The following is a 54618-nucleotide window of genomic DNA, read 5'->3' on the forward strand; positions in this document are numbered from 1 at the left end:
TGAGCGGCATTGGGGGGCGGGAATGACCGTTGGCAGCGGTTACGCGGACACCTTCGGACCACAGGTGCCGCGCACCGGCGACGAGGGCCAGACGGCGACCTTCGCGCTGGCCTCCGCGGCCTACCGGGACAGCCCGATGGACGACATCAAGAAAGCGGACAACGACTGGCACCAGTCGGCCGTCAAGGCGGGCCGCAAATGGGCCGCGATCTTCCGGCCCAATCTCGGCGAGGCGTTCTCGCGCGCGGTCGTCGACCGCATGCTCGGCAGCGGCCGCAACCCGCTGATCCAGTCCTTCGGCACCGAGCCCCAGGTGGTCGTCGAGCACTGCCTGGCCGCCAACCGCATCCGCCGCGAGCGCGACAACCGCCTCACCGCGATCAGCGTCGTGTGCGGACTCCTCTTCCTGCCCGGCTTCCTGATGTGGCTGCTGGTGTTCCAGTTGCGCGCCACCGTCGACAAGCGCGACGACAAGCGGGCCTCCGCGCTCGCCACCGCCCTGCTCGTCGGCGTCGGCGTCGTCGCCGTGATCGCCCTGCTCCGGCTGCCCTTCGACGGCTTCTGGGGCTGGTACGCGCGCGCGGCCGTGATCATGCCGGTGCTCGGCTGGTTCTTCGCCCGCCGGATCTGCGAGTCCACCGCGCGCGACCTGCGCGGGCGCTGGGACAGTCTGCTGTCCGGCAGCAGCGTGGGCGCCAAGGTCCCCGAGGCCGTACCCAGCAGCCCGCGCGAGACGGCCGCCGAACAACTGCGCCAGTCCCTGGCCCGGCTCAGCGCCGAGCAGCAGTCCAACTCCGTCTTCTACGCCGGACCCAAGGGCGTCCTCGGCATGGGCACCCGATGGGGCGCCTGGCAGCTCGCCGAGGAACTGGTCCCCGCCGACGCCGACCGCGAGATCCACCCGTTCCGCAGCTGGGACGTCGTCCGCTCCATCCACGACCAGCTGCGCATGCTGGAACGCGGCCCGCTGAACACCGGCGGCTTCCCCGCCCCCTCCATACGCCACTGGATCGTCAGCCCCGTCGGCGAGAACGCCAAGGCCGTCTCCCGGCCCGACGGCACCGACGTGGAGGCCTACCAGGTCAAGCCGCACGCGATACAGGACATCTGCAACAAGCAGCAGTTCGGCGCGGGCGACCGCCACTACCTCGGCGTCCAGTGGACCCTGTGGGACGGCCAGCTGGTCATCACCATGCTGATCACCGTCACCGTGCTGCACGCGACGCTGCGCATCGAGGTCACCGGCCACGCCCTGGGCCCGGTGAACCCCCTGTTCACCGCCAAGCCGGAGGCCCCCACCAAGCAGGTCACCAAGTCCTTCAAGCCCTGGGAGAGCCGCACGGTCAACCTGCCGCTCGTCACCACGAACGAGGTCGTACGCCTCGCCGTCCGCGCCCCGCTGACCTGGTACCCGCCGCTGCTGAACTGGCTCGGCGGCTCGATCGGCCTCCCCGAGCCCTTCGGCCTGCGGCACGCCTGGGCCGACCAGCCCTGGCGGCACCGCTTCATGGCCGACGACGCGCTGCGCGCGGCCACGCCCGTGCTGCGCGTGGTGCACTCGGCGGCCATCAAGGTCCTCGCGGAGAACGGCGTGGACACCGAGAAGTTCGGCTCGCGCTCGTCGTTCCTCAGCACCGCCGTCCAGGACGCCTCACCGCGCAAGGCCGACCTCTACGACGCGTGAGGGGCCCCTCCGAAGAGGAGCCCCCACGTCATCCCGGCCCGCCGATCAGGCGGGCCAGGCGTCCGCCAGCATCTTGCGGGTGTCCGCCAGCAGCTGTGGCAGCACCTTGGTGTGACCGACGACGGGCATGAAATTGGTGTCACCGCCCCAGCGCGGAACGATGTGCTGGTGCAGATGCGCGGCGATGCCGGCGCCCGCCACCGTCCCCTGGTTCATGCCGATGTTGAAGCCGTGCGCACCCGAGGCCACCCGCAGGGCCACCATCGCCTGCTTGGTCAGCGCGGCGAGCTCCTCGGTCTCCGCGTCGGTGAGATCGGTGTAGTCGGCGACGTGCCGGTAGGGCACCGTCATCAGATGACCGCCGTTGTACGGGTACAGGTTCAGCACCGCGTACACGTGCTCACCCCGCTTGACGATCAGCCCGTCCTCGTCCGACTTGGCCGGGATCGAGCAGAAGGGACAGCCGTCGTCGGCCCCGGGGCCGGTCGGCTTGTTCTCACCCTGGATGTAGGCCATCCGATGGGGCGTCCACAGGCGCTGGAAGGCATCCTGGGTCCCCACTCCGATCTGCTGTTCCGGCTCACTCGTCATGCCATGCAGCATATGGCTTCGCCCGTTCGGGGCGTGTCGCCGGGGCGACGTCGGGGCTTCCACCGGCCAAGCTTGGCCGGTGGACGACGACAGCCCCTACGCCCGCTGGGAGCAGCGCACCGAGATCCCGCTGTTCCTGGCCTCGCTGCTCTTCCTGGCCGCCTATGCCGCGCGCGTTCTCGCGGTGAGCATGCCGTCCTTCTGGAAGGACGTGTGCGGGTACACGATGCTCGCGCTCTGGATGATTTTCGCCCTGGACTACGTGATTCACTGGCGCCTCAGCGGGCAGCGCTTCCCCCGCTTCGTCAGGACGCACTTCCTGCACACTGTCGTGGTCCTCCTGCCGCTGCTGAGACCGCTGCGGATCGTTCCGCTCTACGACGTCATCCAGCGTCGGCAGGGGGAGCCCCGGCTCTCCCTGCACGCGCGCGTGATCGCCTACGCCAGTCTGTCGACGCTGCTCCTCGGCTTCGCCGGTGCCCTAGCCGTCTTCCAGCAGGAACGCGGCGCCCCCGGAGCGACCATGAAGTCGTTCGGGGACGCCGTGTGGTGGGCCGCCGAGACGCTCAGCACGGTCGGCTACGGCGACATCACGCCGGTGACCACGGGTGGCCGGGTGATCGCGACGGGGATGATGGCGGGCGGCCTGGCCCTGCTCGGCGCGGTGACGGGATCGTTCTCGTCGTGGCTTCTGCAGATCTTCTCCCGCGAGAGCGACAAGAGGCCCCCGGGGTCAACCCCGGGGGCCTGAACCCCGCGTGTGGGGGAGCACTCTCGCCGACCCCAAGACGACGAGGGGTACGGCGGAACACCCCCGCGTCTGCGGGGAAGGGATCACACCTGAACGCGACGCTCCACGACATCGACGAGCTTCGCCAGCGCCTCGTCACGCGGGATGCCGTTCTCCTGCGAACCGTCGCGGTAGCGGAACGACACCGTGCCCGCGTTCATGTCCTCGTCACCGACGATGATCATGAACGGCGTCTTCTGCTTCTGGGCGTTCCTGATCTTCTTCTGCATGCGGTCCGAGGACGAGTCCACCTCGACCCGCAGCCCCTTCTTCTTCGCCTCGGCGGCGAACTTCTCCAGGTACTCCACGTGCGCGTCGCCGATCGGGATGCCGACCGCCTGCACCGGCGCGAGCCACGCCGGGAAGGCGCCCGCGTAGTGCTCCAGGAGCACCGCGAAGAACCGCTCGATGGAGCCGAACAGCGCTCGGTGGATCATGACCGGACGCTGCTTGGTGCCGTCGGCGGAGGTGTACTCCAGGTCGAACCGCTCGGGCAGGTTGAAGTCGAGCTGGATCGTCGACATCTGCCAGGTGCGGCCGATCGCGTCCTTGGCCTGGACGGAGATCTTCGGTCCGTAGAAGGCGGCGCCGCCCGGGTCGGGGACCAGGGGCAGCCCCTGCTTCTCGGCGACCTCGCGCAGGGTCTCGGTCGCCTCGGTCCACGCCTCGTCCGAGCCGACGAACTTCGTCTCGTCCTTGGTGGACAGCTCCAGGTAGAAGTCGGTCAGACCGTAGTCCCGCAGCAGGCCGAGCACGAAGGTGAGCGTCTTGTCGAGCTCCTCAGACATCTGCTCACGGGTGCAGTAGATGTGCGCGTCGTCCTGTGTGAAGCCGCGCGCGCGGGTCAGGCCGTGCACGACGCCCGACTTCTCGTACCGGTACACGGTGCCGAACTCGAACAGGCGCAGCGGCAGTTCACGGTACGAACGCCCGCGCGCGTCGAAGATCAGGTTGTGCATCGGGCAGTTCATGGGCTTGAGGTAGTAGTCCACGCCCTCGTCGAGCTGCATGGGCGGGTACATGCCCTCGGCGTACCAGTCGAGGTGCCCGGACGTCTCGAAGAGCTTCCCCTTCGTCGCGTGCGGGGTGTAGACGAACTCGTAGCCTTCCTCTTCGTGCCTCGCCCGCGAGTAGTCCTCCATGACCCGGCGGACGATGCCGCCCTTGGGGTGGAAGACGGCGAGGCCGGAGCCGATCTGCTCCGGGATGGAGAACAGGTCGAGCTCGTTGCCCAGCCTGCGGTGGTCGCGCTTCTCGGCCTCGGCGAGGAAGTCGAGGTACGCCTTCAGCTCGTCCTTGGAGGGCCACGCGGTCCCGTAGATGCGCTGGAGCATCGGATTGCGCTCGCTGCCGCGCCAGTAGGCGGCCGCGTTGCGCATCAGCTTGAACGCCGGGATGAGGCGGGTCGAGGGCAGGTGGGGACCGCGGCAGAGGTCTCGCCAGCACAGCTCGCCGGTCTTGGCGTCCAGGTTGTCGTAGATCGTCAGCTCGCCGGCGCCGACCTCGACGTCCGCGCCGTCGTCGCTGGAGGCGGAGCCCTTGAGACCGATCAGCTCCAGCTTGTAGGGCTCGTCCGCCAGTTCCTCGCGGGCGGCGTCGTCGGTGACGACACGGCGGGCGAACTTCTGCCCGCGCTTCTGGATCTCCTGCATCTTCTTCTCGATGGCCTTGAGATCCTCGGGCGTGAATGGCTTCTCGACGTCGAAGTCGTAGTAGAAGCCGTCCTTGACGGGCGGGCCGATGCCCAGCTTGGCCTCGGGGAAGAGCTCCTGCACGGCCTGGGCCATCACATGCGCGGTGGAGTGGCGCAGGATGCCCAGGCCGTCCTCGGAGGTGATCTCGACGCCCTCGACGGTCTCGCCGTCGAGCAGCACGTAGGTGAGGTCCTTCAGCTCGCCGCCCACCCGCGCGGCGATGATCGAGCGCTCGCCGGCGAAGAGGTCGGCCGCCGTAGTGCCCGTCGTCACCGTGCGCTCTTCCCGCTCGGAATCGCGTTGGATGATCACACGGACGTCTGACACCGGTCTCTCCTGACTGAAGGGGGGCGCGGCGCCATACCGGAGCGCACGCGTTGACTCTGGATCGTACCGACCCGGCACCCCTAACCGCGAAATCAATCTCCTCCGCAGGCCTCCTCGAAGAAGGCCGTGATCTCCGCGGTCTCCTGGAGCGACTTCATCAGCCGGTCCCGCTCCCCCTCGTCGACCTGCACGGGCTGGACGTCCGAGGCGCCCGTGAGCCGCCGGAAGCCGCCCCGGCTCTCCAGGCGGCCCCGCACCCGCACGGGCAGTCCGACGAGGTGGGCCTGGCCGGCGATGCGGTAGTCCTCCTCGTCGAGGACGATCCGCACATGCGGGATCTCGGCGCCCGCGAGGACGCGCAGCCGGACACTGCCCTCGCCGCGCGGCCCTGACCTGCGCATGCGCACGACCGCGCCGGTGAGGCGTACGGGCACGGAGGGTTCGCCGCGCAGATAGCGGGCGCCCGCCTCGCGCAGCACGGGCAGGTCGCCGGGCGAGAACTCCACGGGCTCGGCGCCGCAGCCGTCGGGCACCCCGGCGGCGGGCGCCCACTCGACGGCGATGCGGGCGCCCTCGCTGCCGCGGACCAGGTTGATCAGCGCCTCGGTGAGCTCGCGGCTCACGCCCGCCTCGATCGCGCCGTCGAAGGCGTCCATGCCGCCGGTGGCGCGCTGGTAGTCGATGGCCTCGCGAGCGGCGTACAGCGCCTGGTGCAGACGTACGGCGAGGGGGCGGCCGCCGGTGACGGGCACGAAGGCGGTCAGGCTCTCGCCGCTCCCGGCCGGTCCGACGAGGACGGTCTCCAGCAGCGCGGCGGCGGGCCGCCGGTGCCGGGCCCCGTGGTACCCGGCGCGGGCCCGGGTGGCGAGGGCCCCGGCGAGCAGCGTCTGGCGGGCGGCGGCGCGCAGTTGTTCCTCGACGGTCCAGGAGGCGGCTCCGGCGGGCCCGGCGGGGATGTCGCGCGACCAGCGGATCTCGTCGCTGGGCATGCTGAGGCCGACGAGGACCTCGCGGGCCGAGGGCGTGGCGCTGCGGGCGAGGGCGACGAGGGCCTCGCCGAGCAGGTCGTCGCTGTCGGGGAAGGCACGGCTCTCGGGCACGAGCAGGCTGGTGCCCGCGCCGGCCGGTCCGGGCGGGGTCCAGCGGCCGTAGCGGCCGGGGGCGCCGCCGCGCCGCTGCCAGCCGTGCCGGTGCAGCAGGGCGCCGAGTACGGCCGGGTCGACGTCGGCGGGCTCGGGGGGACGGTTCCAGGGTGTGTCCTCCGGGTGGGGGCGCACCGGCCTCAGGGGCTCCTCGTAGGGGCGGTGGGTCATGGTCTGCCTCCCGTCCCGACCCGCGTCATGATCTCGCACAGGGCCCGGTCGTCGAAGATCCGTGCGGTCGGGACGCGCACGGTGGTGCGGTGCCGGCCGGTGACGGCGTGGCCGGCGAGGTTGACCCAGTAGCAGCAGTGCCGCAGGTCGAGGCGGTCGTGGCCGGCGCGCAGCCAGTCGTCCTGGGACCGGGGCACGAGCATCACGACGAGGATCTTGTGCACGGAGACCGGGGTGCGGGCGAGCTTCCTGAGGTGCTCGTTGTCGAGGGTGAAGGAGAAGGAGCGGCCGGGCGGGTGGGGTGCGGTCTGGTAGGTCGCCTTGAGCTGGACCTTGATGGTGACCTCGTCGTCGACCGTGTGGCCGGGAGCGCTGTGGCTGACGTGCCAGTCGATGCCGTTGTCCGGGAAGGGCTGGGACAGCGAGCAGCCGGCCGCCGCCGCGACGGCGTGCAGATATCCCACCTGCAGTGTCTCCATGCAGGCGGTGGTGGCGAGCGTGCCGCGATGGGGGCCCGTGCGCTCGGGCAGCAGCCCGCCCCGCTCGGGCTGCGCTATCGCCATGTCCAACAGCCTTCCAGGCTAGTGATTTCCCCGTACCGGGTCGCTGAACTGCAAAGACCCGTACTCCTGTTGTCTCCTTCCGGCGTAGTGCGCAAACAGCCCGGGTATCACCAAACGGGCAGAAGACGGTACGTCATCTGCCATGGATGAGCGAGGAGTTGTGGGCGATGAAGACCTGGTACGAGGGGCCGCTGGCGGCATTCGACACGGAGACTACGGGTGTGGACGTCGAGACCGACCGGATCGTGTCGGCCGCCCTCGTCGTCCAGGACGCGCCGGGCACCCGGCCGCGGGTGAGCCGCTGGCTGGTGAATCCGGGTGTGCCGGTGCCGGAGGCGGCGACGGCCGTGCACGGACTGACGGAGGATCACCTGGTGCGCAACGGCCGCTGGCCCGCGCCGGTGATGCACGAGATAGCCACCGCACTGCACGAACAGGCGGCGGTGGGCCGCCCGCTGGTGGTGATGAACGCGCCGTTCGACCTGACCATGCTGGACCGTGAGCTGCGTCGGCACCGCGCGTCGTCGCTGGGCCGCTGGTTCGAGTCGGCGCCGCTGCTGGTGCTGGACCCGAGGGTGCTGGACAAGCACCTGGACCGCTATCGCAAGGGCCGGCGCACGCTGACCGACCTGTGCGCGCACTACGAGGTGGCGCTGGACGACGCGCACGACGCGGCCGCGGACGCGCTGGCCGCGCTGGAGGTCGTACGGGCGGTGGGGCGCCGGTTCGCGGCGCGGCTGGAGCGTCTGTCCCCCGCCGAACTGCACACGCTCCAGGCGGTGTGGCACGCGGCACAGGCCCGTGGGCTCCAGGCGTGGTTCGCGCGCAGCGGCAGCGAGGAGGAGGTGGATCCGGCGTGGCCGCTGCGTCCGCAGCTGCCCGCGGCCGCCTGAGGTGCCGGTGCACGCGAAAGGCCGGTCCGCGACGGCGAACCGGCCTTCTCCCGGTGGGCGATACTGGGTTCGAACCAGTGACCTCTTCGGTGTGAACGAAGCGCTCTCCCACTGAGCTAATCGCCCGGGAACGCAGTGAACAATACAGGTTCTCGCGCGTCTGCTTCAAACCGCTTCGAGATGGGCCCGCAGTCCGCGCCGGCCGGAGCGCATCATCAGGGCGTGGTTGGCGCGGAAGAAGGGCCGTCCCGGCACGGCGAGTCTGCGCAGCAGCGGCTTGGTGACCTCGACCTCCTGGTCGTAGCGGGCGAGGGTGCCGGTGCCGCGGGCGCTGATCGTCCAGCGTGCCCAGCCCTCCAGGTCGCCGGTCATGGCGATCTCCAGCAGTCCGGCGGCCGGGTCGCGGCGCACCTCGCGCGCGGTGAAGGTCAGGTCGTAGGGCAGCAGGGAGCGGGCCCGGATCACTCCGGTGGTGTCGTCGACGCGTTCGACCGCGCGGACCTGGGGCCACCAGCGGGGATAGTCCTCGGCGCGTTCCAGCGCCGCGTAGACGGCGGCCGGGGGCGCGGGCAGGGACCACAGACTCAGGAAGCGGTACCGGTTCCAGTCCATGGGAGCAGTCTGCCCGGTGACGCGGCCGGTTCTGAGTACGTTCTCTGAGTACGCGTGCTCATGCCGTACGCGGTGACGCCGACCACACTGCGTGGTATGACGCACCTTCCGCCGCCGTCCGAGGAGTTGCGGCTCCTGGACGCCGAGCTGTTCCGGCTGGACGCCCGCCGCTCCCAGTTGCTGGCCCGCCGCGCCTGGCTGGTCTCCCAGCTGACGCCCGTACGCCCGCTGCCCGGCGTCGCGCCGCCGCGCCCGGAGACCTCCGGGCCGGGGGTGCAGAACGTGCTGCTGGTGCTGGGCGGTGTGCTGCTGACCATCGCGGCGACCGCGTTCACGGTGGTGAGCTGGGGGCACCTCGGGATCGGCGGCCGCGCTCTGGTGCTGGGCGTGCTGACCGCGACCGCGCTCGCGGCGCCGCTGCCGCTGCTGCGGCGCGCCCTGGGCGCGACGGCGGAGTCGGTGGCGGGGCTGGGTCTGGCGCTGACCGTGCTGGACGCGTACGCGCTGCACCGCGTGGCGCTCGCGGACACCGACGGCACCGGTTACGCGGCGCTCGCCTCGGCGGTCCTGGCGGTGGTGTGGGCGGGGTACGGCCTCGCGGTCGCCCGCCGCTCCGGCCCGGCGCTGCGGCTGCCGGTCCCGGCCGCGCTGGCGGTGGCCCAACTCCCGCTGCTGCTGGGCGCGGTGGCGATGGACGCGGGTCCGTACGGCATCACGACGGCCCTGTTGGTGACGGCGGCCTGCGACACGCTCCTGGCGCTGCGCCCGGAGGCGGGGACGGTGCGCGGGGTGGCGACGGTGGGCGCGTTCGGCATGGGTGCCTGGGGCACCGCGGGGGCCGGCTGGCTGTCGCTGACGGCGTCCGGCCCTGGTGCCGCCGCGCGCGCGTCGGCGCTTCTCCTGCTGGCCGCGGTGATCGCGCTGGGCGCGGCCTGGCGGGCCCCGCAGCGGGCCGTGGCCCTGGGTACTGCCGTGACGGCGGGCCTGCTGGTGGTGGCCGCGCTGGGCGGTGCGCCGCGTGCGGCGCTGCCGGGCCTGTGGACGGTGCCGGTCCATCTCGCCCTGGGCGTCGCCCTGTTGGCTGTCGTACGGGCTTCCCGCGCGCCGCAGCCGGTGCGCGACGGCGCGCTCTGGGCGTCGGGGTCCGTACAGGCACTGGCGCTGGTGTGGGCGCTGCCCGCCGTGGCGGTGGCCGCGCTGGGTCCGGCGGCCTGGGTGACACGCGTGTGGTCCGGGGTGCCCGGGGACGCGCGCGCGGCGGTGGCGGCCACGCTGCCGTGGCCTGCGAACGCTGCCCTGGTGCCGGTGGTGCTGGGCTCGGTCGCCGGGGTGCTCGCCCTGGCCGTCAGGTCGGCCGTGTGGCGGCCGCGGGCGCTCGACGCGGCCCTGGGCCTGGCCTGGGCGGGGGCGCTGGTGCTGCCCGCGACGCTGGCGACGCCGTATGTCGCGGGCCTGGTCCTGCTCGGGCTGCTCACGGCCGGTCTGTTCCTCCTGCGCCGCCCGGTGCCGACCGTGCTGGCCCTGATCACCTCGGTGGACCTGGCGCTGCTGTCCCTGGCCTCCGAGGCTGCGACGCTGACGGTGCTGGCCCTGCTGACCGCGGGGTGCGCGGTACTGGCCGGGCGGCTGCTGCCCGCGGTGGCGGCGACGGTGTACGCGACCGCGCTGGCCTGCGCGGCGGGCGCCTCGCTGGGCTGGGCGCCTGAGCACACGGCGCTGCTGGTGCTGGCCGTGCCGGCGGCGGCCGCCCTGTACGCGCCGCGCGCCGAGGGCCCGACCCGCGTGGCGGTGGAGGTGACCGGCGCGGTGTCCGGCCTGGTGGCCGTCGGCCTGGCGCTGACCGACCCGTCGATGCTGGCGCTGGTGCTGGCCCTGTGCGGGGTGATCGCCGCGGGCACGGCCGTACGTCCGGAGCGGCGCGAGGTGGGCTACGCGGCCATGGCCCTGTTCGTGCTGGCCTCCTGGGTGCGGCTGGCGGCCTGGGAGGTGACCGACCCGGAGGCGTACACACTGCCGGTGACGATCCCCGCCCTGCTGGTCGGCCATCTGCGCCGGCGCCGGGATCCGCGGGCCTCATCCTGGACGGCGTACGGTCCGGGCCTGGCCGCCACCATGCTGCCGAGCCTGCTGGCGGCCTGGGCCGACCCGCACTGGCAGCGTCCGCTGCTGCTGGGCCTGGGCGCCCTGGCCGTGACCCTGCTGGGCGGCGGCCACAACCTCCAGGCCCCCCTGCTCCTCGGCGGCTCGGTACTCGCCCTGGACGCCCTGCACGAACTGGCCCCCTATCTCGTCCAGCTCGCCGACACCCTCCCCCGCTGGGCCCCACCCGCCCTGGCCGGCCTCCTCCTCCTCGCCCTGGGCGCGACATACGAGCAGCGCCTGCGAAACGTACGACACCTGCGCCAAAGGCTCCAGGGCATGCACTGACACCCCCGCAAAGGGGCACGAAGAACCGCGCGACCAGCCCCCAAAGGGGCGCGGAGAACCGCGCGACCGCCACGGACGAGCCTCAAGGGCGCGGGGAACTGCGCGACCAGCCACGGACGAGCCGCACCTCACAGACACCCCACAGCCCACCGTCCTCCCAGCGTGATGTTCGAGAACCTGCGCAGCGGTCCGGCGCCGTCCATCTCGGCGACCGCGTAGAGCTCCCGCGGCACCTGCTTGCGACCGGCCAGGAAGATGACCATCGGGGCGCCGAACTGCCAGACGGTCAGCGCGACCAGGCAGTACAGGACCCAGTCGGGGTTGCCGACCCAACCGCCGACCTGCACGCCGAAGCCGAGTCCCTCCTCCGTGAAGAAGGCCTTGCCGTTCTGGCGGAGGCAGAGGTCGTACAGCTACATGATCGCGTGGTAGGCACGCTGTCGCCGGACACGCCGGTCCTGTCGTGAATGGTCTTCAAGCCTTGAAGTACTCGTCCCAGGTCCAGCCCGACTCCGGTGCCACGCGCGCCTTCTGACAGACCCTCTTGTCGATCACCGGCGCCATGGTGTTGGAGCCGACCGGAATGCCGGGCTGCTTTCCGTCTACCTCGCCGACGGAGGTGACGGCGGCCCGGAAGTCGTCAAGGCGGAGATTGCCCGCGTCTATCTGCGACTTGAGGTCGAGAAGGATGCCTCGCTTGTCGCACTTCCGAAGAAATCCGACGGCGTTCTGGAAAACGTCCGGGGGATTTCCACCGGCGGCCCGGGTCTGGAACTTCTCCGAGTAAGAGAGGTAGTCCTGGAAGTCCGTCTTCACCTTGATCTTCGGATACTTCTTCTCGAAGAGCCCGATGGATTCGTTGATCCGCTCGGCCCGCTCCTCGGCACCCCATCAGGAATAACGGATCGTCACCGACCTGTCCGCGGCGACCCCGTTGTCGCCCCCGCCGCACGCCGTCGTCGCCCACCGGCCCCAGCGCGGCCGCGGAGGCCCCCGCCACCTTCAGGATCGTGCGCCTCTCCACCTTGGCTGTCCCCACAGCGGACCCTCCTCGCAGCGTCGCCAGCGTTCATGAATCGTTTCAAGTAAGCGCTTGCTGCCACAGTTACGGAGAGGCGAGTGGAGCGTCAATGATTCGGACAGGATTTTTCCGGGAGGTGGCGAGCCGGCGGGTGGGCGCTCGCGGCGCTGTCGGGCCGAGGGGGGCGGGTGATGGCGCAGGGGGGTGGGGTGGGTTTGGAGGGTCGAACGGGAGGGGGTGGGGGGACCCGTCGGCCGGGCGGCTGAAAGTCGCCGGGGACGCGCGGGAGGGCGCGTGGTGCTCGGCGAGTGGATACGCCGGTCCGCCCCAGGTGAGTCATGGGAGGGGACCTGACGGTGACGGAGGTCACTGTGTGTCGCCACGGGGCGGACGGTGGCCTGAACGGGCCGTGCAGCCGCCGACCGGGCCGGGACGACAGTCCGGGGGCGCACCGCACGAACGGAGACCCCCGAGAACGAGCGGGACGGCTCCCGACTGACGCAATCAACCGGGTCGGCACTCACCCAGGCTCACCGGGGTCGGACGACACCCGGTCAGCCCGAGACAGGGCGGCCTCAGCCGGTCGGCACAGCCCGCCCCACCGAGCCGCACAGCCGCACAGCGCCAGTCCACCGGCTCTTGGACGGACGCGCCGGGCCATGACCACCAGCCGCGCCCTCGGACCGGCGCACGAACGACACCGGCCCGTCTGCCGAAGCAGACGGGCCGGTGTTCCGGGTGGGCGATACTGGGTTCGAACCAGTGACCTCTTCGGTGTGAACGAAGCGCTCTCCCACTGAGCTAATCGCCCGGGCGCAGGAAGAACATTACCCCATGTCAGGGGGTGGCTGTGACCAGCCACGGGCGGTCCCGTGGCGGGTCACCGGCCGCAGGCGACACCGCGCCCGCGGGGATCACTGGTCCTTGATCTTCCAGGGCATGACGACGCCGAACTTCCAGAGGTAGAAGCCGACCAGGGCGGTCACGATCACCAGGCCGATGCTCGTGATGATGATGTTGCGACGGCGGACCTTGGGATCGAGGGCCCGCTGGGCCGCCTCGGTCACCTTGCGCTTGGTCCAGCGGAGCACCAGCTGGGCCCAGACGAACTCGGTCGCCCAGATCGCCATGCCCCCGAAGATGACCACCCAGCCGGGACCCGGCAGCGGCAGCATGACGATGCCGGCTCCGACGACGGCCAGGCCGACGATGAAGACGCCGACCTGCCAGCTCACGTGCAGCGCGCGGCTCGCCTTGATGAACGCCGGGGCCCGTGATCCGAGCCCGCGCTCTTCCTGCGCGCCGTCCGCTTTCGTACCGTCCGATGCCACGGCCACTGCCTCGCCCGGCTTGTCACTCCCCGTATTCATACAGCCAAACCCTACCGGACCGAATCCGGTCACCGTAATGGTCGTACCCTCCGATGCCACCCTCGGCCGGAAGAGTTACGTAAAGACATGCAAAACACGCAGAGGGGTTTACAACGGCACCGTAGGTGGCATGTCGATTTCGCCGACGTGCGAATCCCCGAGCGCACACTGAGCGAAAGGCCCTGGCGCTTATGAACACCACGGTCAGCTGCGAGCTGCACCTGCGCCTCGTTGTGTCGAGCGAGTCCTCCCTGCCTGTCCCCGCAGGCCTGCGGTACGACACGGCCGACCCCTACGCCGTGCACGCCACCTTCCACACCGGAGCCGAGGAGACCGTCGAGTGGGTGTTCGCCCGCGACCTCCTCGCCGAGGGCCTGCACCGGCCCACGGGAACGGGCGACGTCCGTGTCTGGCCGTCGCGCAGTCACGGTCAGGGCGTCGTGTGCATCGCCCTGAGCTCTCCGGAGGGCGAGGCGCTGCTCGAGGCCCCGGCGCGGGCCCTGGAGTCCTTCCTGAAGCGAACGGACGCGGCCGTGCCGCCCGGCACGGAACACCGCCACTTCGACCTGGATCAGGAGCTGTCACACATCCTGGCGGAGAGCTGAGCGAGCACCTCACAGACCGCCCGGCGCCGTCCACTCGGGGAGACGGCTCGGGCCAGGACAACCGCATACGGCACACACCGGCGTCGTCGCCGCGGATCCACCGCGGAGACGGCGCCGGTCCTGCTTTCCCGGGGCCCGGTCACCCGCCCGCGGTCCCCGGCTCGGGAACGACCGAGGGGTGTTACGCGTTGTAAGGACATCGCGACGGGGGCGGTGCCCCTTTCGATGCGGCCGGGAGCCACTACCATCGGCCAGCATCGGCGGGCGTCCGCCCGACCCCAGGCCAGGGAGAGCGAAACGTGCTGATCACCCACGACACCCGGTGCGCCCTCGACACTGTGGTGGATCTGGTCAACACCGCACCGGAGGACGAGTCGTCCCCGGAGGGGCTGCCCGACGTGGCGGCCCTCGAGGATTTCGTGCGGAGCCACCAGGTCAGCGACGTCGGGACGCTCTCCGAGTTCGACCTCGCCGCCGCACGCAAGATCCGCGGACGGTTCGCGGCGATCTTCTCGGCGCCCGATCCCCGCGCGGCCGCGGGTCTGATCAACGAACTGGTCGCGGCTGCGGGCACCACGCCCCGGCTGACCGACCATGACGGCTACGACTGGCATGTGCACTACTTCGCCCCCGGTGCCTCCCTCTCCGATCACCTCGCCGCCGACTGCGGCATGGCGCTGGCCTTCTTCGTCGTGGCAGGGGAGCAGGAGCGACTGCGGCGCTGCGAGGCCCCGGACTGCCGGCGCGCCTTCGTCGACCTGTCCCGCAACCGCTCGCGGCGCTACTGCGACAGCCGCACCTGCGGCAACCGCCTGCACGTGGCCGCCTACCGGGCCCGCCGCAAGGAGGCCGCGGGCTGAGGCCGTCCCTTTTCGGACACGAGCCGGATGGCGTCTCGCACGCTGCCCGCCCTGTCCGGGTGGTTTCCGGCTCGGCTCCACGGCCCGCGCGAGGGTGACGCGGTCCCCGGCGGGTGGCGCCGGGGAACGCGGGTACGGATCACAGCAGCAGCAGGTCGTGCAGAGCGGCCATGAGCAGAAGACTCCCGATCACCGCAAGGAAGATCATCAGCGGTGGCTGGGAAAGGGCGAAGAGGCATCCGCGGGGCTCATCCTTCGGCGGCGCGGCATCGCTCTGTGTCGTGTCCAGCATCTCGCGGGTGATGATGACGCAAACGGCACCCTTGACACGCTCAACACGCCCGGATCAAGCGGTAGTTCGCCGGAAACTGTGACGAAGACCCGCGCCTTGGGATAGGCGGGCGCGAACACGTTCCGCGGCCGGCGACGCGGTGGCTGTCCGGTGTGCTGCCGGGTGGTGCCGGGTGGTCCCGGGCTCACCCGGCGGTCATATGCCGTGCTTCTTCAGGATCGCCTCGATGTCGCTGAAGTCGTCCCCTTCGCCGCGGGCCGCGCTCCGCGGGCGGGAGTCACCGCGCGTGCTCGGGCCGAGGGAGGGGGCTGCCGCCTGCGGGGCGACGGCGTCGCGCTGTGCGGCGGCGGCCGCGCGGCGCTCCTTGCGGGTGCCGCCCCGGCGGCGCTCGACTCTGCGGGTCGTCGCGAACAGCGCCCAGGCCAGGCCGAGCACGCCGAAGCCCGCCCAGGCGGTCGGGCTGAAGGCCGTGTCGGCGAGCCATTCGATCACGCCCGTCATCACCAGGCCGAGCGGCACGAGGGAGTAGGCCGCGATCCTGGCCGCCGACAGGAAGCGCCTGCGGTACGCGTTGACCGCGGCGATTCCGAGCCCGGCCACGGCGACGGCGGAACACACCGTCTCGGCAATCATCCGGTCCTCCAGGCACATTCGTCGGACATGGCGGTTCGTCCCCTCCATCGTGCACCTGCGGCACCCCGCCCGGCCATGGTCCAGCGGGACATCAGGGACATCTCCGGGTCGTCTCCTCCCCGAGTCGGGGTCGGCGTCCGGGACACCCCCACCGGGGACGGCGACCGGACCGGTCATGCCCGGGGTGCGCGGACCGCGTCGGGCCGCGTACACCGGGTTGGGCCGTCCCGACCTGGGCTGGAACACTGGGCCCATGAGCGACACCTCCCCCGCCCCCGCGCGCGCCACGGCCCCCGTTCTCGACGTCTGGTGCGAGCTGCAGTGCTCCGACTGCCGTACCGCCCTGGACGACCTCCGTGCCCTGCGCGCCCGCTACGGGGACCGGCTGGAGGTGCGGCTGCGGCACTTCCCGCTGGAGAAGCACAAGCACGCCTTCGCCGCCGCGCAGGCCGCGGAGGAGGCTGTCGAGCAGGGGCAGGGCTGGCCGTACGTCGAGGCGGTGCTGGCTCGCGTCGAGGAGCTGGAGAGCGGGGGTGAGGCCTTCCTCGTCGACGCGGCCCGTGAACTCGGCCTGGACGCCGAGGAGTTCGACACGGCACTGATCGACGGCCGGCACATCCTGATCGTCGACGCCGACCAGGCCGAGGGCAAGGCCATCGGTGTGACCGGCACGCCGACCTATGTCATCGGCGGCGAGCGCCTCGACGGCGGCAAGAGCCAGGAGGGCCTGCGCGAGCGCATCGAGGAGATCGCGGACCGGCTGCTGGCCGAGCAGGCCTGAGCCGCCGCCGAGCCCGTCCCCGCGCGCCCGCGGGGACCACACCCGTAGGAGCGGGTGACCGTCAGAGCAACTGCTTGTACATCGTGTACCGCACCGGCTGATACCCCAGTGACTCGTACAGCCGCTCAGCCGGTGTGTTGCCCGTGAAGACGTTGAGGCCGACCTTCCGCCTGCCCGCGGACAGGGCCTGTGCCTCGGCGAGGAGCATCAGGGAGCGGCCGTGGCCGCGGCCCCGGAAGCGCTCGTCGGACTCGACGTCGAGGACGAACGCCGCTTCCGGGCGGAGGGCGAGCCACAGGGTGCCGACGCACGTGCCGTCGTGCTCCAGGACGCTCAGCAGGGTGTCGGCCGTGTCCAGGCCGTGCGGCAGCAGGACTTCCTGGTCACGTCGTGCCTTGTCCCGCGCCTGGGTCTCGGGGACGCCCCGTTCGATCCAGTCCTGGGCGTAGGCGGCCACGCCCCGCTCGTACCAGGGCCCGAACTCGGCCGCGGTCATCGGCCGGGCGCTGCTGCCCTGGGGCAGGGCGGGGGCGGCGGCGCCGAGTGCCTTCTCCAGGGTCCGGTTGCGATGGACGTAGCCGAGGGCCGTGACGAGGCGGAGGGCGGTCGCGGCGTCGGCGGGCACGGCGATCTCGACGCGGGTGCAGCCCCAGCTGCGGGCCACCTCCTCGGCGGCCAGCGCCGCCACCGTGCCCCGGCCGCGCCCGCGGTCCGGTTCCTCGATGCGCAGAGCGTGGATCTGGGCGACGGACGGCCCGAACCCGGGATGGGTGGCCAGGTGCACCGCGCCGACGGGACGGCTGTTCACGCACACCGAGAAGTGGCGCGACAGCGCCCCGTCGGCGGCACGCTGAAGCGGCTCGGTCGGCCGCAGGGTCGTTGTCATCACCGGAGTTCTACCCGCCGAAGGGGTCCCGCGGCAGCCCAAATACGCGCCTGGGGCACTGTCGACGCCTTCCCGTCCGCCCCCGCGACGCCCGGCCTACGGATCGAGGTCGTCGCCCGCGCGCTCGTCGAAGATCCGCATCGCCTTCGCCGTCACCGGCCCCGTGCCTCGCAGTTCGCGCGAGTCGACCCGGTGGACGGCCTGGATGTCGCGCAGCGTGGAGGTGAGGAAGACCTCGTCGGCGCGTTCGAGGACGTCCAGCGGGAGGTCGGTCTCCTTGGCGCCGGTCCACTCCACGACGAGGGCCCGGGTGATGCCGGCCAGGCAGCCGGAGGCGACCGGCGGGGTGTGGATCTCTCCGTCCAGGACCACGAAGACGTTGGAGCCGGTGCCCTCGCAGAGCTGTCCGACCGTGTTGGCGAACAGCGCCTCCGAGGCGCCCTGCTCATGGGCGCGGGCGAGGGCCACGACGTTCTCGGCGTAGGAGGTCGTCTTCAGGCCGGTCAGGGCGCCGCGCTCGTTGCGGGTCCAGGGGACCGTGATCGCGGCGGTGGAGTCGGGGCGCCGGCCGGTCTCGCCGAGGGCGACGACGAGGGTCGGGCCGTGCTCGCCGCGGTCGGAGCCGAGGGGGCCGTGGCCGCCGGTGTAGGTGATGCGCAGCCGGCCGAGCGGCATCGGGTTGGCCTCGATGACGGCGGCGCAGGCGCGGCGGACCTCGTCGAGGTCGGGGTCGGGCAGGCCGAGGCCGCGGGCGGAGCGGGTCAGTCGGTCGAGGTGGCGGGTGAGGGCGAAGGGCTTGCCGCCCACCGCCTTCACGGTCTCGAAGATGCCGTCGCCCACGGTCAGGCCGTGGTCGAAGACGGAGACGCGGGCGGACTCGATGTCCTGCAACCCGCCGTCGAGCCAGATCTTCACTTTCTAGAGCCCCTCTCCATTCACCTCGTATGCTCCCGACGCTACCGCGAGCAGCCGGGACGCCTTCAGCTCGGTCTCGCGCCACTCCCCCTCGGGGTCGGAACCCCAGGTGATGCCGGCGCCGGTGCCGAAGCGCAGCACTCCCTCGGCTCGGTCGATCCAGAAGGTGCGTATGCCGACGGCCAGCTCGGCGGTGCCGCGGTCGGCGTCGACCCAGCCCACGGCTCCGCAGTACGGTCCGCGCGGCGCGGTCTCCAGCGCCTCGATGATCCGCAGGGCGCTCGACTTGGGCGCGCCGGTGACCGAGCCGGGCGGGAAGGCGGCCGTGAGCAGTTCGGGCCAGCCGACGCCGTCGCTCAGCTCGCCGCGGACGGTGGAGACGAGGTGGACCAGCCCCGGGTGCTTCTCGACGGCGCACAGGTCGGGGACGGTCACGCTGCCGGTGGCGCACACCCGGCCGATGTCGTTGCGGACGAGGTCCACGATCATCACGTTCTCGGCGTAGTCCTTGTCCAGGAGGTCCGCCTCGGTGCGGCCGGTGCCCTTGATGGGGCCCGACTCGACGACCCGGTCGGCGCGCCGCAGGAACAGTTCGGGGGACGCGGTGGCGATCTCCACGCCGTGCTCCGGCAGCCGGATCGTTCCTGCGTACGGGGCGGGATTGCCGCGGGCCAGCAGGGCGGTCAGCGCGTCCACGTCGGCGTCGGCAGCGACGGGCGCGGACAGCACACGGCAGAGGTTGGCCTGGTAGACCTCGCCGGCCGCGATGTGCTCGCGGATGCGGCGCACGCCCGCGGTGTACGCGGCGCGGTCGAGCGAGGACGTCCACTCGTCGGCCGACGGGCCGCGCCAGGCGTCCGGCACGGGCGCGGGCACCGGCTGCTCGCGGACGTCCGCGAAGCGGGCACAGGTCAAACGGCCCTCGAAGTCGGCGCAGACGGCCCAGAAGCCGGTGGAGTCGAGGGCCGCGGGGTCGTCGGTGACGTCGAGAAGGCCGGAGGCGAAGCGGTCGCCGAAGCGGGCCAGAGGAACGAGGTCGAGCACGTTGTCGAGTCTATGGCGGGTGTCCTGAGGGTGACCTGGGCATGTCCTCGCGGGAGCCCCGGCCGGGTCGCCGACCAGGTCGGGCGCAGCACGCTGCACAAACGCGTTTTTGTGCTGGCCCAGGAATCCGCTAGAGTTCAACACGTCGCCGGGACGCGCAAGCCGACCGAAACGACAGGCGGACGTAGCTCAGTTGGTAGAGCGCAACCTTGCCAAGGTTGAGGTCGCGAGTTCGAGCCTCGTCGTCCGCTCGAAGGAAAAGGGGGGTTCCCGATCCCCTACACTCCTGGTGGAGTGGCCGAGAGGCGAGGCAACGGCCTGCAAAGCCGTCTACACGGGTTCAAATCCCGTCTCCACCTCCAAGGACGATTAGCTCAGCGGGAGAGCGCTTCCCTGACACGGAAGAGGTCACTGGTTCAATCCCAGTATCGTCCACTGATCCGCAAGGACTCGGTCCGCGAGGATCCCCGCGCGATTAGCTCAGCGGGAGAGCGCTTCCCTGACACGGAAGAGGTCACTGGTTCAATCCCAGTATCGCGCACGCAATGCCCCTGACCTGCGGGTTCAGGGTCCCGAGGACGATTAGCTCAGCGGGAGAGCGCTTCCCTGACACGGAAGAGGTCACTGGTTCAATCCCAGTATCGTCCACACACCGAAAGCCCCCGGTCCCGCGACCGGGGGCTTCTTCGTGTGCGGTGCGGCTCAGCTGGAGAAGAGCATGCGGCCGAAGCTCTTGTGCCGGTGGTGGCCGCCGTAGTGACCGCCGTGGCCGCCGTGCGGGGCTCCCCAGGCGGGGGCCGGCGGCGCGGGCGGGGCCGGGTAGGCCTGCGGGGCGGTGGGCGCCGCTGGCGGGGCGGGCTGGGACCACTGGGACTCCAGGCGGGTCAGCGCCTCCAGCTCGCCGTAGTCGAGGAAGATGCCCCGGCAGTTGGAGCACTGCTCGATCTGGACGCCGTTGCGGTTGTACGTGTGCATCGCGCCGTGGCACTTCGGACACTGCATGATCGGCTCAACTCCTCGCCGTTCGATCCTGCTTCGGGTATCTCCAGGACAGACTCCGTCCCCTCGTCCCCGGTTGCACGCTACTTCGCGAAACTGGTCGTCAACTGCGGTGATACGGAACACATGCGTGAACAGGCGTCGATCAACGCCTCCTCCACCTCGTCCGGCGCCCGGTCCGCGGCGACGGCCTTCGTGATCGCCAGGGCGGCCGTCTGGACCGTCAGGGCGCGGGCGGGGACGTCCAGGGCGGGCCAGGGGTCGCCGTCCGGCACGGCCGGGCCGCCCGCGGTCCGGTAGGCGTCCAGGAACCGGGTCCACTCCTCGGGCGGGAGGAGGCCGCAGGCGTACCAGGCCGCCGGGCGGGCCAGGTCCCAGGCCGGCATGCCGGTGCCGAGGTCGTCGACGTCGATCAGCCGCCAGGGGCCGTCGGCAGCCGGGTACCGCACCAGCTGTCCGAGGTGCAGGTCGCCGTGGCACACGGTCGTGGTGTCCGGCATCGGCCCCTCGTCCCGGGCCCAGGCCGGCAGCGTCTCCCAGGCGCGCAGGACCGGCCCGCCGGCCGGGTGGCCGGGGGCGCCCTCTCGCAGCCGGGCGACCGCGCGGGCGGCCTTGGCCGGGCCGCGCATCGCGGGCATGCGGCCGGGCGCGGTTGTGCGGTGCAGGGCCGCGAGGAGAGCGCCCGCGGCCTCCCAGGGGGCGGCGTCCGGGTCGTCGGGGTCCACGGGGGTTCCGTACGGCCAGAGGGTCACCGGACGTCCGTGCAGCGGGACGGACGCGGGGGTGAGGGGCGGCAGCAGGACACCGGGCAGCGCGGCCGCCAGGGCGAGGCGCGGCGCGAGGTCCTCGGGGGTGCTGCCGGGAGCGTGCGCCTTCGCGACCGTCGCTCCATGCCGTACGACGGTGGCGTCCGGGCGTTCCGCGAGCGTGACGGCCCCTTCGCAGGCACAGTCCTCACCGCGCGGGTGCGCCGCTCGCCGGGCCCGCACGGCGAGCTCGGACAACAGGTCTGCGGTCACTTTCCCCCCAGGTCGCTCTGGCCGTGAGGGTACGTGAACGCGGTGGCCGCCCAGGAATGAAAAGGTCAATGCCGGCGCAGCTCCCCAGCTGCGCCGGCATTTGTGCCGTCCGCCGCACCCCCGTCCCCACGGGGTTATGGGTGGATGTCCCCGCCCGGACCGCTCTTCCGGGCCTGGGGTCGCCGCTCAGCGCCCCAGCATCACACCCACGGACGACGCCTGTGTGGCCACTGTCTCCCAGCCGTCGAAGACGACGAGGAGCAGGACCGCCAGGGGCAGGGCCATGGCTGTGGCCACCAGCGGGTGGCGACGCCCGGTACGACGTGCGCGGAAGGCGGTGTGCGCCTTGTGTCGCTGCGCGCGGAGCGCTGTCCGCGGTGCCGTGTGGGCCATGGTCCCTCTCCTGACCGCTCTCAGTTGTCGTTGGCAGCGGCGGGCGTCTGACCTCGGGGGACGAGTGCTGCACCCGCCGCTTGACTTCAAATCTAGGCTCATGGCGGGCCCGGGACGTCATGCCCTCGTACCGAATGCCGGGCCTCCCGGAGGATGAGCCTTTCGTCCGCGCCTACTCCCCTGGGTGGAGACGCGGGCCTAGGTCTCGGGGTCTTCCCGGAGGGGGCGCCCGGTCTGTCCGGGCATTTCCGAGCTGTCCTCGCGGGGAACGGGCTGCTCGACCAGGGCGAGGACCCGGGTCGCCATGAAACGGGCGGTTCTCACGACCGTACCGGTCCGGGTGACTTCGCTCACTTCCACCACCCCTCGCCGCACCGCCGTCTCCACCCTGCGGCCCGCCCTGCTCGCCACCACCTCGTACGTACGGGTCGTGTCGCCGGCGTCCACGACTATCTCCACACGATCACCCTTCACGGGTTCAATCCCCCTTCTGAGTCTGGCCGTTGGGATCTTGGGCAGCTCGAAGCCGCCCGGTTCGCGCACTGCCTGACCGTCCTTCAAGTCTCCCACCGGCCACTGACAATCGATCGGGCCGAGAGGGCGCGGCCTCTGCGCGCACACGGCCGCGAAAACGTAAGCTGTGCCACGTCACACGGACCGGGCAGCGGGGATGAACATGGCGATGATGCGCCTGAGGCGCGAGGACCCGCGCGTCGTCGGCTCGTTCAAACTGCACCGGCGTCTGGGCGCCGGCGGCATGGGTGTGGTCTATCTGGGCTCCGACAAGAAGGGGCAGCGGGTCGCGCTGAAGGTGATCCGGCCCGATCTGGCGGAGGACCAGGAGTTCCGGTCGCGGTTCGCGCGCGAGGTCTCCGCCGCCCGGCGCATCCGGGGCGGCTGCACGGCCCGGCTGGTCGCCGCGGACCTGGAGGCCGAGCGGCCCTGGTTCGCCACGCAGTACGTGCCCGGCCCTTCCCTGCACGACAAGGTCGCCGAGGAGGGCGCGCTGGTCGCGGCGGACGTCGCCGCCGTCGGGGCCGCCCTGTCGGAGGGGCTCGTCGCGGTCCACGAAGCCGGGGTCGTGCACCGGGACCTCAAGCCGTCCAACATCCTGCTGTCCCCCAAGGGACCACGGATCATCGACTTCGGCATCGCCTGGGCGACGGGCGCCTCCACGCTCACGCACGTCGGCACCGCCGTCGGCTCCCCCGGCTTCCTCGCTCCCGAGCAGGTGCGCGGCGTGGCCGTCACGCCCGCCACCGACGTGTTCTCGCTGGGCGCCACGCTCGCCTACGCCTGCACCGGCGACTCCCCCTTCGGGCACGGCAGTTCGGAGGTGATGCTGTACCGCGTGGTGCATGAGGAGCCCCAGCTGCACGGTGTCCCCGACGCGCTGGCCCCGCTGGTGCGGGCCTGCCTGGCGAAGGACCCCGAGGAACGGCCCAGCACGCTCGAACTGTCCCTGCGGCTGAAGGAGATCGCGGCCCGCGAGGCCCAGATCCTGCTGGAGGGGCGCCCGCCCGCGCCCCGTACGGCGGAGCCGGAGCGGCCCACCGGGCGGCTCACGGACACCTATCCCGAACAGCAGCGCGTCCATCCCGAACAGCAGCGCCTCCAGCAGCAGCGCCGGCCCCGGCCGCAGGGCACTCCCGCGCCCCGGGGCGCGGCGCCCTCGCGGGGTTCGGCCGCGCCGCGCGGGGCGACCCCGTCGCGCGGTGGCAGCGCCTCCCGGGGTGGTACGGCCTCGCGCTCCGGGCAGGCCCGGCCCACGCCGGCGCCCCGGAACACGCCCGCCGGCCGCAGCTCCACGCGCGGCGGCAGCGGCAGTCGGCCCGTGCCGCGCGGCGGCCGTCCGGCGCCCCGCGGCACCGGGACCAAGCTGCGTCCGGCCAACCCGCGGCTGCTGCGGCAGCGGTTGTTCGTGTTCGTCGTGGTCACGCTGCTCGTGGCGCTCGGCATCGCGCTGGTGCAGGGCTGCCAGGGCTCGGCGAACGGGCTCGGCGGACGCGAGCGGCGGGAGAAGGCCGTGCCGTCGTACGTGCCCCTGGACCGGGGCATGTCGATGAAGCAGCGGTTCGAGTCGACGCTGGAGCTGTCGGCCGTCAGGTGAGGCGTGGGGCCTCAGGCCTCCGGGCGGCCCGTCGCGACCGCGTAGAAGGCGACGGCGGCGGCCGCGCCGACGTTGAGCGAGTCGACGCCGTGGGACATGGGGATGCGCACCCATTCGTCCGCCGCGACCAGGGCCTGGGTGGACAGCCCGTCGCCCTCCGCACCGAGCATCAGGGCCACCCGGTCCATCCGGTGCGGGGCCGCCTCGTCGAGGCTCCTCGCCTTCTCGTCGGGGGTGAGCGCGAGCAGCGTGAAGCCCGCCTCGCGTACCGAGTCCAGGCTCTTGGGCCAGATGTCGAGACGGGCGTACGGCACGGAGAAGACCGCGCCCATCGAGACCTTGACGCTACGGCGGTACAGCGGGTCGGCGCAGTCCGGGGAGAGCAGCACGGCGTCCATGCCGAGGGCGGCCGCCGAGCGGAAGATCGCACCGATGTTGGTGTGGTCGTTGACCGACTCCATGACGACCACACGGCGTGCGGTGCGCAGGAGTTCGGTCGCCTCGGGGAGCGGCTTGCGCTGCATGGAGGCGAGCGCGCCGCGGTGGACGTGGTAGCCGGTGACGCGCTCGGCGAGCTCCGGGGCGACCGCGTACACAGGTGCCGGGAGCTCGTCGATGACGTCGCGCATGACGTCGACCCACTTCGCGGACAGCAGCATCGAACGCATCTCGTACCCGGCGTCCTTGGCCCGCCGGATGACCTTCTCGCCCTCGGCGATGAACAGGCCCTCGGCGGGTTCGCGTCTGCGGCGCAGCTCCACGTCGGTCAGGCCCGTGTAGTCGCTCAGGCGCGGGTCGGCGGGGTCGTCAACGGTGATGAGATCGGCCACAGGGTGATACTGCCTTGTCGTGCGGATGGTGCCAACGGCTTGGAACGGGTCAGTTACCTCGGGTTACGCCGAGGTCGCCGGGCCGACTCGGACGACCTCGCCGATGACGACGACGGCCGGAGGCCTGACCTCCTCGGCGCGTACGGTCTCGGCGACCGTCGCGAGCGTGGCGTCGACCCGGCGCTGCGCGGCCGTCGTGCCCTCCTGGACCAGGGCGACCGGGGTGTCCGGGGACCTGCCGTGGGAGACGAGCGTCTCGGCGATCTTCCCGATCTTGTCGACTCCCATGAGGATCACGAGGGTGCCGGTGAGCTTGGCCAGGGACGGCCAGTCGACCAGGGAGCGCTCGTCGTCGGGGGCCACATGGCCGCTGACGACGGTGAACTCGTGGGCCACGCCCCGGTGCGTCACCGGGATGCCCGCCGCGCCCGGGACGGAGATCGAGCTGGAGATGCCGGGCACCACCGTGCAGGGGATGCCCGCCTCGGCGAGGGCCTGGAGCTCCTCCATGCCGCGCCCGAAGACGTACGGGTCGCCACCCTTGAGGCGGACGACGGACTTGCCCTGCTTGGCGTGCTCGATCAGCGCGTTGTTGATGGCCTCCTGGGCCATGAAACGGCCGTACGGGATCTTCGCGGCGTCGATCACCTCGACGTGCGGCGGCAGTTCGGCGAGGAGGTCGCGCGGGCCGAGGCGGTCGGCGATGACGACGTCGGCCTCGGCGAGCAGCCGGCGGCCGCGCACGGTGATCAGGTCCGGGTCGCCGGGGCCGCCGCCGACCAGGGCGACGCCGGCGGAGCGGGTGCGGTGGTGCGGGGCGACGAGCGTGCCGTCGCGCAGGCCCTCGACGACCGCGTCGCGGATGGCGGCGGTGTGGCGGGGGTCGCGGGACCTGGTGTCGGTGGTCAGGACCGCGACGGTCACGCCCTCGCTGTGGCCGGTGGCCGGGGTCCAGGCCGTGGCCGCGTCGGCGTCGTCCGAGCGGACGCACCAGACGCGGTACAGCTCGGCCTCGGCGGAGGCCCGCGTGTTCGCGTCCGGGTCGCTGGTGGCGATCAGGGCGTACCAGGCCTCGGCGAGGTCGCCGCTCGCGTACGGGCGCCGGTGCCAGGTGAGCTCGCCCGCGTCCGCCATCGCCTCCACGGAGGGGGTCGCCTCGGGGGACACGAGGTGGATCTCGGCGCCCGCGGCGATCAGGGCCGGGAGGCGGCGCTGGGCGACCTGGCCGCCGCCGAGGACGACGACCTTGCGGCCGGTGAGGCGCAGGCCTACCGGGTAGGCGGGGTTTTCGGCCATGAGGGGCGACTCCTCCGGGGGCTTGGGATGGCCCTGACGTGCAGATTTTAAGGGGCGGGGGCGGCGGGCGGCTGAGGTGTCCGATGGCTGGGCACATCGCCGGATACGGGCTGCGGGCGGCAGTGCCCACCGGTTTTGTCGCGGCGGTACGGCGTCGGGACCGCGGCACCTTCTCAGACGCGCGGCATCGCCGTGACGCGACTCCCGGACACAGGCGCGGGAGTTTCGGCGCGGGACCCGGCCCGGTCGCGGTCGTGCCGGGTCCCGTGCGAGGCGCGGTCGGTGCTACTTCTCCGTCGCTGCTACTTCTCCGTCACTGCTACTTCTCCGTCACGCCCGCCGAGTCGAACGTCGCCACCTCGTGCATGGCTCGTGCCGTGCTCTGCACGAGCGGAAGGGCGAGGAGGGCGCCGGTGCCCTCGCCGAGGCGGAGGTCGAGGTCGACCAGGGGGCGCAGGCCGAGCTTGTTGAGGGCGGCCACATGGCCGGGTTCCGCGCTGCGGTGACCGGCGATGCAGGCGGCCAGGACCTCAGGGGCGATGGCTCGGGCGACCAGGGCGGCCGCGCCCGCGCTCACCCCGTCGAGGATCACCGGCGTGCGCAGGGACGCGCCGCCGAGGAGGAGGCCGACGATGGCCGCGTGCTCGAACCCGCCGATGGCGGCCAGGACACCGATGGGGTCGGCCGGGTCGGGCTGGTGGACCTCGATGGCCCGGCGGACGACCTCGGTCTTGCGGGCGAGGGTCTCGTCGTTGATGCCGGTGCCACGGCCCGTCACCTCGGCCGGGTCGGTGTCCGTGTAGACGGAGATCAGGGCGGCGGACGCGGTGGTGTTCGCGATGCCCATCTCGCCCGTCAGCAGGGCCTTGTTGCCGGCCGCCACCAGATCGCGGGCCGTCTCGATGCCCACCTCGATGGCCTGCTTGGCCTCCTCGCGGGTCATCGCGGGGCCCGTGGTCATGTCGGAGGTGCCCGCGCGGACCTTGCGGGGCAGCAGGCCGGGAGTCGCGGGCAGGTCGCCGGCCACGCCCACGTCGATGACGCAGACCTCGGCACCGACCTGGTTGGCGAACGCGTTGCAGACCGCTCCCCCACCGAGGAAGTTGGCCACCATCTGCGCCGTGACCTCCTGCGGCCAGGGGGTGACGCCCTGGGCGTGCACACCGTGGTCGCCCGCGAAGATCGCGACGGCCGCGGGCTCCGGGATCGGCGGCGGGCACTGGCGGGACAGACCGGACAGCTGGGCCGAGATGATCTCCAGCATGCCGAGCGCGCCGGCCGGCTTCGTCATCCGCTTCTGCCGCTCCCAGGCCTCACCGAGGGCCTTGGCGTCCAGCGGACGGATCTGCGCGACGGTCTCCGCGAGCAGGTCGTGCGGCTCCTCACCGGGCAGGGCACGGCGGCCGTACGTCTCCTCGTGCACGACCCAGGACAGCGGGCGCCGCTTGGACCAGCCCGCCTGCATCAGCTCGGGCTCGTCCGGGAACTCGTCGACGTACCCGACGCACAGGTACGCGATGACCTCCAGGTGCTCGGGCAGGCCGAGGGAGCGGACCATCTCGCGCTCGTCGAAGAAGCTGACCCAGCCGACGCCGAGACCCTCGGCGCGGGCGGCGAGCCAGAGGTTCTCCACCGCGAGGGCGGCCGAGTACGGCGCCATCTGCGGCTGGGTGTGGCGGCCCAGGGTGTGCCGGCCGCCGCGGGTCGGGTCGGCGGTGACGACGATGTTCACCGGGGTGTCGAGGATGGCCTCGATCTTCAGTTCCTTGAACTGCTTGGCCCGGCCCTTGGGCAGCGACTTCGCGTACGCCTCGCGCTGGCGCATGGCCAGTTCGTGCATCGTGCGGCGGGTGTCCGCGGACCGGATCACCACGAAGTCCCAGGGCTGCGAGTGGCCCACGGAGGGGGCGGTGTGGGCCGCCTCCAGGACGCGGAGCAGGACCTCGTGCGGGATGGGATCGCTGCGGAAGCCGTTGCGGATGTCACGGCGTTCGCGCATGACCTTCAGCACGGCCTCGCGCTCGGCGTCGTCGTAGGCGGGGGCGGCGGGGCCGCTGGGGCGTCCTGCTTCCGCGGGTGCGGCCGGGACCTCTGTCTCCGCGGCTTCCTGGACTGCCGGTGCTTCCGGGGCCTCCTGGACTGCCGGGACTTCCGGCACTGCCTCGGCTGCCTGTACTTCCTCGACTGCCTGGATGTGCGGGACCTGGGGGTGCTGCGGGGTCAGTTCGTCCTCGTGCTCGGCCACCCGGGTCGCCAGCTCGTCCGCCTGCTGCGCGAGGTCCGTGACCGGCTCGTCCGGCGCGGGGGTCGCCTCGCGCTGGGCCGGTACGGGGATGGGGTGCGGGGGCGTGGGGGCGAGGTGGGGGGCGGTGGGTACGGGGGCGCCCTCCACCGGGACGAATTCGCCCAGCGGGGTGGGGGTGGGGTCAGGCGGGAGCGTGCCGGGGTGGAGAGGCTCGGGGGTCGGGTCCTGGAGCTGCTGGGGCTGCTGGGGCTCCAAGAGTTCCTGCGGCGCGGCGAGTTCCTGGAGCGGCTGGGGCTCCAAGAGTTCCTGCGGTACGGCGAGTGCCTGGAGCGGCTGGGGCTCCTGGGGGAGCGACTGGGGGCCTGCGAGGGCCTCCGGCGTGGGGGGCGGGGTGTGCGGCGGCTGGGGGTGCGGGGGTTCCACGGCCTCGGCTCGGCCTTCCGCCTGTTCGTTCCCGCCCGCACCGACCGTCCGGGTTTCGTCCTCGGGTGCAGGTGGTCCTTGCGGGGTGATCTCGCCCTCGGCGGCCGCGGGTTCGGGGGTGGTGGGCTGCGGGGTCTGGGCGAGAGTGGGCTGCTCAGCAGGCTCCAGCGGCAGCTCCGACACCGGCTCGGGCTCGGGCTCGGGCTCGGGAGTCTGAGCCTCGGTCAGCGCCTCGGCGGGCGCCGCGCCCTCGGGTTCCGTGAGCTGCTCGACGGGCTCGGGGGCCGGGGTTTCCCCGGGCTGCGGGGCCGGTTCCAGGGCTGCGGGTTCCTCGATGACCTGCCCTGCCTGCTCTGCCTGCCCTGCCTGCTCGGCGTCTCCCGGCGTCTCGACCGGAGCCGGTACGGGGGCGGTTTCCCGCACCTCCGCCACCTGCTGGGGCGTCACCGCCTGGGGCGCGGTCGCCTCGGTCGTGAGGCGGGCCACCGCGGCCTGGGCCGCGTCCACCGGCTCGGGCTCGGGCTCGGGAAGGGTGGCCGGGGCAACCGTTTCCGCAGCCGGGGCCAGAGCGGCCTCGGAAGCCGGGGCCAGAGCGGCCTCGGGAGCCGGGGCCGGAACGGCCTCGGGAGCGGCCGGAGCCGTCTCGGCCACGGGTGCCACCGGAGCCGGAACGATCTCGGGGGCCGCCGGGACCGGGTTACCCCACGGCATCGCACCCTGCGGCATGGCCTGGGGCACGGTCTGCGGGGCGGCCGCCTGCGGGACCACGCCGGGCTGGGGCATGATCGGTACGCCCTGGGCGGGCGTCTCGCGGGCGCGCGGTACGTCGAGGTACTCCGGGCCCGGCTGGCGTACGGGGGCGCCCGCCGGGCCGCGGTCGGCGAGGGAGCGGACCGGGCTGGCGGAGGTGTCGGGGATGAGCGGGCCCAGGTGCAGCGGGCGACGGGCGGCCGACGGCGCGGGGTTCGGGAGACGGACGCCGCTCAGGTCGACGGAACCGCTGTCGCGGCCGCCCGTCTCGTGCGGGTCCGGCTCGTGGACGGTCTCGACGACCGGCTCGGGCGCGGGCGGAGCGACCTCGTTGCCCCAGGCGCTCTGGGCGCCGGGCAGCAGCAGGTCCTCGTCCTCGGCGGGAGACTCGGCGAGGTAGGAGTACGCGCCGTGCCCGGGAACGCCCGGCTGTTCCACCGTGCCTGCGTTCTCCGGCAGTCCCTCGCCCGGGACCTGGCCGGTGTCGGTCATGCGAACCCCTCGCCCATCGGTTAGTGCCTCTACGTCCAGCTCACCCGGGACGGCGCACCGACCGCCCCACAGTGAAGAACGAGCGTGCGCGTCCAGCGGCACGAACGACCCGCCAAAAAAGGCGACAAAGCCATTCGGTGGCATTCTCGCTGGCATGCCGCCGTCACGACAGCTTGATCCGCAACGGTCCGCTGTGGACTGCGCCACGTTGCGCGTCCTCCGGTTCTGCCGTACCACACTCACCCCAAAAGGGGTGCGCTTTCCGGACATTGACCGACGAAGTGCCGGTCGACCGAGTTGCGGTACAACGATCGGCCAGCCTACCGCGCGCGGTACGACAACAGGATCACGGGGAGCGATCCGGCAGCACTCCACACAGCAGGAATGTGACGCTCCGCTCCTTCTCCGTCCAGGCGCGCGTGTCCAGCTCGACGGACTGGATGAGGGCGCACTCGACGTCGTACCCGTGCTCCGTCAGATCGCGGCCGAGGCGTTCGGCCGCGTCGCGCGTGGCGGCGTCGGCGACGATGCGCCGGGGGCGGCGGTCGGCCACGGCCGAGACGACGGCCGCTCCCCCGCCGCCGACCCGGACGACGTCCGGTTCGGGCAGGTCCTCCAGCACGTGCGGGGCGGTGCCGCGCACGATCTGGAGCTGGACCCCGAAGCGGCGCGCGGCGGCGTCGGTGCGGGCGCAGGCGTCGATGTCGCGGTCGACGGCGAGGACGGCGGCGCCCGCGCGGGCGGCCTCGGTGGCGAAGGCGCCCGATCCGCAGCCGATGTCCCAGACGAGGTCGCCGGTGCGCGGGCCCAGCCGGGCCAGTTGCGCCGCGCGCAGCAGGTCGGACTCGCCCTCGCCCAGGCCGCCGCCGTAGGCCTCGGCCGGCTGGGTCCAGCCGCGCGGGTCCACGGCGGGGTCGCGGCCGGCGAGCCAGCCGGTGTCCTCGGCGGCGGGGCCGGACCGGCCTCCGATGACGATGACGATGTTCGGGTCGCGCCAGGTGTGGTCGGCGGCCTTGTCGGAGGTGACGACGGTGACCTGTTCGCGTTCGGTGCCGAGTTCCTCGCAGATGACGAAGGTGCGGTGGACGCCGTCCAGGAGCAGGCCGAGTTCGGCGGGGCCGGCGCCGGGCGAGGTGAGGACGGCGACCTTGGTGTGGGCGCGGCATACGTTCACCGCGCGTCGCAGGGTGCGTCGGTGGGCGACGACCACTTGGGCGTCGTCCCAGGGCATGCCCGCACGGGCGAAGGCGGCGGCGACCGAGGAGACCGCGGGGACGACCTCGATCTCCAGGCCGAACTCGGGCGAGCGCAGGGTGCGTACGACGCCGAAGAAGCCGGGGTCGCCGTCGGCGAGCACGACCGCGCTGCCCCGGTGGGCGGCGATGCGGCGGGCGGCGAGGGCGACGCTGCCGAGCCGGATGCGTTCGGCGGCGGGCGGCACCTCGGGCAGGGCCAGGTGGTGCGCCGCGCCGGCCACGAGCGTGGCGGCGCCCAGGGCGGCGCGGGCCGCCGCGGTCAGCGGCGAGCCGTCCCAGCCGATCACCGTGACCCGGTCGGCCATCGTCGTCAGTCTCCAGGGGTCGTCGCAGGTCGTCGTGGAGGGCGGCCCACGACGGGGCGGACCTGGTGAGCGTACCTGGTCGTGCTGTGCGGCCGGGGTTGTCGCCCGTGTCCCCCGGCGGTCAGTTCCAGTCGGCGTACGACGTGAAACCGGCGATGTCGGCGAGCTGCTCGGCGGCGCCTTCCAGGTCCTCGGGGAGCAGGCTCCAGACGATGAAGTCCGTGCGCACGTCGGTCCAGGTACCGTCGTCGGCACGGACGTGGACTATGCAGGCGTTGCGCAGGACGCCCTCGCTGATGGAGCCGATCTTCTGGGCCACCTGCTGGGAGGCGGTGTTGTCGGCGGCGGTGCGGATCTCGATGCGCTCGAACTTCTGGTCGCCGAACAGCCATTGGGCGGTGGCGAGGGCGGCCTCGGAGGCGTAGCCCTCGCCGCGGGCCCAGGGGGCGACGATGTACGACAGCTCGGTGGACCTGATGTGCCAGTCGGTCTTGCCGAGTTGGACGATGCCGACCAGTCGCTGGGTGAGGAACTCCGTGACGGCGAGGTCGAGTCCGCGGCCGGACGCGCGCTCGGCGGGGGCGTACTCGGCGATCCAGGAGCGGGCGCCGTCCTCGCCGAAGGGCTGCGGGACGTCGGTCCAGGCCGCGATCTGTTCGTCGTTCATCATCTCGGCGAGAGCCGGGACGTCGTCCTCGTCGAGGGGACGCAGCACCAACCGCTCCGTGCTGATGGAGATGTTGGGGAAGGTGCTCGTCATGCGCCGCTCCGTAGCCTCGGGACGTCTTCGAAACCGTGAGGTCTGCTGAACTGCCCAGCATGCAGCATGAAAGCACTGAACCGCACCCGGGGTACCCTCCGTTCGCGCACGCGTTCACGCAGAGGGGACACCGGGTGCGGTGGGCGCCCGCTGAAAGGGCGTCAGTGGGTTCAGAAGGAGGCGATGACGGAGCCGGCGTACTCGTCCTCGATGAACTTCTTGACCTCGGGCGAGGTCAGCAGCTCGGCGAGCTTCTTGACGCGCGGGTCGTTCTCGTCGCCCTCCTTGACGGCGAGGAAGTTGCCGTAGGGGTTGTCCTGGGCGGACTCCAGGACGAGGGCGTCCTGGGCGGGCTTGAGGTCGGCCTCGATGGCGTAGTTGCCGTTCACGACGGCCGCGTCCACGTCCTGCAGGGAGCGCGGGGTCTGGGCCGCCTCCAGCTCCTTGAACTTGAAGTTCCTGGGGTTCTTGGTGATGTCCGCGGGGGTCGCCTCGTTGCCCACGCCGTCCTTGAGGGTGATCAGGCCGTTGTCGGCGAGCAGCTTCAGGGCGCGCGCCTCGTTCACGGTGTCGTTGGGCACGGCGATGGTGGCACCGCTCTTGAGGGCGTCGGCGCTCTCGACCTTCTCGGAGTACAGGCCGAGCGGCTCCAGGTGGACCGTGACGACGGGCACGATGTGGGTGCCGTTCTTCTTGTTGAAGTCGTCGAGGTACGGCTGGTTCTGGAAGTAGTTGGCGCCGACGGAGCCGTCCTCCGTGGCCGTGTTCGGGGTCACGTAGTCGGTGAACTCCTTGACCTCGAGGTCGAGGCCCGCCTTCTTCGCCAGGTTGTCCTTGACGAAGTCGAGGATCTCGGCGTGCGGGGTCGGGCTCGCGGCGACGATCAGGGGGCCGTCGGCCTTGGCACCGGAGTCGGACTTGTCGGAGCCGCACGCGGAGAGCCCGAGGGTGAGGGCTCCGGTGGCGAGGACGGCGGTGGTGATCCTGGCGGTGTTACGCACGAAAAGTGCCTTTCCTGAAGGGTGATGCGGCCCCGCGGTGGGTGTGCGGGGAGTTCTGGGGTGTTACGCGACCTTGCCGATGTCGGCGGTCGCGGGCTCCTTCGCCTTCAGCAGGCGGAGCTTCGGCGCGGGCCCGGAGCGGGCGCCGCGGCGGTGCAGGGAGCGGGCGGCGAGGTCGCCGGCGAACTGGATGAGGGAGATGACGACCGCGAGGATCGCCACGGTGATCCACATCAGGCCGGTCTCGAAGCGCTGGTAGCCGTAGCGGACGGCGAGGTCGCCGAGGCCGCCGCCGCCGACCGTGCCGGCCATGGCGGAGTAGCCGATGAGGGCGATGACCGTCGTGGTGGTGCTGGCGATCAGCGAGGGCAGCGCCTCGGGGACGAGGACCTTGCGGACGATCGTCCAGGTGTTGCCGCCCATCGACTGCACGGCCTCCACGAGACCGCCGTCCACTTCCCGGACGGCCGTCTCGACGAGCCGGGCGAAGAAGGGGATGCCGCCGATGGCGAGCGGCACGATCGCGGCCGCGCTGCCGATGGTGGTGCCGGTGATCCAGCGGGTGAAGTCCATCAGCGCGACCATCAGGATGATGAACGGCATCGAGCGGCCGACGTTCACGATCTGCCCGATGACCTTGTTCACCAGGGTGTTCTGGAGCAGTCCGCCCTTGTCGGTGAGGACCAGCAGGATGCCGATGGGCAGGCCCGCGAGGACGGCGATCAGGGTGGACCAGCCGACCATGACGAGCGTCTCGGTACAGGCCTGCTCCAGCAGGGGCCGCATCTCCGACCAGGTCACTGGGCACCGTCCTTCACCAGCAGGTGCGCGTCCTCGGAGGCGCCGAGCACGTCGATCTGGAGGCCCTGTTCGCGCAGGAAGCCGATCGGCACCACGTTGTCCTCGTAGCGGCCGGGGAGTTCGATGCGCATCCGGCCGACCTGGAAGCCGCCGACGGTGTCGATGGCGGCGCCGAGGATGGAGATGTCGATGTTGTAGGTCCGGCTCAGCCGGGAGATCACCGGCTGGGTCGCGGCCTCGCCGTGGAAGGTGACGTCGACGACCGTGCGGTCGTCGCCGGTCGCCTCGCCGCCCACCGGGAAGAGGGCGGCGGCCAGTTCGGAGCCCGGGGTGGCGAGCAGTTCGCTGACGGTGCCGGACTCGACGATGCGGCCCTGGTCCATCAGGGCGGCCGAGTCGCAGATCGACTTGACCACGTCCATCTCGTGCGTGATGAGCAGGACGGTCAGGCCCAGCTGCCGGTTCAGGTCGCGCAGCAACTGGAGGATGGAGCGGGTGGTCTCCGGGTCCAGCGCGCTGGTGGCCTCGTCGGACAGCAGCACCTTGGGGTCGCCGGCCAGGGCGCGGGCGATGCCGACGCGCTGCTTCTGGCCGCCGGAGAGCTGGGCGGGGTAGGCCCTGGCCTTGTCGCCGAGGCCGACCAGGTCGAGCAGTTCGAGCGCCTTGCGGGAACGGTCCCTGCCGGAGAAGCCGAGGATCTCCAGGGGCAGTTCGACGTTGTCCTGGACGGTGCGCGAGGACAGCAGGTTGAAGTGCTGGAAGACCATGCCGATGCGGCTGCGCGCCTGCCGCAGTTCCCGGCCCGCGCGCGGGCCCCGGCCGGCGAGCGCGGTGAGGTCCCGGCCGGCCACGGTGACCGTGCCGGAGGTGGGGCGTTCGAGGAGGTTGACGCAGCGGATGAGCGAGGACTTTCCGGCGCCGGACTGGCCGATGACGCCGTACACCTCGCCTTCGCGGACGTGAAGATCGACGCCGTCGAGGGCGGTGACCTCGCGGCCGCGGGAGCGGTAGACCTTGGTCAGGCCCGTTGTGGTGATCACTGGGGTTTCCGTCACTGTCGAGTGCGCGGCGCGGTGGTGGGCGCAGGGCACGTGGCATGCATGGTCGGGAACGGCCGGATCGCGGCACGGGTTCTCGCCGGCGCGGTGGAACCGGGGGAGAAACTGTGCGCGGGGCGTGCCCGGTCCGGGCGCGTCGGCGCGTGGGACACGAGCGGGCGCTCGCTTCGGGGCGCGAGGCTCAGGTGGTGCGGGGGCCCTCTAGAAGGCGCACATTCGGCACATGCGGCGACACATGTGCGCGTGGAGACACAGACAACGAGCACCGGGCGTCATGGTCGCCTCGGTCGCAGAGATGCGGTAGCTCGTCGCGGTCATGCGATCAGTAAACCAGACCGACGCTCCTGACCGGACACGGCCGTCCGCATAGTGGACAGCCGTGGACACCCGGGGAACCGTTCTCAGTTGCATACGGCGATCTCCACGCCGGCGTCGGTTACCAGTGCGGACAAGGCCGACAGGTCCTTCACGACGAGGTCCGCTGAGAGCTGTCCGGGCCGGTGGGTTGTGGCCAACGCCACGGTCCGCATTCCGGCCGCGCGACCCGCTGCCAGCCCGGCCGGGGCGTCCTCGAAGACGACACAGTGCGCCGGGTCGACGCCGAGATGCCGCGCGGCGAGCAGATAGGGCTCGGGGTCGGGCTTGCCGCGGCTGACCTCGTCGGCGGTGATCAGCGTCTTGGGCCGGATGCCGACGGCGTTCAGGCGGGCCTCGGCCAGGCGGCGGGTGGCGGAGGTGACGACGGCCCAGCGGTCGGCCGGCAAGGCGTCCAGGAGGACCCGGGTGCCCGGCAGCAGTTCCACGCCGCCGGGCACGTCGTCGACCTCCAGTTGCTCGATCCGGGCGACGGCCCGGGGCACGACCTGCGCGGGCAGCAGGTCGGCGGCCGTCTCGACGGCGGTACGGCCGTGCAGCGCGACCCGCTCCAGCTCCTCGGCGGTGATCCCGAACTCGGCCGCCCACCGGGCCCAGCAGTGGTCCACCGAGGCGAGGCTGGACACCAGGGTGCCGTCGTTGTCGAAGAGCAGGGCACGTGCGTGGATCGTCATGGTCTAGACCCTGTGCCGAGCTCCGCTCAAGCCCCCGTCCGGAGGTCCGGGCCCGGCTGCGGCGGACCGCTCGCCGCGTAATAGGGTCGTTGCATGTCTGATGCCCTGACGCTGGTGACCGGTGTCGCCGCGCTGTTGCTCGCCGCCTGGTGCGGCTGGGCGGCCTACCGTGACCAGCCGACGAAGGACTGGCACTTCATCGGGATGGCCGTGGTGTCGGTGCTCGGACTGATCCAGCTCGTGATCGGCATCGTGCAGCTGGCGCGGGGCGAGAAGCCCGAGCAGGGCACGACCATCTTCGTGGCGTATCTGCTGGGCGCGTTCGCGTGCGTGCCGGTGACGGGGTTCATGTCGCTGGCCGAGCGCACCCGCTGGGGCTCGCTCACCGTCACCGCCGGCGGTGTGGTCCTCGCGGTGCTGGAAGTACGGCTCTACGACATCTGGGGAGGCTGAGGTGACGACCGGGGAGGCCGAGACGAGCACCGGCCAGGACAAGCCCGCCCGGCTGATCGGCGGGCCGGGCATGCTGCTGGTCTGGCTGTACGGCGTGATGGTGGTGGGCGCGGTGTCGCGCTCGGCCGTGCAGATCTCGACGGACTTCGACAAGGCGCCGCTGGCGTACTCGCTCTCGGCGGTGGCCGGGCTCGTCTACGGGTTCATCACGTACTCGCTGGTGCGGGGCGGGGAGAGGGCCCGCAGGGCGGCGTTCGTGTGCTGCGCCGCGGAGCTGCTGGGCGTGCTGACCGTCGGCACGTGGACGCTGGCCGATCCGTCGGCGTTCCCCGACGCGACCGTCTGGTCGGACTACGGCATGGGGTATCTGTTCATCCCCGTACTGCTGCCGCTCTCCGCGATGTACTGGCTGCGCAAGGCGCGTTCCCGGCGGAGCGCCTGAGCCGCGTCGCCGGCCCGGGGCCGTAGGGGGCCGCTCGCGGCGCGGCCCCGCCCCTCGACGACGTCAGGCGGTGGCCGCGTAGGCGCCCGCGGCCTTCTCCAGGATGATCATCGGTACGCCGTCGGTGCCCTTGTCCGTGCCCACGGCCACATAGCCCACGCGGCGGTACAGGCGCAGGCCTCCCTCGCTGCGGTGGCCGGCGCTGAGGCGGAAGCGGGTCGCGCCGCGCTGCTCGGCGAGGGCGGACTCGGCGGCCCGCAGCAGCCGGGCGCCGATGCCGTGGCCCTGGAGGCGGGGGTGGACGCAGAGCTTGCCGATGGCGGCGGAGCCGTCCTCGGTGACACGGCCGCGCACCGAGCCGACCACTTCCTCGCCCAGCCGGGCCACGAACACGCAGTCGGCGGCGACCTCCTGGCGCACGGAGTCCAGGCTCTGGACGAGCGGGTCGATGCGGTAGTTGCCGTACAGCGCGGCCTCGCTCTGGAAGCACAGGTACTGCAGCCTGAAGATCTGCTCGGCGTCCCGCTCGGTCGCCTCGGAGATGGTCACGCTCATGCCCATGTGTGCACGCCTCCCGCTCACCTGTCGCCTGTCGTCCTCACTCCTATCCCCGTGCTCCTCCGGCCGCAACCTCCCAGGTGAGCAAACGACGCAGACAACCCAGGCATTTGGAGCGTTCCGGGCCGAGACTGCCCTGTGAGATACCCAACTCGCCTGCGATCTCCCGGTAGGTGAGGTCCCTCGGGGACAGCAGCGCCGCCAGCAGCCGGGGGCAGCGGCCGGGGAGCCGGCCGACCGCCTCGCGCACGGCGCGTCCCCGCGCGGCGCTGATGACCTGCTGCTCGGGGTCGCGGGCGGCCGCGTCGGCGGGCTCGATCCCGTACGGCAGCTCGAACCGTGTCGTACGGCGACTGCGGCGGGCCTCGGCGCGGACGGCGGAGCGCAGCCAGCGCTCGGGGTCGTGCGGCGGGGCGTCCGCGTCGAGGCGCTCCAGCAGGCGCAGCCAGACCGCCTGTTCCAGGTCGCCCGGCTCGGTGCCGGTGGCATGGGCCTCGGCCGACGCCTCGGCGGCCAGCAGCGGGCGCAGGGCGGTGAGCATGTCGTGCGTCATATGCGGCACGACGCGGCCGCCCGGGCGGGCAGTTGCCCGGGCGGCCGGTGGTTCACCTTCAGGAGGCGGGGCGGGGTCAGCCGTTGACGAAGTCCTCGCGGGCGAGCAGGCCGGTGTCCGGCTGGTCGGTGAAGACACCGTCGATGCCGGTGGCGAAGTACGTGCGGTAGGCGCCGAAGACGTCGCCGTAGGCGTCGGGGTCGGTGCCCCTGCGGAAGCTCGTCGGCAGGAAGGGGTTCTCGTTGCGCAGGGTCCAGGGGTGCAGGATCAGCCCGACCTTGTGGGCGTCCGCCACCAGCGTGGTCGGCGTGGTGAGGTTGCCGCTCGCGTCCTTGGGGATGACCAGGTCCAGAGTGGGGCCGATGCCCTGGGCGTAGGAGGCGATCTCCCGCAGCCCGGCCGGCTTGACCAGGTCGGCGACGGTGCGCGGGTCGCCGGCCTCGACGAAGTCCCAGGGGCGGGTGGCCGCGCCGGACAGCAGGACGACCAGGTTGTTGTCGACCAGCTTGTTCAGCCGCTGGATGCTGGTCGGCTCGAAGGACTGGAGGATCACCGGCGAGTCGCGGCGGTCCTTGCGGTGCTTGTGCAGCACCTTGGCGACCCGCTCCTCCAGGCCGAGGCCCAGCTTGCGGAAGTAGCTGGGGTGCTTGAGCTCGGGGTAGATCCAGACCTGCTTGCCGCGCTTGCGGGTCTGCTCGTCCTGCCAGAGCAGCACCTCTTCGAAAGTGGGGATCTCCCAGCGGCCGTTGTAGAGGGTGTTGTGCGGGCGGTTGGCCGGGATGCGCTCGGTGGCGCGCAGGGTCTTCAGCTCGGCGAGCGTGAAGTCCTCGGTGAACCAGCCGGTGACGGAGACGCCGTCCAGCACCTTGGTGGTCTTGCGGTCCGCGAACTCCGGGTAGCTCGCGACGTCCGTGGTGCCGCCGATCTCCGGCTCGTGGCGGCAGACCAGGTGGCCGTCCTTGGTGGGCACGAGGTCGCCGGCCTCGACGATGTCGGCGCCCAGGTCGAGCGCGAGCTGGTAAGAGCCGAGGGTGTGCTCGGGGCGGTAGCCGCTGGCGCCGCGATGGCCGATGATCGTCGGCTTCGGCAGGCTCCTGATCCCGCCTCCCTGCCCGGACGTGCCCGACGCTCCGGCGGCCCGCGCCGTGCCGGACAGGCCCAGGACACCCGCGCCGAGGACGGCCGCGCCCAGCAGGGCCCGCCGTCCGGTGCCGGCCGGCAGCGGCTCGTTCGACTCGTGCGTTCCCATGGGGCGGCCTCCTTGCCGTCGTTCTGTCGCTTGTGTGCGCGCCGATGGTAGGGGCGTGGACATGACCGGAGGGATACCTCGACTCGAACGCGTGGATGACGCTGAATGTCGTACCGGAGGACGAAAATGACGGGCCGTCGGCCTGCTCCGGCGAGTGCGGGGCACCTGACGGTCATGGGCCCGCGCGATGTCCGTCACATCGCCGCATCCGGGTTACGGGCGCCCTGCGCGAGCCTGTCGCAGGTAAACAGTGGTCAATTTCGCGTAAGACGTGCGTGAACCCGATGTGCGCAACCCCCGTGGCCGCGAGTATCGTCCTCACCTGCACAGACTCATACAGAATTCACCGTCGTCCACCTCGACACCGGAGGACCCGTTGTCCCGCTTCGCCCTCATCAAGGCAGTGCTCGGTCCGATCATGCGCCTGATGTTCCGCCCCCGGGTGGAGGGAGTGGAGAACATCCCGGGCGAGGGTCCGGTCATCCTCGCGGGCAACCACGTGACTTTCATCGACTCGATGATCCTGCCGCTGGTCTGCGACCGTCAGGTGTTCTTCATCGGCAAGGACGAGTACGTCACCGGCAAGGGGCTCAAGGGCCGGCTCATGGCCTGGTTCTTCACCGGCGTCGGCATGATCCCCGTGGACCGCGACGGCGGCAAGGGCGGGGTGGCCGCGCTGATGACCGGGCGCCGGGTGCTGGAGGAGAGGCGGGTGTTCGGCATCTACCCCGAGGGGACACGGTCGCCCGACGGGCGGCTGTACCGGGGGCGTACGGGTATCGCGCGGCTGACCCTGATGACCGGGGCGCCGGTCGTGCCCTTCGCGATGATCGGCACGGACAAGATCCAGCCGGGCGGGGCGGGGATGCCTCGGCCGAGCCGGGTCACCGTGCGGTTCGGTGAGGCGCTGGAGTTCTCCCGGTACGAGGGGATGGACCGGGACCGGTATGTGCTGCGGGCCGTGACGGACTCGGTGATGACCGAGGTCATGCGGCTGTCGGGGCAGGAGTATGTGGATATGTACGCGACGAAGGCGAAGGCCGCGTAGCGCTCCGCGGGGGGCGGGGGCAGGGTCGCTTCTGTTGTGGGGTGCGTGCGGGTTGGTTGTGGCTTGTCGCGCCGTTCCCCGCGCCCCTTTAGGGCGGTTGCCCCCTGGCGTGCGGGGTTGTTCTGGGGTTTCAGGGTTCGCCTGGCCGCCGTTGGGGCGTTGATGTGGGGCGGGTGCGGGTTGGTTGTGGGTTGTCGCGCCGTTCCCCGCGCCCCTAGAGGGTGGTTGCCCCCCTGGCGTGCGGGGTTGCTCTGGGGTTTCAGGGTTCGCCTCGCCGCCGTTGGGGCGTTGACGTGGGGCGGGTGCGGGTTGGTTGTGGGTTGTCGCGCCGTTCCCCGCGCCCCTAGAGGGTGGTTGTCCCCCTGGCGTGGGGGGGTTTGTTCTGGGGTTTCAGGGTTCGCCTGGCCGCCGTTGGGGCGTTGCCCGCGGCCCTTTAGGGCGGGTGCCCTACTCGGTGGTTTCCAGGGATTGGTGCTTCAGCATGAACCAGGCTGCCGCTGAGGCGGCCAGGAGGACTGCTGCTCCTGCGGCGGAGGCCACGGCCAGGCCGTCGACGAAGCTTTGGCGGGCGGCGTCGAGGAGGGGGCCGGCCGTGGCGGCGGGGAGGCCGCCTGAGGCCTCGACCGCGCCGCCGAGGGACTCGTGGGCCTCGGCGGGGCTGCCGGCCGGGGCCGGGAAACCCTTGTAGATGCCCGTGACGATCGAGCCCAGCAGCGCGATGCCCAGCGCCGCGCCCAGTTCGTACGCAGTCTCCGAGACCGCGGACGCGGCGCCCGCCTGGTCCTTGGGCACGGACCCGAGGATCACGTCCGCCGTGACGGTGAACGAGAAGCCCGCGCCAACGCCCACCACCAGCAGGGCCGCGCCCAGCACCGGATAGCCGGTGGACTGGTCGAGGAAGGTCAGCGCGCCCAGGGCGAGACCGACGGCGGCGAGACCGCCGGAGACGACCGCGCGCACCGAGTGGCGACGGGCCACCTGGCCCGCGACCAGACCGGCCGCCACCGCGCCCACCGCGGCGGGGAGTTCCGCCAGACCGGCCTCGAAGGGGCGCCTGCCCTGGACGAGTTGCAGGTACTGGGAGAGGAAGAACACCAGGCCGGACATGCCGAGGACGGTCAGCAGGTCGGCCAGCACCGCGCCGCTGAAGCCGCGGCGGGAGAACAGGCGCATGTCCAGCAGCGGGGTCGGCAGGGTGAGCTGGCGGCGGACGAAGCCGTACAGCGCGGCCACGCCCAGCACGCCCACGACGAGCGGTTTCGGGCTCAGGCCGTGCGACGCGGCTTCCTTGACCCCGTACACCACGGCGATCATGCCGACCAGGGACAGCAGCACGCTGGGCAGGTCCCAGGGGCCGGGCCGGGGGTTGCGCGACTCGGGCAGCGTCCTGATGCCGACGAGAACCAGGACGATCATGACCGGCACGTTGATGAGGAAAACCGAGCCCCACCAGAAGTGCTCCAGCAGGATGCCGCCCACGATCGGGCCGACGGCCGTACCGGCCGAGGCGGTGGCACCCCAGATGCCGTGGCGAGGCTGCGCTCGCGCGGGTCGTGGAAGAGGTTGCGGATCAGCGCGAGCGTGGCCGGCATCAGGGTGGCGCCGGCGACTCCGAGCAGCGCGCGGGCCGCGATCATCATCTCGGGGCTCGTCGCGTAGGCGTTGAGCACGGATATCGTGCCGAACGCGGTGGCACCGACCAGCAGGATGCGCTTACGGCCGATGCGGTCGCCGAGGCTGCCCATGGTGACGAGCAGACCGGCGATCACGAAGGAGTAGACGTCGCCGATCCACAGCAGCTGGGTGCCCGAGGGGTTGAGATCTTCGCTGATGAAGGGAGTCGCGAGACCGAGGACCGTCGCGTCGACGGCCACCAGCAGCACGGCGAGCACGAGAACGGACAGCGCCAGCCAGCGGTCCGGGCGCTTCACCGCCTCCGTCGTGGACGCCGGCCGCAGGGTGCTGGTCATGATTTTTCTCTCCGTAGCGCGCCACCGAGCAGCAGTTCGGTGATCATGTGGGTGAAGTCCTTCGTGGCCACGCGACCGTCCTGCATCGCCCAGGCGTAGGAGGCGATCAGTCCGTAGAGCGCCTCGGTGAGCCAGACGGGGCTGAGGTCGATCCGGAATTCGCCCGCCTGCTGGCCCCGTACGAACACCGCGCCGATACGGGTGTCGAGCCGCAGCCAGCCGGCGTCCTGTTCGCCCGCCCAGAGCTGGCTCTCGCCGTACAGGAAGGCGAGCAGCCCGGCGGCGGGCTGGATCTCGCGCACGAGCCGGTGCACGGCCTCGCCCGCGGACCCCTCGTCCAGCCGCGCCGCGTCCAGCGCGGCCTCGCACTCGGCGATCCCGAGTGCTTCCAGAGCCCGCACGAGCGCGTCGCGCCCCGCGAACTGGCGGTGCAGGGTCGCCCGGCTGATCCCGGCGGCCTTGGCCACCTCGTCCATCGTGGCGGTGGAGTTGCGGGTCAGCAGGGCTGCGGCGGTACGCAGTACGTGCTCACGGTCGACGGCCATGAGACAACCATATCCCAGGTGAGACACCGCTGTCTCATGGCGGGCATGTGTGACTCACGGCCGGGGCTCGGCAAGGGCCGTACTCAGTGCCAGGGCAGCCGGCCGCGCCGCTCCCAGTACGCGTGCGGGTCCTCGGCCAGCGCGGCCAGGCGGGCGAGCTGATCGTCGTCGAGGTCCACGACGGGGGCGTGCAGATTGGAGGCGAGCTGGAGGGCGGTCGCGGCGCCGGAGAGGACCACGCCGGCCCAGGGCTGACGCAGGACCACGGCGAGGGCGACCGCGTCACAGCCGAGGGAGGTCTCCGCGGCGACCGCCTTCAGTTCGGCCGGGGCGTGCGGCTCCGCGAGGCGGCCGTTGGCCATGCCCTCCTTCACGATCACCGTGAGTCCGGCGTCGTGCGCCTCGGCGAGGGCGGAGGCGGCGGAGGTCTCCAGGAGGTTGTACGTGGACTGGACCGTACGGAAGAGGGGTTCGTCGTCCACCGTCACGGCGAGTGCCGCGCGGATCGCGTCGGCCTGGGCCGGGCCGCTGGTGGAGAAGCCGACCGAGACGCCCCGCGCGGACGCCTCCGCGAGTTCGGCGTGCAGGGCCTTGTCGGTGAGGGCGGGGCTGTCCGGGGTGACCGAGTGGATCTGGTAGAGGTCGAGGTGGTCGCCGAGCAGGGCGTCGGTCTCGGCGCGCTGGCGTTCGTACGCGGCGAGGCCATGGTCCTTGACCTCGTGCCGCTCGGCGTCGGTGGACCAGTCCGCGGTGTAGGTGTAGCCCCATTTGCTGCCGATGACCACGTCTTCGGCCTCGGGGTGGGTGTTCAGCCAGTCGGCGAGGAACTCCTCCGAGCGGCCGTAGGAGCGGGCGGCGTCGAAGTAGCGCACGCCCTGGGCGTATGCGGCGTCGAGGAGTTCGTGGGTGCGGGCCTTGAGGGCTTCGACCGTGCGGTCCTCGGGGAGGTCGGTGTCCCGGCCGAGATTGATGTAGCCCGGTCGGCCGACTGCGGCCAGGCCCAGGCCGAGGTGGCAGGTGGGGGTGGTGGCCTGGGCGAGGCGGGCGAAGGGCATCGCGGGCTCCGTTCGGTCGGCTCCGGGGTGTGGCTCCGGTGGGGCTTCGACCAACGTAACCCGCGATGTCCTTTTGTGATGGCCCGGCAGTTGGCGCCGCCGGTTGTTGGGGGCTGTTTGCGCAGTTCCTCGCGTCCCTTTGGGGGGTGGGGGCTTCTGCGGGTGCGCGGCTTTCTGTTCTTCGTGGTCGTTCGCGCCGTTCCCCGCGCCCCTGGGGGGTGGGGGCTTCTGCGGGTGCGCGGCTTTCTGTTCTTCGTGGTCGTTCGCGCCGTTCCCCGCGCCCCTGGGGGTGGGGGCTTCTGCGGGTGCGCGGCTTTCTGTTGTTCGTGGTTGTTCGCGCAGTTCCCCGCGCCCCTTGGGGGGTGGGGGCTTCTGCCGTCTGCGGCTGTGCGTTGTCTGTGGTTGTTCGCGCAGTTCCCCGCGCCCCTGGGGGGTGGTTGTGCTGGTTCTCCTGTGTCCCTTTGGGGCGTTGTTCTGGGGTTCTAGGGGCGGTTCTTGGCCGTGGACCAGGTGTGCTGGGCTGCGAGGTCGGATTTGAGTTCGGTGAGCTGGGTGGCTACCGCGGTGGGGGCCGTGCCGCCTCGGCCGTTGCGGGAGGCGAGGGCGCCCGGGACGTTCAGGACCGTGCGGACCTCGGGCGTCAGGTGGGCGCTGATCTTGGCGAACTGCTCGTCCGTGAGCTCGTCCAGCTCCTTGCCCTCGGCCTCGGCGGCCTTGACGCACTCCCCCGCCACCTCGTGGGCGACCCGGAAGGGCACGCCCTGCTTGACCAGCCACTCGGCGATGTCGGTGGCCAGGGAGAAGCCGGCCGGGGCCAGTTCCTCCATGCGCTCGCGGTGCACGGTGAGGGTGGCCATCATGCCGGTGAAGGCGGGGAGCAGGACCTCCAGCTGGTCGATGGAGTCGAAGACCGGCTCCTTGTCCTCCTGGAGGTCACGGTTGTAGGCGAGCGGGAGCGCCTTCAGCGTCGCCATCAGGCCGGTGAGGTTGCCGATCAGACGGCCGGACTTGCCACGGGCCAGCTCGGCGATGTCCGGGTTCTTCTTCTGCGGCATGATCGACGAGCCGGTGGAGAAGGCGTCGTGCAGGGTCACGAAGGAGAACTCCTTCGTGTTCCAGATGATGACCTCCTCGGCGATCCGGGAGAGGTTCACCCCGATCATCGCGGTGATGAAGGCGAACTCGGCGACGAAGTCCCGCGAGGCCGTGCCGTCGATGGAGTTGCCGACGCTGCCGTGCTCGAAGCCGAGGTCCGCGGCGACCGCCTCCGGGTCCAGGCCGAGCGAGGAGCCGGCGAGGGCGCCGGAGCCGTACGGCGAGACCGCCGTGCGCTCGTCCCACTGGCGCAGGCGCTCCGCGTCCCGGGACAGGGCCTGGACATGGGCCAGCACATGGTGGGCGAACAGCACCGGCTGGGCGTGCTGGAGGTGGGTGCGGCCGGGCATCGCCACGTCCGGGTGCGCCTCGGCGAGACCGATCAGCGCGTCCTGGAGCTCGGCGATCAGACCCGCGACGACGCGCGCGTGGTCGCGCAGGTACATCCGGAACAGGGTGGCCACCTGGTCGTTGCGCGACCGGCCGGCCCGCAGCTTGCCGCCCAGGTCCGGGCCGAGCCGCTCCAGCAGACCGCGCTCCAGGGCGGTGTGGACGTCCTCGTCGGCGATCGTGCCCGTGAACGAGCCGTCGGCGACGTCCGCCTCCAGTTGGTCCAGGCCGGCGATCATCCGGGTCAGCTCGTCCTCGGTGAGCAGGCCCGCCTTGTGCAGCACGCGCGCGTGGGCGCGCGAACCGGCGATGTCGTAGGGGGCGAGCCGCCAGTCGAAGTGGACGGACGCGGACAGTTTCGCCAGGGCCTCGGCGGGACCGTCGGCGAACCGGCCGCCCCAGAGCCGTACGTCACCGCTGCTGCTGCTCACTGCACTGCTCCTAGGAAGACGACGTTGGTATGCATGAGTATGCAGACCTTTGCATGATTCGTCAAAGCCGGGTCGTCCGGGTCGTAGACGGTGGTGATATTCGAGGGACAGGTGGGCCGCGGCCCCGGGAGAATCCTTAGACATGGGAAAGACTTACGAACGCATAGACGGCCGGCTCCGAACCTTCATCGAGGAGCAGCCGCTCTTCTTCACCGCGACCGCGCCGCTGGCGGCGGACGGCACGGTCAACCTCTCCCCCAAGGGTCTCAAGGGATCCTTCGTGGTGCTCGACGAACTCACCGTGGCGTACCTGGACTTCGCCGGTTCCACCGCCGAGACGGTCGCGCATCTGCGGGAGAACGGGCGGATCACCCTGATGTGGTGCGCGTTCCAGGGGCCGCCGAACATCGTGCGGGTGCACGGGCGCGGAGAGGCCGTGCTGCGGGACGACCCCCGCTTCGGGGAGCTGCTGGCGCCCTTCGCCGGCATCGACCCCGCGAACCACGGGCTGCGGGCGATCGTCGTGGTCACCGCGGAGGTGATCCGGGACAGCTGCGGGTACACGGTGCCGTTCATGGCGTACGAGCAGGACCGGGATCTGCACGGCCGGCGGTTCGAGCGGGAGGACGACGCCTCGCTGAGCGCCTACTTCGCGAAGAAGGAGCACATCGCCACGAGCCTCGACGGCCTGCCGGGGCTGCCCCTGCCGCTGCCGCCCCTGCCGTAGCGGCGACGTCCCGCGGCGGTCACTGAACGGCTCGGCGTTCTCCTGCGTATCTCAGGGCCCAGGGAAGACACACGTCCCCGCTCCCGGAGGAACCGTGACCACGACCCTCGCAAGCGGTCGGGCCGCCAGGCGGCAGACCATGCGTCGGATACGGCCCCGCCGCTCGCCCGCGGTGCCGTTGCTGCTCGGCCTGTGGGCCGGCGCGGCCGGCGTGCTCTGGCTGTGGTGGGACAACACACCCGCCGTGGCGGACCGGGCCGGGTGGATCCTGAACGCGGGACGGATCACCGGGCTGATCGCCGGGTATCTGATGGCGCTGGTGGTGCTCCAGATGGCCCGGGTGCCCGCCCTGGAGCGGCGGGTCGGCTCCGACCGGGTCGCGCGCTGGCACGCCATGACCGGGCGGTACACCCTCTGCCTGGTCCTCGCCCATGTGCTGCTCACCATGTGGGGGTACGCCCTCCAGGCGGGCCGCGGCCTCGGTGACATCGTCGCGCAGACGGTCGAGTCGGTGACCGGGCTGCCCGAGATGGGCAAGGCCGCCATCGGGACCGGTCTGCTGCTGCTCATCGGGCTGGTCTCGATCGGCGGGGTGCGGCGCAGGCTGCCGTACGACACCTGGTACCACGTGCATCTGATGACGTACGCGGCGGTGTTCCTGACGTTCTGGCACCAGATCGCCACCGGCAACGACTTCGCCGTGCAGCCGATCGCGAAGACCGTCTGGACCGGGCTGTACGCCGGGGTCACCGCGCTGCTGCTCTGGTACCGGGTGCTGACGCCGCTCCGGCTGAACCTGCGGCACCGGATGCGGGTCGAGGCGGTGATCGAGGAGACCCCGGGCATCGTGTCCGTGCTGATCAGCGGGCGCAAGCTGCACCGGATGGGCGCGGAGGCGGGCCAGTTCTTCCGCTGGCGGTTCCTCGCGCCGGGCATGCGGTTCAGCTCGCACCCCTACTCGCTGTCGGCGGCGCCGCGGCCCGGCCTGCTGCGGATCACCGTCAAGGCGATCGGCGACCACAGCTCCCGGCTGCGCGACCTCACGCCGGGCACCCGGGTGTGGGCCGAGGGGCCGTACGGGGCGCTGACCGCGCAGCGGCGCAGCCGTGGCAAGGTGCTGCTGGTCGCGGGCGGTGTGGGGATCACGCCGATGCGGGCCCTGTTCGAGACGCTGCCCGGCGCTGCCGGGGACATCACCCTGCTGTACCGGGCCAACAGCACCCAGGACCTGGCGCTGTGGAGCGAGCTGGCGGCGATCGCCGACGAGCGCGGCGCGCGGCTGATGTACGCGGTCAACAGCCCGGACGGGGAGCGGCCGGACATCTCCGCGCAGACCCTCCAGCGCAAGATCCCGGACGTGGAACGCCACGACGTGTTCATGTGCGGGCCGACCGGTTTCGCGCGGTCGGTGTACCAGGCGCTGCGGGACGCGGGTGTCCCGGCCCGGCGGATCCACCACGAGTCCTTCGAGATGTGACCCCGTCCGGGGCGCCCCAGGAGTTTCGATGAAGAAGAACCACCCCGTCCGGCGTTTCGTGCTGGCCACCGCCGCGACCGTGTCCGGGATCGTGCTGCTGCTGTCGCTCAAGCCGGGGACCGACCCGGCCAACGCCGCGGCGCAGGTCCCGGCCCCGCCGCCCGCCGCCCAGGGCGGCGCGGCGGGCGGCGCCCAGGCACCCGGCGGCACCACCGTCACCGGCACGGCCGCGCGCACCCAGTACGGCACCGTCCAGGTCCGGGTCACCGTCGTCGGCGGCAGGATCACGCAGGCCGAGGCGGTGCAGGCGCCCAGCGGCGGCCGCAGTTCCGAGATCAGCGGCAACGCCGTGCCGCGTCTCAACCAGGCGGCCGTGGCGGCGCAGAACGCGCGGATCGACACCGTGTCGGGAGCGACGTACACCAGCGAGGGCTATCGGCGGTCCCTCCAGTCGGCTCTCGACCGGGCCTCCGGTGCCTGACGGCGATCCGCCACCGACTCCCGCCACGGTGCGCCGGACGGAGGAGGTCATGGGGACGGTCTTCTCCTTCGACGTCCGCGGCGGGGACCCCGACGCGGTCCGGGCGGCCCTGGCCGACGCCGTGGCCGAACTGCACCGGGCCGACGAGGTGTTCAGCACCTATCGCAAGGCCAGCCAGCTCTCCCGCCTGGCCCGTGGCGAGCTGTCCCCGGCCGAGTGCGCCCCGGAGGTCGCCGAGGTGCTCCGGCTGGGCGCGCGGGCGGAGCGGGTCAGCAACGGCTGGTTCAGCACGTCGTACGCAGGGCGCCTGGATCCGACCGGAATCGTCAAGGGCTGGGCGACGGAACGCGCCGCCCGGCGTCTGACGGCCGCCGGCGCGACCGGGGTCAGCGTCAACGGCGGTGGAGACGTGCAGTTGCTGGGCGCCCCCGGTCCGGAACGTCCCTGGCGGGTCGGGGTGGCGGATCCGCTGCGGCCGGGCGGTCTGGCGGCGGTGGTCTCGGCGGGGACGGCCCCCGAACTTGCCGTCGCCACCTCGGGCAGCACCGAACGCGGTGCCCACATCACCGATCCGCGCACGGGCCGCTCCGCGGTGACCGACCTGCTGGCGGTCACCGTGGTGGCTCCCAGCCTGACCTGGGCGGACTGCTGGGCCACGGCGGCCTTCGCGATGGGGTCGCGCGAAGGGCTGGCCTGGCTGGACTCACTGCCGGACGTGGAGGCCCTCCTCGTCACCGCGGGCGACGAGGTCAGATGCACGGCGGGCCTGGCGTCCTGGCTGGGCTGAGCGGAACCGCCCCTGGGGGCGCGGGGAGCCGCGCGAGAAGCACACACGACCCGCACCCGGTGCGACTGACACCCGCACCTCCGTCCCCGCGCACCCGACCCCGCGCACCCGGCGGCGGACACCGCGCCCCTGGTCAGTGACCGTTCTGAGCCAGCCTCAGCAAGTGGTCCGCCAGCGCCTGCCCGCCCGTCGGGTTCCGGCTGATCAGCAGCAGGGTGTCGTCGCCGGCGATCGTGCCGAGGATGTCCTGCAGTTCGGCCTGGTCGATGGCCGAGGCCAGGAACTGCGCCGCGCCCGGTGGCGTCCGCAGGACCACGAGGTTGGCGGAGGCCTCCGCGGAGATCAGCAGCTCCTGGGAGAGCCGCCGCATCCGCTCCTCCTTGGCCGACTCCCCCAGCGGGGCGCGCGGCGTGCGGAACCCGCCCTCGCTGGGCACGGCGTAGATCAGCTCACCGTCGGTGTTGCGGATCTTCACCGCGTTCAGTTCGTCCAGGTCCCGGGAGAGCGTGGCCTGGGTGACGGTCAGCCCGTCGTCCGCGAGCAGCTTGGCCAGCTGGCTCTGGGACCGCACGGGCTGCCGGTTGAGAATGTCCACGATCCGCCGGTGACGTGCGGTGCGGGTCTGGGGCACGGCCGGCCCGGAGGGCGATTCATGGTCCTGTGCCTGGCTCATCGTCGTCTCATTCTCCGGCTCGTCCGTCCCCGTTCGCGTCAAGGATGCCGGGCAGTGCCCGAAGCAGCGCCTCCACTTCCTCGTCGCCGATGGTCAGCGGCGGCATGAGCCGTACGACATCGGGAGCGGGCGCGTTCAGCAGGAAACCGGCGTCCTGAGCCGCCTGCTGCACCTGGGGCGCGAGTGGCTCGGTGAGCACGATACCCAGGAGCAGGCCCGCGCCCCGGACGTGGGAGACCAGCGGATGGCCGAGGGACTCGATCGCGGTGCGCAGGGTCTCGCTCTGTCGCTTGACGTTCGCCAGCAGCCCGTCGTTCGCGATGGTGTCGAGGACGGCGAGGCCGGCGGCGCAGGCGACCGGGTTGCCGCCGAAGGTGGTGCCGTGGTGGCCGGGCTGGAGCAGCTCCGCGGCGCGGCCGAAGGCGACGGTCGCGCCGAGCGGCAGGCCGCCGCCGAGCTGCTTGGCGAGGGTGACCACATCGGGCAGGACGCCGTCGTGGGCCTGGTACTCGAACCAGTGGCCGGTACGGCCGATGCCGGTCTGCACCTCGTCCAGGACGAGCAGCGCGCCGTTGGCGGCGGTGATGGCGCGGGCGGCCTTGAGGTAGCCGGGGGGCGGGACGACGACGCCGTTCTCGCCCTGGACCGGCTCGATGATCACCAGCGCGGTGTTCTCGGTGACGGCCGCGGCCAGGGCCTGGGCGTCGCCGTAGGGGACGTGGGTGACGTCGCCGGGCAGCGGCAGGAAGGGGTCCTGCTTGGCGGGCTGCCCGGTGAGGGCCAGGGCGCCCATCGTGCGGCCGTGGAAGCCGCCCTGGGTGGAGACCATGTGGGTGCGTCCGGTGAGCCGGCCGATCTTGAACGCGGCTTCGTTGGCCTCGGCGCCGGAGTTGCAGAAGAAGACCTTGCCCTCGCGGCCGAACAGCTGAAGGAGCCGTTCGGCGAGGGTGACGGTCGGCTCGGCCATGAAGAAGTTGGAGATGTGGCCGAGGGAGGCGATCTGGCGGCCGACGACGTCGACGACGGCCGGGTGGGCGTGGCCGAGCGCGTTGGTGGCGATGCCGCCGACGAAGTCGAGGTACTCCTTGCCGTCGACGTCCCAGACCTTCAGGCCCTCACCGCGCACGAGGGGCAGTCGCGGGGTGCCGTAGTTGTTCATGAGCGCGCCCTGCCACCGCGCGGTCAGTTCCTGGTTGCTCATGACTCCCCCTGATCGAGTCCGTCGGGCACGACCATCGTGCCGATGCCTTCGTCCGTGAAGATCTCCAGCAGGATCGAGTGCTGGACCCGGCCGTCGATGACCCGGGCGGTGCGGACGCCGTTGCGCACGGCGTGCAAACAGCCCTCCATCTTCGGGACCATGCCGGAGGACAGGTCGGGCAGCAGCTTCTCCAGCTGGGCGGCGGTCAGACGGCTGATCACCTCGTCGCTGTTCGGCCAGTCCTCGTAGAGGCCCTCGACGTCGGTGAGGACCATCAGGGTCTCGGCGCCCAGGGCCGCGGCGAGGGCGGCGGCCGCGGTGTCGGCGTTGACGTTGTAGACGTGTCCGTCGTCCTGGCTGCGGGCGATCGAGGACACGACCGGGATACGGCCGTCCGCGAGGAGGGCTTCGATCGCGCCGGTGTCGATGGCGGTGATCTCGCCGACCCGCCCGATGTCGATGCTCTCGCCGTTGATCCGGGGCTGGTGCTTGGTGGCGGTGATGGTGTGCGCGTCCTCGCCGGTCAGGCCGACGGCCAGTGGGCCGTGCTGGTTGAGCAGGCCGACCAGTTCGCGCTGCACCTGCCCGGCGAGCACCATGCGGACGACGTCCATGGCCTCCTCGCTGGTGACGCGCAGACCGGCCTTGAACTCGCTGACGATGCCGTGCCGGTCGAGGGCGGCGCTGATCTGGGGGCCGCCGCCGTGCACGACGACGGGCTTGAGGCCGGCGTGCCGCAGGAAGACGACGTCCTGGGCGAAGGCGGCCTTCAGCTCCTCGTTCACCATGGCGTTGCCGCCGAACTTGATGACGACGGTCCGTCCGTGGTGACGGGTCAGCCACGGCAGCGCTTCGATGAGGATCTCCGCCTTCGGCAGGGCGGTGTGCTTACGGGTGCTCATGACGAGTAGGCGCTGTTCTCGTGAACGTACTCGGCGGTCAGGTCGTTGGTCCAGATCGTGGCGGTCTCGGAGCCCGCGGCGAGGTCGGCGACGATGTGCACCTCGCGGTAGCGCATGTCGACCTTCTCGCGGTCCTCGCCGACGCCGCCGTTCTTGCAGACCCAGACGCCGTTGATGGCGACGTTGAGCCGGTCCGGCTCGAAGGCGGCCCGTGTGGTGCCGATCGCGGAGAGCACACGGCCCCAGTTGGGGTCCTCGCCGTGGATGGCGCACTTGAGGAGGTTGTTGCGGGCGATGGACCGGCCGACCTCGACGGCGTCGTCCTCGGTCGCGGCGTTGATCACCTCGACCTTGATGTCCTTGCTGGCGCCCTCGGCGTCCCGGATCAGCTGCTGGCCGAGGTCGTCGCAGACCTGGCGGACGGCTGCGGCGAACTCGTCCTCGGCCGGGGTGACGCCCGCGGCGCCGGAGGCGAGCAGCAGCACGGTGTCGTTGGTGGACATGCAGCCGTCGGAGTCGACGCGGTCGAAGGTGACCTTGGTGGCGGCGCGCAGGGCCCGGTCCAGGGTGGCGCCGTCGACGTCGGCGTCGGTGGTGACGACGACCAGCATGGTGGCGAGGCCGGGGGCGAGCATGCCCGCGCCCTTGGCCATGCCGCCCACGGTCCAGCCGTCCTTGGTGACGACGGACGTCTTGTGCACGGAGTCGGTGGTCTTGATGGCGATGGCGGCCTTCTCGCCGCCGTGCTCCGAGAGCTGGGCGGCGGCGGTCTCGACACCGGGCAGCAGCTTGTCCATCGGGAGCAGCACACCGATCAGGCCGGTGGAACAGACCGCCACCTCACCGGCGCCGACGCCGAGGACGTCGGCCACCTTCTCGGCGGTGGCGTGGGTGTCCTGGAAGCCCTTGGGGCCGGTGCAGGCGTTGGCCCCGCCGGAGTTGAGGACGACGGCGGCGAGCTCGCCGGTCGTGAGGACCTGCTGCGACCACAGGACGGGCGCGGCCTTGACGCGGTTGGAGGTGAAGACGCCCGCGGCGGCGCGGCGCGGCCCGGTGTTGACCACGAGGGCCAGGTCCGGGTTGCCGTTCTGCTTGATGCCTGCGGCGATGCCGGCGGCGGTGAAGCCTTGTGCGGCCGTGACGCTCACGGGGCGACTCCGATCGTGGAAAGCCCGGTGGTCTGGTCGAGACCGAGGGCGATGTTCATGCTCTGGACGGCACCGCCTGCGGTGCCCTTGGTCAGGTTGTCGATGGCGCTGATCGCGATGACGCGGCCCGCCGCCTCGTCGTGGGCGACCTGCACCTGCACGGCGTTGGAGCCGTAGACGGACGCCGTGGCGGGCCACTGCCCCTCGGGAAGCAGATGGACGAAGGGCTCGTCCGCGAAGGCCTTCTCGTAGGCGGTGCGGACGGCCTCCGCGGTGACCCCGTCCCTTGCCTTCGCGCTGCACGTGGCGAGGATGCCGCGGGGCATCGGGGCGAGGGTGGGGGTGAAGGAGACGCTCACGGTGTCCCCGGCGACCCCGCTGAGGTTCTGGATCATCTCGGGGGTGTGCCGGTGGCCGCCGCCGACGCCGTACGGGGTCATGGAGCCCATGACCTCGCTGCCCAGCAGATGCGCCTTGGGTGCCTTGCCGGCGCCGGAGGTACCGGAGGCGGCGACGATCACGGCCTCGTGCTCGGCGAGTCCGGCGGCGTACGCCGGGAACAGGGCGAGGGAGACGGCGGTGGGGTAGCAACCGGGTACCGCGATGCGCTTGGACCCCTCCAGCGCGGCGCGGGCACCCGGAAGTTCGGGAAGGCCGTAGGGCCAGGTGCCTGCGTGCGGGGAGCCGTAGAACCTCTCCCAGTCGGCGGCGTTGCTCAGCCGGAAGTCGGCGCCCATGTCCACGACCAGGACATCCGGCCCGAGCTGCTCGGCGACGGCGGCGGACTGGCCGTGCGGCAGCGCGAGGAACACGACGTCGTGCCCGGCGAGCACCTCGGGGGTGGTCTCCTGGAGCACGCGGCCGGCCAGTGGCAGCAGATGGGGCTGGAGCGCCCCCAGCCGCTGTCCGGCGTTGGAGTTGGCGGTCAGGGCACCGATCTCGACCTCGGGGTGCCCCAGGAGCAGGCGCAGCACCTCCCCGCCCGCGTACCCGCTCGCTCCGGCCACTGCCGCTCGCACCGTCATGGAACCCTCCTCCTGGATGGCATGACTATACGTATCGATGCACGTTTATGCAATCAGACCGGCGGGCCGGTCCGGCGTTCCGCAGCGGGCTCGACGGCTCCTCCCATGGTCGGCCATCGACCGCTGCGGGCCGCCGCCCCGAGGGTGACGGCCCGCTGGCCAACCTTCCCGGTCACTGCCGCCGGGTACGCGGGAAGGTGACAGAGTCCGGCGGGAAGTTGCACGTGAACCTCTCGGCGACGCCCTTGGAGGCCGAGGTCACCGAGGTCACCGAGGTCACCGAGGGTCGGACGGGTGACATGGATGCTCCGTGACGCTCC

At 71.9% G+C, this 54618-nt stretch carries 51 protein-coding genes, 7 tRNA genes and 2 pseudogenes; 20 read left to right on the top strand and 40 right to left on the bottom strand.

The window, feature by feature from the left end; translation table 11 throughout:
- The first annotated feature begins 22 nt into the window (after window positions 1-22).
- Window positions 23-1684 carry a hypothetical protein gene (locus ABZZ79_RS16820; RefSeq protein WP_356689685.1) on the top strand — a complete coding sequence of 554 codons (1662 nt, stop codon included), beginning with the start codon at window positions 23-25 and terminating at the stop codon, window positions 1682-1684.
- A gap of 45 nt (window positions 1685-1729) precedes the next feature.
- On the opposite strand, the gene ABZZ79_RS16825 is transcribed toward ABZZ79_RS16820, so the two are convergent.
- The gene (locus tag ABZZ79_RS16825; RefSeq protein WP_356689686.1) at window positions 1730-2287 is read right to left on the bottom strand and encodes an HIT domain-containing protein; all 558 of its coding nucleotides are present in this window, start codon (window positions 2285-2287) and stop codon (window positions 1730-1732) included.
- Between the two features lie 67 nt (window positions 2288-2354).
- Between ABZZ79_RS16825 and ABZZ79_RS16830 the strand changes: the two genes are divergently transcribed.
- Window positions 2355-3026 carry a potassium channel family protein gene (locus ABZZ79_RS16830; RefSeq protein ID WP_356689687.1) on the top strand — a complete coding sequence of 224 codons (672 nt, stop codon included), beginning with the start codon at window positions 2355-2357 and terminating at the stop codon, window positions 3024-3026.
- Window positions 3027-3109: 83 nt separating this feature from the next.
- On the opposite strand, the gene thrS is transcribed toward ABZZ79_RS16830, so the two are convergent.
- From thrS to ABZZ79_RS16845, 3 genes are all read right to left on the bottom strand, one after another.
- Window positions 3110-5086: a threonine--tRNA ligase gene (thrS, locus tag ABZZ79_RS16835; protein WP_356689688.1), complete on the bottom strand. Its 1977-nt coding sequence runs from the start codon at window positions 5084-5086 to the stop codon at window positions 3110-3112.
- Between the two features lie 92 nt (window positions 5087-5178).
- On the bottom strand, window positions 5179-6399 hold the full coding sequence (locus ABZZ79_RS16840; RefSeq protein WP_356689689.1) for a hypothetical protein: 1221 nt from the start codon (window positions 6397-6399) through the stop codon (window positions 5179-5181).
- Window positions 6396-6962 carry a DUF4365 domain-containing protein gene (locus ABZZ79_RS16845; RefSeq protein ID WP_356689690.1) on the bottom strand — a complete coding sequence of 189 codons (567 nt, stop codon included), beginning with the start codon at window positions 6960-6962 and terminating at the stop codon, window positions 6396-6398. The genes ABZZ79_RS16840 and ABZZ79_RS16845 overlap by 4 nt, the downstream gene beginning before the upstream one ends.
- A gap of 167 nt (window positions 6963-7129) precedes the next feature.
- Between ABZZ79_RS16845 and ABZZ79_RS16850 the strand changes: the two genes are divergently transcribed.
- The gene (locus ABZZ79_RS16850) at window positions 7130-7855 is read left to right on the top strand and encodes a 3'-5' exonuclease (RefSeq protein WP_356689843.1); all 726 of its coding nucleotides are present in this window, start codon (window positions 7130-7132) and stop codon (window positions 7853-7855) included.
- Window positions 7856-7909: 54 nt separating this feature from the next.
- Here the strand turns inward: ABZZ79_RS16850 and ABZZ79_RS16855 are convergent.
- Window positions 7910-7981: transfer RNA gene (locus ABZZ79_RS16855), tRNA-Val, on the bottom strand.
- 39 nt (window positions 7982-8020) lie between these two features.
- Entirely contained in the window at window positions 8021-8467 is a 447-nt protein-coding gene (locus ABZZ79_RS16860; protein ID WP_356689691.1) for an SRPBCC family protein, read from the bottom strand.
- 96 nt (window positions 8468-8563) lie between these two features.
- On the opposite strand from ABZZ79_RS16860, the gene ABZZ79_RS16865 reads away from it, so the two are divergent.
- Window positions 8564-10894: a hypothetical protein gene (locus ABZZ79_RS16865; RefSeq protein WP_356689692.1), complete on the top strand. Its 2331-nt coding sequence runs from the start codon at window positions 8564-8566 to the stop codon at window positions 10892-10894.
- Window positions 10895-11052: 158 nt separating this feature from the next.
- Here ABZZ79_RS16865 and ABZZ79_RS16870 read toward each other — a convergent pair.
- The 3 genes and pseudogenes from ABZZ79_RS16870 to ABZZ79_RS16880 all read right to left on the bottom strand — a co-directional run.
- Window positions 11053-11933, bottom strand: a pseudogene (locus ABZZ79_RS16870) (extracellular solute-binding protein); the annotation flags it as partial.
- A gap of 721 nt (window positions 11934-12654) precedes the next feature.
- A tRNA-Val gene (locus ABZZ79_RS16875) sits at window positions 12655-12726 on the bottom strand.
- Between the two features lie 103 nt (window positions 12727-12829).
- Window positions 12830-13285 carry a TIGR02611 family protein gene (locus tag ABZZ79_RS16880; protein ID WP_356689693.1) on the bottom strand — a complete coding sequence of 152 codons (456 nt, stop codon included), beginning with the start codon at window positions 13283-13285 and terminating at the stop codon, window positions 12830-12832.
- 191 nt (window positions 13286-13476) lie between these two features.
- Between ABZZ79_RS16880 and ABZZ79_RS16885 the strand changes: the two genes are divergently transcribed.
- Both ABZZ79_RS16885 and ABZZ79_RS16890 read left to right on the top strand, forming a co-directional pair.
- A complete protein-coding gene (locus tag ABZZ79_RS16885; protein WP_004002642.1) occupies window positions 13477-13890 on the top strand; it encodes an SsgA family sporulation/cell division regulator in 414 nt (137 codons plus the stop codon).
- Window positions 13891-14189: 299 nt separating this feature from the next.
- Window positions 14190-14750: a CGNR zinc finger domain-containing protein gene (locus tag ABZZ79_RS16890; protein ID WP_356689694.1), complete on the top strand. Its 561-nt coding sequence runs from the start codon at window positions 14190-14192 to the stop codon at window positions 14748-14750.
- A gap of 139 nt (window positions 14751-14889) precedes the next feature.
- Here the strand turns inward: ABZZ79_RS16890 and ABZZ79_RS16895 are convergent, their stop codons facing one another.
- Both ABZZ79_RS16895 and ABZZ79_RS16900 read right to left on the bottom strand, forming a co-directional pair.
- Window positions 14890-15042 carry a hypothetical protein gene (locus tag ABZZ79_RS16895; protein WP_356689695.1) on the bottom strand — a complete coding sequence of 51 codons (153 nt, stop codon included), beginning with the start codon at window positions 15040-15042 and terminating at the stop codon, window positions 14890-14892.
- Window positions 15043-15237: 195 nt separating this feature from the next.
- Complete coding sequence (locus tag ABZZ79_RS16900) at window positions 15238-15675, bottom strand: hypothetical protein (RefSeq protein ID WP_356689696.1); 438 nt, start codon at window positions 15673-15675, stop codon at window positions 15238-15240.
- A gap of 253 nt (window positions 15676-15928) precedes the next feature.
- On the opposite strand from ABZZ79_RS16900, the gene ABZZ79_RS16905 reads away from it, so the two are divergent.
- Window positions 15929-16456: a DsbA family protein gene (locus ABZZ79_RS16905; protein ID WP_356689697.1), complete on the top strand. Its 528-nt coding sequence runs from the start codon at window positions 15929-15931 to the stop codon at window positions 16454-16456.
- A 61-nt stretch (window positions 16457-16517) separates the two neighbouring features.
- Here ABZZ79_RS16905 and ABZZ79_RS16910 read toward each other — a convergent pair whose 3' ends face one another.
- The 3 genes from ABZZ79_RS16910 to ABZZ79_RS16920 all read right to left on the bottom strand — a co-directional run bounded on the left by ABZZ79_RS16910 (window position 16518) and on the right by ABZZ79_RS16920 (window position 19301).
- On the bottom strand, window positions 16518-17342 hold the full coding sequence (locus ABZZ79_RS16910) for a GNAT family N-acetyltransferase (protein ID WP_356689698.1): 825 nt from the start codon (window positions 17340-17342) through the stop codon (window positions 16518-16520).
- 96 nt (window positions 17343-17438) lie between these two features.
- Entirely contained in the window at window positions 17439-18257 is an 819-nt protein-coding gene (locus tag ABZZ79_RS16915; RefSeq protein ID WP_356689699.1) for an aminodeoxychorismate lyase, read from the bottom strand.
- Between the two features lie 3 nt (window positions 18258-18260).
- Entirely contained in the window at window positions 18261-19301 is a 1041-nt protein-coding gene (locus ABZZ79_RS16920) for a chorismate-binding protein (protein ID WP_356689700.1), read from the bottom strand.
- A gap of 178 nt (window positions 19302-19479) precedes the next feature.
- Between ABZZ79_RS16920 and ABZZ79_RS16925 the strand changes: the two genes are divergently transcribed.
- The 5 genes from ABZZ79_RS16925 (at window position 19480) to ABZZ79_RS16945 (ending at window position 19949) form a co-directional block, all read left to right on the top strand.
- Window positions 19480-19552, top strand: a tRNA-Gly gene (locus tag ABZZ79_RS16925).
- Window positions 19553-19589: 37 nt separating this feature from the next.
- Window positions 19590-19663: transfer RNA gene (locus tag ABZZ79_RS16930), tRNA-Cys, on the top strand.
- Window position 19664: 1 nt separating this feature from the next.
- A tRNA-Val gene (locus tag ABZZ79_RS16935) sits at window positions 19665-19736 on the top strand.
- A gap of 34 nt (window positions 19737-19770) precedes the next feature.
- Window positions 19771-19842, top strand: a tRNA-Val gene (locus tag ABZZ79_RS16940).
- Between the two features lie 35 nt (window positions 19843-19877).
- A tRNA-Val gene (locus tag ABZZ79_RS16945) sits at window positions 19878-19949 on the top strand.
- Between the two features lie 54 nt (window positions 19950-20003).
- Here ABZZ79_RS16945 and ABZZ79_RS16950 read toward each other — a convergent pair.
- From ABZZ79_RS16950 to ABZZ79_RS16965, 4 genes are all read right to left on the bottom strand, one after another.
- On the bottom strand, window positions 20004-20303 hold the full coding sequence (locus ABZZ79_RS16950; RefSeq protein ID WP_356689701.1) for a zf-TFIIB domain-containing protein: 300 nt from the start codon (window positions 20301-20303) through the stop codon (window positions 20004-20006).
- Between the two features lie 80 nt (window positions 20304-20383).
- Window positions 20384-21319 carry a phosphotransferase gene (locus tag ABZZ79_RS16955; protein WP_356689702.1) on the bottom strand — a complete coding sequence of 312 codons (936 nt, stop codon included), beginning with the start codon at window positions 21317-21319 and terminating at the stop codon, window positions 20384-20386.
- Window positions 21320-21505: 186 nt separating this feature from the next.
- On the bottom strand, window positions 21506-21712 hold the full coding sequence (locus tag ABZZ79_RS16960) for a hypothetical protein (RefSeq protein WP_356689703.1): 207 nt from the start codon (window positions 21710-21712) through the stop codon (window positions 21506-21508).
- A 198-nt stretch (window positions 21713-21910) separates the two neighbouring features.
- A complete protein-coding gene (locus ABZZ79_RS16965) occupies window positions 21911-22186 on the bottom strand; it encodes a hypothetical protein (protein ID WP_356689704.1) in 276 nt (91 codons plus the stop codon).
- A gap of 196 nt (window positions 22187-22382) precedes the next feature.
- On the opposite strand from ABZZ79_RS16965, the gene ABZZ79_RS16970 reads away from it, so the two are divergent.
- On the top strand, window positions 22383-23822 hold the full coding sequence (locus tag ABZZ79_RS16970; RefSeq protein ID WP_356689705.1) for a protein kinase: 1440 nt from the start codon (window positions 22383-22385) through the stop codon (window positions 23820-23822).
- An 11-nt stretch (window positions 23823-23833) separates the two neighbouring features.
- Here ABZZ79_RS16970 and ABZZ79_RS16975 read toward each other — a convergent pair whose 3' ends face one another.
- From ABZZ79_RS16975 to ABZZ79_RS17015, 9 genes are all read right to left on the bottom strand, one after another.
- Window positions 23834-24652, bottom strand: a complete 819-nt coding sequence (locus ABZZ79_RS16975; RefSeq protein WP_356689706.1) for an RNA methyltransferase — start codon at window positions 24650-24652, stop codon at window positions 23834-23836.
- 63 nt (window positions 24653-24715) lie between these two features.
- On the bottom strand, window positions 24716-25948 hold the full coding sequence (gene cobA, locus ABZZ79_RS16980) for a uroporphyrinogen-III C-methyltransferase (RefSeq protein ID WP_356689707.1): 1233 nt from the start codon (window positions 25946-25948) through the stop codon (window positions 24716-24718).
- Window positions 25949-26267: 319 nt separating this feature from the next.
- The gene (gene cobT / locus ABZZ79_RS16985; protein WP_356689708.1) at window positions 26268-29858 is read right to left on the bottom strand and encodes a nicotinate-nucleotide--dimethylbenzimidazole phosphoribosyltransferase; all 3591 of its coding nucleotides are present in this window, start codon (window positions 29856-29858) and stop codon (window positions 26268-26270) included.
- Between the two features lie 346 nt (window positions 29859-30204).
- Window positions 30205-31419, bottom strand: a complete 1215-nt coding sequence (gene cbiE / locus ABZZ79_RS16990) for a precorrin-6y C5,15-methyltransferase (decarboxylating) subunit CbiE (protein WP_356689709.1) — start codon at window positions 31417-31419, stop codon at window positions 30205-30207.
- Window positions 31420-31540: 121 nt separating this feature from the next.
- Window positions 31541-32179, bottom strand: coding sequence for a GNAT family N-acetyltransferase (locus ABZZ79_RS16995; RefSeq protein WP_356689710.1), 639 nt, complete (start codon window positions 32177-32179; stop codon window positions 31541-31543).
- Between the two features lie 170 nt (window positions 32180-32349).
- A complete protein-coding gene (locus ABZZ79_RS17000) occupies window positions 32350-33180 on the bottom strand; it encodes a MetQ/NlpA family ABC transporter substrate-binding protein (protein WP_356689711.1) in 831 nt (276 codons plus the stop codon).
- Window positions 33181-33243: 63 nt separating this feature from the next.
- Window positions 33244-33981 (bottom strand): methionine ABC transporter permease, encoded by a 738-nt coding sequence (locus tag ABZZ79_RS17005; RefSeq protein ID WP_356689712.1) that lies wholly within the window; start codon window positions 33979-33981, stop codon window positions 33244-33246.
- A complete protein-coding gene (locus tag ABZZ79_RS17010) occupies window positions 33978-35021 on the bottom strand; it encodes an ATP-binding cassette domain-containing protein (RefSeq protein ID WP_356689713.1) in 1044 nt (347 codons plus the stop codon). The genes ABZZ79_RS17005 and ABZZ79_RS17010 overlap by 4 nt, the downstream gene beginning before the upstream one ends.
- A gap of 419 nt (window positions 35022-35440) precedes the next feature.
- A complete protein-coding gene (locus ABZZ79_RS17015; protein WP_356689714.1) occupies window positions 35441-36088 on the bottom strand; it encodes an HAD-IA family hydrolase in 648 nt (215 codons plus the stop codon).
- A 93-nt stretch (window positions 36089-36181) separates the two neighbouring features.
- On the opposite strand from ABZZ79_RS17015, the gene ABZZ79_RS17020 reads away from it, so the two are divergent.
- Window positions 36182-36541, top strand: coding sequence for a hypothetical protein (locus ABZZ79_RS17020; RefSeq protein WP_356689715.1), 360 nt, complete (start codon window positions 36182-36184; stop codon window positions 36539-36541).
- A gap of 70 nt (window positions 36542-36611) precedes the next feature.
- Window positions 36612-36983, top strand: a complete 372-nt coding sequence (locus ABZZ79_RS17025) for a hypothetical protein (protein ID WP_356689844.1) — start codon at window positions 36612-36614, stop codon at window positions 36981-36983.
- A gap of 63 nt (window positions 36984-37046) precedes the next feature.
- On the opposite strand, the gene ABZZ79_RS17030 is transcribed toward ABZZ79_RS17025, so the two are convergent.
- The 3 genes from ABZZ79_RS17030 to ABZZ79_RS17040 form a co-directional block, all read right to left on the bottom strand.
- The gene (locus tag ABZZ79_RS17030) at window positions 37047-37544 is read right to left on the bottom strand and encodes a GNAT family N-acetyltransferase (RefSeq protein WP_356689716.1); all 498 of its coding nucleotides are present in this window, start codon (window positions 37542-37544) and stop codon (window positions 37047-37049) included.
- Window positions 37545-37587: 43 nt separating this feature from the next.
- Window positions 37588-38094 (bottom strand): sigma-70 family RNA polymerase sigma factor, encoded by a 507-nt coding sequence (locus ABZZ79_RS17035; protein WP_356689717.1) that lies wholly within the window; start codon window positions 38092-38094, stop codon window positions 37588-37590.
- Between the two features lie 76 nt (window positions 38095-38170).
- Complete coding sequence (locus ABZZ79_RS17040) at window positions 38171-39343, bottom strand: glycerophosphodiester phosphodiesterase (protein ID WP_356689718.1); 1173 nt, start codon at window positions 39341-39343, stop codon at window positions 38171-38173.
- A gap of 376 nt (window positions 39344-39719) precedes the next feature.
- On the opposite strand from ABZZ79_RS17040, the gene ABZZ79_RS17045 reads away from it, so the two are divergent.
- The gene (locus ABZZ79_RS17045; protein ID WP_356689719.1) at window positions 39720-40391 is read left to right on the top strand and encodes a lysophospholipid acyltransferase family protein; all 672 of its coding nucleotides are present in this window, start codon (window positions 39720-39722) and stop codon (window positions 40389-40391) included.
- Between the two features lie 447 nt (window positions 40392-40838).
- On the opposite strand, the pseudogene ABZZ79_RS17050 reads toward ABZZ79_RS17045, so the two are convergent.
- The 4 genes and pseudogenes from ABZZ79_RS17050 to argH all read right to left on the bottom strand — a co-directional run bounded on the left by ABZZ79_RS17050 (window position 40839) and on the right by argH (window position 45877).
- Window positions 40839-42361, bottom strand: a pseudogene (locus ABZZ79_RS17050) (MFS transporter).
- Window positions 42358-42906 carry a helix-turn-helix domain-containing protein gene (locus ABZZ79_RS17055; RefSeq protein ID WP_356689720.1) on the bottom strand — a complete coding sequence of 183 codons (549 nt, stop codon included), beginning with the start codon at window positions 42904-42906 and terminating at the stop codon, window positions 42358-42360. The pseudogene ABZZ79_RS17050 and the gene ABZZ79_RS17055 overlap by 4 nt, the downstream one beginning before the upstream one ends.
- A gap of 83 nt (window positions 42907-42989) precedes the next feature.
- Window positions 42990-43961, bottom strand: coding sequence for an aldo/keto reductase (locus ABZZ79_RS17060; protein WP_356689721.1), 972 nt, complete (start codon window positions 43959-43961; stop codon window positions 42990-42992).
- 482 nt (window positions 43962-44443) lie between these two features.
- Entirely contained in the window at window positions 44444-45877 is a 1434-nt protein-coding gene (gene argH / locus ABZZ79_RS17065) for an argininosuccinate lyase (protein ID WP_356689722.1), read from the bottom strand.
- 142 nt (window positions 45878-46019) lie between these two features.
- Here argH and ABZZ79_RS17070 point away from each other — a divergent pair, with 142 nt between their 5' ends.
- The 4 genes from ABZZ79_RS17070 (at window position 46020) to ABZZ79_RS17085 (ending at window position 49349) form a co-directional block, all read left to right on the top strand.
- Window positions 46020-46604, top strand: a complete 585-nt coding sequence (locus tag ABZZ79_RS17070) for a pyridoxamine 5'-phosphate oxidase family protein (protein ID WP_356689723.1) — start codon at window positions 46020-46022, stop codon at window positions 46602-46604.
- Window positions 46605-46698: 94 nt separating this feature from the next.
- Entirely contained in the window at window positions 46699-48081 is a 1383-nt protein-coding gene (locus tag ABZZ79_RS17075) for a ferredoxin reductase family protein (protein WP_356689724.1), read from the top strand.
- A 28-nt stretch (window positions 48082-48109) separates the two neighbouring features.
- Window positions 48110-48562 (top strand): FMN-binding protein, encoded by a 453-nt coding sequence (locus ABZZ79_RS17080; protein WP_356689725.1) that lies wholly within the window; start codon window positions 48110-48112, stop codon window positions 48560-48562.
- A 49-nt stretch (window positions 48563-48611) separates the two neighbouring features.
- On the top strand, window positions 48612-49349 hold the full coding sequence (locus tag ABZZ79_RS17085) for an FAD:protein FMN transferase (protein ID WP_356689726.1): 738 nt from the start codon (window positions 48612-48614) through the stop codon (window positions 49347-49349).
- A 133-nt stretch (window positions 49350-49482) separates the two neighbouring features.
- On the opposite strand, the gene ABZZ79_RS17090 is transcribed toward ABZZ79_RS17085, so the two are convergent.
- From ABZZ79_RS17090 to ABZZ79_RS17115, 6 genes are all read right to left on the bottom strand, one after another.
- Window positions 49483-50022 (bottom strand): arginine repressor, encoded by a 540-nt coding sequence (locus tag ABZZ79_RS17090; protein ID WP_356689727.1) that lies wholly within the window; start codon window positions 50020-50022, stop codon window positions 49483-49485.
- Between the two features lie 7 nt (window positions 50023-50029).
- Window positions 50030-51223, bottom strand: coding sequence for an acetylornithine transaminase (locus tag ABZZ79_RS17095; protein WP_356689728.1), 1194 nt, complete (start codon window positions 51221-51223; stop codon window positions 50030-50032).
- Complete coding sequence (argB, locus tag ABZZ79_RS17100) at window positions 51220-52125, bottom strand: acetylglutamate kinase (RefSeq protein WP_356689729.1); 906 nt, start codon at window positions 52123-52125, stop codon at window positions 51220-51222. The genes ABZZ79_RS17095 and argB overlap by 4 nt, the downstream gene beginning before the upstream one ends.
- On the bottom strand, window positions 52122-53273 hold the full coding sequence (gene argJ / locus ABZZ79_RS17105; RefSeq protein ID WP_356689730.1) for a bifunctional glutamate N-acetyltransferase/amino-acid acetyltransferase ArgJ: 1152 nt from the start codon (window positions 53271-53273) through the stop codon (window positions 52122-52124). Before argJ ends, argB begins: the two co-directional genes overlap by 4 nt.
- Window positions 53270-54298, bottom strand: coding sequence for an N-acetyl-gamma-glutamyl-phosphate reductase (argC, locus tag ABZZ79_RS17110; protein WP_356689731.1), 1029 nt, complete (start codon window positions 54296-54298; stop codon window positions 53270-53272). Before argC ends, argJ begins: the two co-directional genes overlap by 4 nt.
- Before the next feature lie 172 nt (window positions 54299-54470).
- A complete protein-coding gene (locus ABZZ79_RS17115) occupies window positions 54471-54599 on the bottom strand; it encodes a hypothetical protein (protein ID WP_356689732.1) in 129 nt (42 codons plus the stop codon).
- Between the last annotated feature and the right edge of the window lie 19 nt (window positions 54600-54618).

The sequence above is a fragment of the Streptomyces sp. NPDC006458 genome, assembly GCF_040612135.1.
In the GTDB taxonomy this organism is placed as follows: Bacteria; Actinomycetota; Actinomycetes; order Streptomycetales; family Streptomycetaceae; genus Streptomyces.

Bases quoted from the DNA above. Each gene is read 5' to 3' on its own strand.
- ABZZ79_RS16820 (WP_356689685.1), top strand. From the start codon at position 23: ATGACCGTTGGCAGCGGTTACGCGGACACCTTCGGACCACAGGTGCCG.
- ABZZ79_RS16825 (WP_356689686.1), bottom strand. From the start codon at position 2,287: ATGCTGCATGGCATGACGAGTGAGCCGGAACAGCAGATCGGAGTGGGG.
- ABZZ79_RS16840 (WP_356689689.1), bottom strand. From the start codon at position 6,399: ATGACCCACCGCCCCTACGAGGAGCCCCTGAGGCCGGTGCGCCCCCAC.
- ABZZ79_RS16845 (WP_356689690.1), bottom strand. From the start codon at position 6,962: ATGGCGATAGCGCAGCCCGAGCGGGGCGGGCTGCTGCCCGAGCGCACG.
- ABZZ79_RS16850 (WP_356689843.1), top strand. From the start codon at position 7,130: ATGAAGACCTGGTACGAGGGGCCGCTGGCGGCATTCGACACGGAGACT.
- ABZZ79_RS16860 (WP_356689691.1), bottom strand. From the start codon at position 8,467: ATGGACTGGAACCGGTACCGCTTCCTGAGTCTGTGGTCCCTGCCCGCG.
- ABZZ79_RS16865 (WP_356689692.1), top strand. From the start codon at position 8,564: ATGACGCACCTTCCGCCGCCGTCCGAGGAGTTGCGGCTCCTGGACGCC.
- ABZZ79_RS16880 (WP_356689693.1), bottom strand. From the start codon at position 13,285: ATGAATACGGGGAGTGACAAGCCGGGCGAGGCAGTGGCCGTGGCATCG.
- ABZZ79_RS16885 (WP_004002642.1), top strand. From the start codon at position 13,477: ATGAACACCACGGTCAGCTGCGAGCTGCACCTGCGCCTCGTTGTGTCG.
- ABZZ79_RS16895 (WP_356689695.1), bottom strand. From the start codon at position 15,042: ATGCTGGACACGACACAGAGCGATGCCGCGCCGCCGAAGGATGAGCCC.
- ABZZ79_RS16900 (WP_356689696.1), bottom strand. From the start codon at position 15,675: ATGATTGCCGAGACGGTGTGTTCCGCCGTCGCCGTGGCCGGGCTCGGA.
- ABZZ79_RS16905 (WP_356689697.1), top strand. From the start codon at position 15,929: ATGAGCGACACCTCCCCCGCCCCCGCGCGCGCCACGGCCCCCGTTCTC.
- ABZZ79_RS16910 (WP_356689698.1), bottom strand. From the start codon at position 17,342: ATGACAACGACCCTGCGGCCGACCGAGCCGCTTCAGCGTGCCGCCGAC.
- ABZZ79_RS16950 (WP_356689701.1), bottom strand. From the start codon at position 20,303: ATGCAGTGTCCGAAGTGCCACGGCGCGATGCACACGTACAACCGCAAC.
- ABZZ79_RS16960 (WP_356689703.1), bottom strand. From the start codon at position 21,712: ATGGCCCACACGGCACCGCGGACAGCGCTCCGCGCGCAGCGACACAAG.
- ABZZ79_RS16970 (WP_356689705.1), top strand. From the start codon at position 22,383: ATGAACATGGCGATGATGCGCCTGAGGCGCGAGGACCCGCGCGTCGTC.
- cobA (WP_356689707.1), bottom strand. From the start codon at position 25,948: ATGGCCGAAAACCCCGCCTACCCGGTAGGCCTGCGCCTCACCGGCCGC.
- cobT (WP_356689708.1), bottom strand. From the start codon at position 29,858: ATGACCGACACCGGCCAGGTCCCGGGCGAGGGACTGCCGGAGAACGCA.
- cbiE (WP_356689709.1), bottom strand. From the start codon at position 31,419: ATGGCCGACCGGGTCACGGTGATCGGCTGGGACGGCTCGCCGCTGACC.
- ABZZ79_RS16995 (WP_356689710.1), bottom strand. From the start codon at position 32,179: ATGACGAGCACCTTCCCCAACATCTCCATCAGCACGGAGCGGTTGGTG.
- ABZZ79_RS17015 (WP_356689714.1), bottom strand. From the start codon at position 36,088: ATGACGATCCACGCACGTGCCCTGCTCTTCGACAACGACGGCACCCTG.
- ABZZ79_RS17020 (WP_356689715.1), top strand. From the start codon at position 36,182: ATGTCTGATGCCCTGACGCTGGTGACCGGTGTCGCCGCGCTGTTGCTC.
- ABZZ79_RS17025 (WP_356689844.1), top strand. From the start codon at position 36,612: ATGCTGCTGGTCTGGCTGTACGGCGTGATGGTGGTGGGCGCGGTGTCG.
- ABZZ79_RS17030 (WP_356689716.1), bottom strand. From the start codon at position 37,544: ATGGGCATGAGCGTGACCATCTCCGAGGCGACCGAGCGGGACGCCGAG.
- ABZZ79_RS17035 (WP_356689717.1), bottom strand. From the start codon at position 38,094: ATGACGCACGACATGCTCACCGCCCTGCGCCCGCTGCTGGCCGCCGAG.
- ABZZ79_RS17040 (WP_356689718.1), bottom strand. From the start codon at position 39,343: ATGGGAACGCACGAGTCGAACGAGCCGCTGCCGGCCGGCACCGGACGG.
- ABZZ79_RS17055 (WP_356689720.1), bottom strand. From the start codon at position 42,906: ATGGCCGTCGACCGTGAGCACGTACTGCGTACCGCCGCAGCCCTGCTG.
- ABZZ79_RS17060 (WP_356689721.1), bottom strand. From the start codon at position 43,961: ATGCCCTTCGCCCGCCTCGCCCAGGCCACCACCCCCACCTGCCACCTC.
- ABZZ79_RS17070 (WP_356689723.1), top strand. From the start codon at position 46,020: ATGGGAAAGACTTACGAACGCATAGACGGCCGGCTCCGAACCTTCATC.
- ABZZ79_RS17080 (WP_356689725.1), top strand. From the start codon at position 48,110: ATGAAGAAGAACCACCCCGTCCGGCGTTTCGTGCTGGCCACCGCCGCG.
- ABZZ79_RS17085 (WP_356689726.1), top strand. From the start codon at position 48,612: ATGGGGACGGTCTTCTCCTTCGACGTCCGCGGCGGGGACCCCGACGCG.
- ABZZ79_RS17090 (WP_356689727.1), bottom strand. From the start codon at position 50,022: ATGAGCCAGGCACAGGACCATGAATCGCCCTCCGGGCCGGCCGTGCCC.
- ABZZ79_RS17095 (WP_356689728.1), bottom strand. From the start codon at position 51,223: ATGAGCAACCAGGAACTGACCGCGCGGTGGCAGGGCGCGCTCATGAAC.
- argB (WP_356689729.1), bottom strand. From the start codon at position 52,125: ATGAGCACCCGTAAGCACACCGCCCTGCCGAAGGCGGAGATCCTCATC.
- argC (WP_356689731.1), bottom strand. From the start codon at position 54,298: ATGACGGTGCGAGCGGCAGTGGCCGGAGCGAGCGGGTACGCGGGCGGG.
- ABZZ79_RS17115 (WP_356689732.1), bottom strand. From the start codon at position 54,599: ATGTCACCCGTCCGACCCTCGGTGACCTCGGTGACCTCGGTGACCTCG.